General features: G+C 61.5%; 51 protein-coding genes (1 of these 51 running past the window's edge). 30 read left to right on the top strand and 21 right to left on the bottom strand.

The genetic code is table 11. From position 1 onward, the window contains the following. The 3 genes in view from WNY80_RS20835 to WNY80_RS20825 are tightly spaced (at most 22 nt apart) and all read right to left on the bottom strand, a layout consistent with a single transcriptional unit that may run on beyond the window. Window positions 1–288: the start of a DHA2 family efflux MFS transporter permease subunit gene (locus tag WNY80_RS20835; RefSeq protein ID WP_342889333.1), read on the bottom strand. Its footprint begins 1245 nt before the window's first position; only the first 288 of its 1533 coding nucleotides appear in the window; it begins with the start codon at window positions 286–288; its stop codon lies beyond the left edge, outside the window. Window positions 289–310: 22 nt separating this feature from the next. Beyond that, on the bottom strand, window positions 311–1408 hold the full coding sequence (locus WNY80_RS20830) for an HlyD family secretion protein (protein WP_342889332.1): 1098 nt from the start codon (window positions 1406–1408) through the stop codon (window positions 311–313). Then, window positions 1405–1881 (bottom strand): MarR family winged helix-turn-helix transcriptional regulator, encoded by a 477-nt coding sequence (locus WNY80_RS20825; protein WP_342889331.1) that lies wholly within the window; start codon window positions 1879–1881, stop codon window positions 1405–1407. The genes WNY80_RS20830 and WNY80_RS20825 overlap by 4 nt, the downstream gene beginning before the upstream one ends. A gap of 186 nt (window positions 1882–2067) precedes the next feature. Between WNY80_RS20825 and WNY80_RS20820 the strand changes: the two genes are divergently transcribed. Next, a complete protein-coding gene (locus tag WNY80_RS20820; RefSeq protein ID WP_342889330.1) occupies window positions 2068–3684 on the top strand; it encodes a GMC family oxidoreductase N-terminal domain-containing protein in 1617 nt (538 codons plus the stop codon). Here the strand turns inward: WNY80_RS20820 and xdhC are convergent. The 5 genes from xdhC to WNY80_RS20795 form a co-directional block, all read right to left on the bottom strand. Continuing rightward, window positions 3669–4499 (bottom strand): xanthine dehydrogenase accessory protein XdhC, encoded by an 831-nt coding sequence (gene xdhC / locus WNY80_RS20815; protein ID WP_342889329.1) that lies wholly within the window; start codon window positions 4497–4499, stop codon window positions 3669–3671. The genes WNY80_RS20820 and xdhC overlap by 16 nt on opposite strands. After that, window positions 4499–6883 carry a xanthine dehydrogenase molybdopterin binding subunit gene (xdhB, locus tag WNY80_RS20810; protein WP_342889328.1) on the bottom strand — a complete coding sequence of 795 codons (2385 nt, stop codon included), beginning with the start codon at window positions 6881–6883 and terminating at the stop codon, window positions 4499–4501. The genes xdhC and xdhB overlap by 1 nt, the downstream gene beginning before the upstream one ends. Before the next feature lie 2 nt (window positions 6884–6885). Then, the gene (gene xdhA / locus WNY80_RS20805; RefSeq protein ID WP_342889327.1) at window positions 6886–8370 is read right to left on the bottom strand and encodes a xanthine dehydrogenase small subunit; all 1485 of its coding nucleotides are present in this window, start codon (window positions 8368–8370) and stop codon (window positions 6886–6888) included. A 99-nt stretch (window positions 8371–8469) separates the two neighbouring features. Next, window positions 8470–9627, bottom strand: coding sequence for a patatin-like phospholipase family protein (locus WNY80_RS20800; protein ID WP_342889326.1), 1158 nt, complete (start codon window positions 9625–9627; stop codon window positions 8470–8472). Then, on the bottom strand, window positions 9624–10397 hold the full coding sequence (locus WNY80_RS20795) for a 3-hydroxybutyrate dehydrogenase (protein WP_342889325.1): 774 nt from the start codon (window positions 10395–10397) through the stop codon (window positions 9624–9626). Before WNY80_RS20795 ends, WNY80_RS20800 begins: the two co-directional genes overlap by 4 nt. A 232-nt stretch (window positions 10398–10629) precedes the next feature. Here WNY80_RS20795 and WNY80_RS20790 point away from each other — a divergent pair, with 232 nt between their 5' ends. Both WNY80_RS20790 and sbmA read left to right on the top strand, forming a co-directional pair. Continuing rightward, on the top strand, window positions 10630–11778 hold the full coding sequence (locus WNY80_RS20790; protein ID WP_342889324.1) for a YbfB/YjiJ family MFS transporter: 1149 nt from the start codon (window positions 10630–10632) through the stop codon (window positions 11776–11778). 192 nt (window positions 11779–11970) lie between these two features. After that, window positions 11971–13299, top strand: a complete 1329-nt coding sequence (gene sbmA / locus WNY80_RS20785) for a peptide antibiotic transporter SbmA (RefSeq protein ID WP_342889323.1) — start codon at window positions 11971–11973, stop codon at window positions 13297–13299. 25 nt (window positions 13300–13324) lie between these two features. Here sbmA and WNY80_RS20780 read toward each other — a convergent pair whose 3' ends face one another. Continuing rightward, window positions 13325–14341, bottom strand: coding sequence for a polysaccharide deacetylase (locus tag WNY80_RS20780; RefSeq protein WP_342889322.1), 1017 nt, complete (start codon window positions 14339–14341; stop codon window positions 13325–13327). An 80-nt stretch (window positions 14342–14421) separates the two neighbouring features. Beyond that, window positions 14422–14757 carry a TraR/DksA C4-type zinc finger protein gene (locus WNY80_RS20775; RefSeq protein WP_342889321.1) on the bottom strand — a complete coding sequence of 112 codons (336 nt, stop codon included), beginning with the start codon at window positions 14755–14757 and terminating at the stop codon, window positions 14422–14424. Window positions 14758–14889: 132 nt separating this feature from the next. On the opposite strand from WNY80_RS20775, the gene WNY80_RS20770 reads away from it, so the two are divergent. From WNY80_RS20770 to WNY80_RS20730, 9 genes are all read left to right on the top strand, one after another. Further along, entirely contained in the window at window positions 14890–15477 is a 588-nt protein-coding gene (locus tag WNY80_RS20770; RefSeq protein ID WP_342889320.1) for an NnrU family protein, read from the top strand. Between the two features lie 131 nt (window positions 15478–15608). After that, window positions 15609–16280 (top strand): tetratricopeptide repeat protein, encoded by a 672-nt coding sequence (locus tag WNY80_RS20765; RefSeq protein ID WP_342889319.1) that lies wholly within the window; start codon window positions 15609–15611, stop codon window positions 16278–16280. A 49-nt stretch (window positions 16281–16329) separates the two neighbouring features. Further along, entirely contained in the window at window positions 16330–17832 is a 1503-nt protein-coding gene (der, locus tag WNY80_RS20760) for a ribosome biogenesis GTPase Der (RefSeq protein WP_342889318.1), read from the top strand. 249 nt (window positions 17833–18081) lie between these two features. Beyond that, window positions 18082–19197, top strand: coding sequence for a cell wall hydrolase (locus WNY80_RS20755; RefSeq protein WP_342889317.1), 1116 nt, complete (start codon window positions 18082–18084; stop codon window positions 19195–19197). Between the two features lie 355 nt (window positions 19198–19552). After that, entirely contained in the window at window positions 19553–19960 is a 408-nt protein-coding gene (locus WNY80_RS20750) for an AtpZ/AtpI family protein (RefSeq protein ID WP_342889316.1), read from the top strand. Window positions 19961–19997: 37 nt separating this feature from the next. Next, on the top strand, window positions 19998–20747 hold the full coding sequence (locus WNY80_RS20745) for a F0F1 ATP synthase subunit A (RefSeq protein ID WP_342889315.1): 750 nt from the start codon (window positions 19998–20000) through the stop codon (window positions 20745–20747). 65 nt (window positions 20748–20812) lie between these two features. Next, window positions 20813–21040, top strand: coding sequence for a F0F1 ATP synthase subunit C (locus tag WNY80_RS20740; protein WP_045648097.1), 228 nt, complete (start codon window positions 20813–20815; stop codon window positions 21038–21040). A 66-nt stretch (window positions 21041–21106) separates the two neighbouring features. Continuing rightward, on the top strand, window positions 21107–21691 hold the full coding sequence (locus WNY80_RS20735; protein WP_342889314.1) for a F0F1 ATP synthase subunit B: 585 nt from the start codon (window positions 21107–21109) through the stop codon (window positions 21689–21691). 15 nt (window positions 21692–21706) lie between these two features. Beyond that, window positions 21707–22186 carry a F0F1 ATP synthase subunit B gene (locus tag WNY80_RS20730; protein WP_342889313.1) on the top strand — a complete coding sequence of 160 codons (480 nt, stop codon included), beginning with the start codon at window positions 21707–21709 and terminating at the stop codon, window positions 22184–22186. A gap of 100 nt (window positions 22187–22286) precedes the next feature. Here WNY80_RS20730 and WNY80_RS20725 read toward each other — a convergent pair whose 3' ends face one another. Further along, the gene (locus WNY80_RS20725; protein WP_342889312.1) at window positions 22287–22931 is read right to left on the bottom strand and encodes a ribonuclease HII; all 645 of its coding nucleotides are present in this window, start codon (window positions 22929–22931) and stop codon (window positions 22287–22289) included. 212 nt (window positions 22932–23143) lie between these two features. Continuing rightward, the gene (locus WNY80_RS20720) at window positions 23144–24301 is read right to left on the bottom strand and encodes a PA0069 family radical SAM protein (protein ID WP_342889311.1); all 1158 of its coding nucleotides are present in this window, start codon (window positions 24299–24301) and stop codon (window positions 23144–23146) included. 173 nt (window positions 24302–24474) lie between these two features. Between WNY80_RS20720 and WNY80_RS20715 the strand changes: the two genes are divergently transcribed. After that, entirely contained in the window at window positions 24475–24990 is a 516-nt protein-coding gene (locus WNY80_RS20715) for a glycosyl transferase (protein WP_342889310.1), read from the top strand. A 16-nt stretch (window positions 24991–25006) separates the two neighbouring features. On the opposite strand, the gene WNY80_RS20710 is transcribed toward WNY80_RS20715, so the two are convergent. From WNY80_RS20710 to WNY80_RS20700, 3 genes are all read right to left on the bottom strand, one after another. Beyond that, the gene (locus WNY80_RS20710) at window positions 25007–25882 is read right to left on the bottom strand and encodes a 4-(cytidine 5'-diphospho)-2-C-methyl-D-erythritol kinase (protein WP_342889309.1); all 876 of its coding nucleotides are present in this window, start codon (window positions 25880–25882) and stop codon (window positions 25007–25009) included. Continuing rightward, complete coding sequence (locus WNY80_RS20705; protein ID WP_342889308.1) at window positions 25869–27797, bottom strand: tetratricopeptide repeat protein; 1929 nt, start codon at window positions 27795–27797, stop codon at window positions 25869–25871. Before WNY80_RS20705 ends, WNY80_RS20710 begins: the two co-directional genes overlap by 14 nt. Before the next feature lie 147 nt (window positions 27798–27944). Next, the gene (locus WNY80_RS20700) at window positions 27945–28961 is read right to left on the bottom strand and encodes a polyprenyl synthetase family protein (RefSeq protein WP_342889307.1); all 1017 of its coding nucleotides are present in this window, start codon (window positions 28959–28961) and stop codon (window positions 27945–27947) included. A gap of 236 nt (window positions 28962–29197) precedes the next feature. Here WNY80_RS20700 and WNY80_RS20695 point away from each other — a divergent pair, with 236 nt between their 5' ends. From WNY80_RS20695 to WNY80_RS20675, 5 genes are all read left to right on the top strand, one after another. Beyond that, window positions 29198–29443 (top strand): DUF2007 domain-containing protein, encoded by a 246-nt coding sequence (locus WNY80_RS20695; protein ID WP_342889306.1) that lies wholly within the window; start codon window positions 29198–29200, stop codon window positions 29441–29443. Continuing rightward, window positions 29421–30317 carry a methyltransferase gene (locus WNY80_RS20690; protein WP_342889305.1) on the top strand — a complete coding sequence of 299 codons (897 nt, stop codon included), beginning with the start codon at window positions 29421–29423 and terminating at the stop codon, window positions 30315–30317. The genes WNY80_RS20695 and WNY80_RS20690 overlap by 23 nt, the downstream gene beginning before the upstream one ends. Window positions 30318–30416: 99 nt before the next feature. Beyond that, window positions 30417–31274: a S49 family peptidase gene (locus WNY80_RS20685; protein ID WP_342889304.1), complete on the top strand. Its 858-nt coding sequence runs from the start codon at window positions 30417–30419 to the stop codon at window positions 31272–31274. 134 nt (window positions 31275–31408) lie between these two features. Next, window positions 31409–31600, top strand: a complete 192-nt coding sequence (locus WNY80_RS20680) for a hypothetical protein (RefSeq protein ID WP_342889303.1) — start codon at window positions 31409–31411, stop codon at window positions 31598–31600. Window positions 31601–31741: 141 nt separating this feature from the next. After that, a complete protein-coding gene (locus WNY80_RS20675; RefSeq protein ID WP_342889302.1) occupies window positions 31742–32695 on the top strand; it encodes a glycine--tRNA ligase subunit alpha in 954 nt (317 codons plus the stop codon). Between the two features lie 166 nt (window positions 32696–32861). Here the strand turns inward: WNY80_RS20675 and WNY80_RS20670 are convergent, their stop codons facing one another. After that, entirely contained in the window at window positions 32862–34349 is a 1488-nt protein-coding gene (locus WNY80_RS20670; RefSeq protein ID WP_342889301.1) for a diguanylate cyclase, read from the bottom strand. Window positions 34350–34663: 314 nt separating this feature from the next. Between WNY80_RS20670 and WNY80_RS20665 the strand changes: the two genes are divergently transcribed. From WNY80_RS20665 to glyS, 5 genes are all read left to right on the top strand, one after another. Then, window positions 34664–35221 (top strand): LemA family protein, encoded by a 558-nt coding sequence (locus WNY80_RS20665; RefSeq protein WP_342889300.1) that lies wholly within the window; start codon window positions 34664–34666, stop codon window positions 35219–35221. Between the two features lie 36 nt (window positions 35222–35257). Continuing rightward, a complete protein-coding gene (locus tag WNY80_RS20660; RefSeq protein WP_342889299.1) occupies window positions 35258–36523 on the top strand; it encodes a 3-phosphoshikimate 1-carboxyvinyltransferase in 1266 nt (421 codons plus the stop codon). After that, entirely contained in the window at window positions 36520–38448 is a 1929-nt protein-coding gene (locus tag WNY80_RS20655) for a DUF2207 domain-containing protein (RefSeq protein WP_342889298.1), read from the top strand. The genes WNY80_RS20660 and WNY80_RS20655 overlap by 4 nt, the downstream gene beginning before the upstream one ends. A 122-nt stretch (window positions 38449–38570) precedes the next feature. Continuing rightward, window positions 38571–38822: a CDGSH iron-sulfur domain-containing protein gene (locus tag WNY80_RS20650; RefSeq protein ID WP_342889297.1), complete on the top strand. Its 252-nt coding sequence runs from the start codon at window positions 38571–38573 to the stop codon at window positions 38820–38822. Between the two features lie 124 nt (window positions 38823–38946). Next, window positions 38947–41283, top strand: a complete 2337-nt coding sequence (glyS, locus tag WNY80_RS20645) for a glycine--tRNA ligase subunit beta (protein ID WP_342889296.1) — start codon at window positions 38947–38949, stop codon at window positions 41281–41283. A 137-nt stretch (window positions 41284–41420) separates the two neighbouring features. Here the strand turns inward: glyS and WNY80_RS20640 are convergent, their stop codons facing one another. After that, window positions 41421–41948 (bottom strand): plant virulence effector HPE1-like domain-containing protein, encoded by a 528-nt coding sequence (locus tag WNY80_RS20640; RefSeq protein WP_342889295.1) that lies wholly within the window; start codon window positions 41946–41948, stop codon window positions 41421–41423. 98 nt (window positions 41949–42046) lie between these two features. After that, entirely contained in the window at window positions 42047–43324 is a 1278-nt protein-coding gene (gene purD / locus WNY80_RS20635; protein ID WP_342889384.1) for a phosphoribosylamine--glycine ligase, read from the bottom strand. A gap of 171 nt (window positions 43325–43495) precedes the next feature. On the opposite strand from purD, the gene ubiA reads away from it, so the two are divergent. Continuing rightward, entirely contained in the window at window positions 43496–44470 is a 975-nt protein-coding gene (gene ubiA / locus WNY80_RS20630) for a 4-hydroxybenzoate octaprenyltransferase (RefSeq protein ID WP_342889294.1), read from the top strand. A gap of 75 nt (window positions 44471–44545) precedes the next feature. On the opposite strand, the gene WNY80_RS20625 is transcribed toward ubiA, so the two are convergent. Next, window positions 44546–45112: a DUF6101 family protein gene (locus WNY80_RS20625; protein ID WP_342889293.1), complete on the bottom strand. Its 567-nt coding sequence runs from the start codon at window positions 45110–45112 to the stop codon at window positions 44546–44548. Window positions 45113–45296: 184 nt separating this feature from the next. Further along, the gene (locus tag WNY80_RS20620) at window positions 45297–46730 is read right to left on the bottom strand and encodes an FAD-binding oxidoreductase (RefSeq protein ID WP_342889292.1); all 1434 of its coding nucleotides are present in this window, start codon (window positions 46728–46730) and stop codon (window positions 45297–45299) included. Between the two features lie 242 nt (window positions 46731–46972). On the opposite strand from WNY80_RS20620, the gene WNY80_RS20615 reads away from it, so the two are divergent. Further along, entirely contained in the window at window positions 46973–48262 is a 1290-nt protein-coding gene (locus tag WNY80_RS20615) for a pilus assembly protein TadG-related protein (protein ID WP_342889291.1), read from the top strand. Between the two features lie 25 nt (window positions 48263–48287). On the opposite strand, the gene WNY80_RS20610 is transcribed toward WNY80_RS20615, so the two are convergent. Next, on the bottom strand, window positions 48288–49262 hold the full coding sequence (locus WNY80_RS20610) for an L-threonylcarbamoyladenylate synthase (RefSeq protein WP_342889290.1): 975 nt from the start codon (window positions 49260–49262) through the stop codon (window positions 48288–48290). A 179-nt stretch (window positions 49263–49441) separates the two neighbouring features. Between WNY80_RS20610 and WNY80_RS20605 the strand changes: the two genes are divergently transcribed. From WNY80_RS20605 to WNY80_RS20585, 5 genes are all read left to right on the top strand, one after another. Then, a complete protein-coding gene (locus WNY80_RS20605; protein WP_342889289.1) occupies window positions 49442–50503 on the top strand; it encodes a diguanylate cyclase in 1062 nt (353 codons plus the stop codon). Between the two features lie 223 nt (window positions 50504–50726). After that, window positions 50727–52508, top strand: coding sequence for an acyl-CoA dehydrogenase (locus WNY80_RS20600; protein ID WP_342889288.1), 1782 nt, complete (start codon window positions 50727–50729; stop codon window positions 52506–52508). Window positions 52509–52556: 48 nt separating this feature from the next. Continuing rightward, the gene (locus WNY80_RS20595; RefSeq protein ID WP_342889287.1) at window positions 52557–53315 is read left to right on the top strand and encodes a crotonase/enoyl-CoA hydratase family protein; all 759 of its coding nucleotides are present in this window, start codon (window positions 52557–52559) and stop codon (window positions 53313–53315) included. Between the two features lie 161 nt (window positions 53316–53476). Next, a complete protein-coding gene (locus tag WNY80_RS20590; RefSeq protein ID WP_342889286.1) occupies window positions 53477–54802 on the top strand; it encodes a dienelactone hydrolase in 1326 nt (441 codons plus the stop codon). A gap of 731 nt (window positions 54803–55533) precedes the next feature. Next, window positions 55534–56616 (top strand): SMEK domain-containing protein, encoded by a 1083-nt coding sequence (locus WNY80_RS20585; RefSeq protein ID WP_342889285.1) that lies wholly within the window; start codon window positions 55534–55536, stop codon window positions 56614–56616. Window positions 56617–56720 lie beyond the last annotated feature (104 nt).

Raw genomic sequence — 56720 nt, 5'->3', positions numbered from 1 at the left:
CATCGAGGTGGCGGTGAAACCGACAATGGTGGTCAGGAACAATTGCCGCCGGCCAAACCGGTCCGCCAGCCATCCGGTGACCGGCGTCATGATCGCCGCGGCCACGATATACGATGTCAGCACCCAGGTGATGGTGTCCTGCGAGGCCTCGAGGTCGCCGGTCATCGACGGCAACGCCACATTGGCAATCGTCGTGTCGAGCACCTGCATGATGGTCGCGAGCATGATCGAAATGGTGATCAGGCCCCGATGCGGCACATTGTGCCCGGGTTCGTCGGTGGTGCTCATTGTCCTGGTTCCCGGTGCCGGTTTACTCGGCAGCCTTGGCGCTGCTGAACAGGTCACCGAAGCTGCGGCTCGCGCCGGTGTCCACGGTCACGGTGGCGCTCAGCCCTGAACGCGCCAGGATCCTGGCCTCGGGATTGTCGAGCTTGATCCGGACCGGAATCCGTTGGGTGACCTTGACCCAGTTGCCGGTGGCGTTCTGTGCGGGAAGCAGGGAGAATTCCGCGCCGGTGCCTGCGCCGATCGAGTCCACCTTCGCCTTGAAGGTCCGGTCCGGGTAAAGATCGAAGACCACTTCCGCCGGCTGGTCGGGTTTCATGTGCGCAAGTTGCGGTTCCTTGAAATTGGCGTCGATCCACGGATCTGTGGTCTCGACAATGGTAAACAGCGCCGCGCCGGGCGTGACATACTCACCCGGACGGAAGGACGATGCCTGGTAGACCAGACCGTCCGCCGGTGCGCGCACAGTGGCGACGGAAAGATTGTAGGCGGCCTTGTCGCGTGCGGCTTTCGCCGCCACCACCATCGGGTGATCATCAATTTCGCCGTTGAGGCTGTCGGCAAGCGCTGCCTGCGCCGTTGCAACCGCCTGCTTGGCAGCGACAAGACCTTGTGCCGCCTTCTGCGCGGTGTGGCGGGCGTCGTCGAGTGAGGAGTTCGTCGCCACACCCTTGGCGGTCAGCGCCTTCTGCCGGTCGAACGTATCCTGGTAAAAAGCCGCGTCGTCCGCGGCAATCCGCTCCTGCGTCAAGGCCTGACTGTAGGCCGCCTTGAGCTCGATGACATTCAGTCGCGCGCTTTCCACCGCGGCATTGGCCTGGTTGAGAGCGATCTGAAGCGGTTCCGGGTCAACTTGGAACAGCACATCGCCTTTCTTCACCGCGACGTTTTCCGAGACGTTGACGCTGACAACGCGGCCGGCGATCTCGCTGGCGATGCTGATCCGCGCCAGCCGCATGTTGGCATTTTCGGTTTCCTCAAAGCGCCCGCCGGTGATCCAGACATAAAGGCCCCCACCAATAAGCAGGCAGGGCACCAGCAGCATCAGCACGTTGCGGCGAAATTTCGAAGGTGCGGGGGCTGCCTGAGCCGGTGCTTCGCTCGGGTTTGTCTGGGAACTCATGATGCCGCCTGTTTCTCAACGTTGGAATGCGTCGTTGTTGTCTCGTCTGACGAAAGGTTGTCGACCATGGTGACAAGTGCCGACATCAGCGCCTGACGCTGCTCTTCACCCACACCGGTCAAGGCTTCCTCGAAGACTTCACCCGCCACCGCCTTGATGGTGGAATAGGCGGCAAGGCTCTTGTCGGTGGGAACCACCCGGTTCACCCGGCGGTCGGTTTCATGCGCACAGCGCCTGACCCATCCGCCCTGTTCCATCCGGTCGATCAGGCGCGAGACGCTGATCGGTTCGATTTCCATCAGCTCCGCCAGCCGCGCCTGGGTGGGGTTTTGTTCGCGAACCACCCGGACCAGCAAACGCCACTGCGCAGAGGACAGGCCATGTTCATGGCCGCGCTTCTCGAAATTCTTGCGCAACAGCCGCCCCACGTCGTGGATCAGGAAGCCCAACTGGTCGATGCCTGTGTTTTTCATAAGCTACCCATATTATAAGCATGCTTATTAAACAAGCATGTCCCCGGGTCTCAAAGCGTGAACAGTGCGTTGATGATCCCGGCCGATGTCGCCCAATGGCCATCCGGTGGCGTTGCAAATCCGTTGATCGCATGCAGCAAATGTGACAACGCTTGGGCAACAACCGGTCGGCGCAAAGAGCAGTTTATGGACAATCCGGACTTCATCATCATCGGCGCCGGTTCGTCCGGTTGCGTCATGGCCGAACGCCTGTCGGCTTCCGGCCGTCACAAGGTTCTGGTGCTCGAGGCCGGCGGTGACGACCGGCGCTTTTTCGTTCAGATGCCGCTGGGCTACGGCAAGACCTTCTTTGATCCGAAGGTCAACTGGATGTACCGCGCGGAGCCCGATCCGGGACTGGCTGGAAATGTCGATCACTGGCCGCGGGGCCGGGTTCTCGGCGGCTCCTCCTCCATCAATGCCATGGTCTGGGTACGCGGACACCGCGCCGACTTTGACGACTGGCGCGATGCCGGAAATCCGGGTTGGGGTGCCGACGAGATGTTCGCCGCCTTCCGCGATGTCGAATGCGCCCTTGTCGGCGATGATGCCATTCGTGGTCGCAACGGGCGGCTCAAGCTCTTCGTGCCCGGCAAGACAACCCATCACCTGACCCGCAAGTGGTTCCAGTCCGCCCAGGCGGTAGGCCTGCCGCTCAATCCGGATTTCAACGGAGAAAGCCAGGATGGCGTCGGCCTGTTCGAGTTTACCATTCACGGAGGACGCCGCTTGTCTGCGGCGCGGGCATTTCTGCGCCCGGCGATGAAGCGGCCCAATCTCAGGGTGATTACCCATGCACAGGTCACCGGCCTGACCTTTGACGGCACACGCGTGACCGGCGTCACCTACAGCCGCAATGGCAAGAAGACGGAGGTCAATGCCGGGCGCGAAGTGATACTCAGTGGCGGTTCGGTCAACTCGCCCCAGCTTCTGCAGCTGGCAGGCATAGGTCCGGCCGATCACCTCAAGGGTCTCGGCATCGATGTTCGCATCGACAATCCCAATGTCGGGCGCAATCTCGAGGATCACATCGGCATCAATTACACCTATCGCGCCAATTGTCCGACCATCAATCAGCAGCTCGGGCCCTGGTGGGGCAAGCTTTCGGCGGGCTTGCGTTACCTGCTGTTCCGCGATGGGCCGTTGTCTGTCAGCCTCAACCAGGCCGGCGGCTTCATCCGCACTTCGCCGGATCGTGTGCGGCCCAACATGCAGCTCTATTTCCAGGCATTCTCGACCGTCATTCCACGGCCCGGCGAGCGCCCGATCCTCAGCCCCGATCCCTGGCCGGGATTTTCCATCGGCTGGTCAAATTGCCGTCCGAAGAGCCGGGGCGAGATCATGATCCGCTCCGCCGACCCGTCAGAGCCGCCGCGGATTACCCCCAACGCGCTCTCCCATGAAGACGACATCGCCGAAATGCTGGCGACCGGCAAGGCCGTGCGCGCGATGGCCGCCGCCAGGCCGCTGGCCGATTGCGTCGAGGCGGAATTGCTGCCGGGACCGGAGATCCTGAGCGACGAGGCGCTGATCGATGATTTCCGCCGCCGCTCCGGAACGGTCTATCACCCGGTCGCCACCTGCCGCATGGGCCCGGATCCGGCGACATCGGTTGTCGATGCGAGATTGCGCGTTCACGGGCTCGAGGGCTTGCGGGTCGTCGATTGCTCGATCTTCCCCAACATCGTCACCGGCAACACCAATGCCGCGGCCATCGCCACCGGCTGGCGGGCGTCTGAACTGGTGCTTCAGGACAACGCCTGAGGGCTGGCTGCCCGCCACTCTGCCAGCGCCGCGATGATATCGGCCGCGACCGTCGCGGCGATCACCTCGGGCCGCTTGTCGGCGATCTTGCGTCCGATCGGGCACACCAGTTTCGAAAGCCTCGCCTTGTCGCCGCCTTCGCGGATGAACTGATGCTCGAATGTGGCCCGCTTGGTGCCGGAACCGATCATGCCGATCTGGGCAAGGTCATCGCGCGCCAGCGCTGCCGAAACGATCAGGAAATCCAGCGCGTGATCGTGGGTCAGCACGATCACCGCACTTCCCGGCGCCATGTCTGTCACCAGGCTCTCCGGCAGGACAGTCAGATGCCGTTCGGCGCCGGCTGGCGTCAGATCGAGTTCTTCTTGCCGGGTTTCGGCCACATGCACCCTGACCGGCAACAGCAGCAGCGCATTTGCCAGCGCCCGGCCGACATGGCCGCCGCCGAACAGCCAGACTTCGGGATCGCTTGCGTCCTCCGTCTTGAGCATGGCCTCGATCTCGCCGAACCGGGCAGGGGGAATGATCTCGAAGGACAGCGTCACATGCCCGCCGCAGCATTGCCCGATCGCCGGCCCCAGCGGCAGCGCCATCTTGTCGGCGGTGGCGCCTGCCAGTACGTCGCGGGCGCGCTCGATGGCCTCGAGTTCCAGCCTGCCGCCGCCGATGGTGCCGAAGCTCCGGTCTGCGGATACCAGCATCCACGCATCGATGTTGCGCGGGGTGGATCCCTTGGCTTCAATCACCCTGACCAGCACGAAACCGCCCCCACGGGCGAGGGCGGCAAAGTCGCGAAAGCCGTCAAGCCGTGCCATCAGGCGTCCGCCCCATCCTCTCCGGACATCTCGGCATCAGCGACCATGGTCTTCAGCCGTTCCACCGCCATCAACACCCGCTCTGGCGTTGCCGGTGCGTCAAGCCGTGGCGAAACCTGGTAATCGGCAATCGAGGCAACGGCCATGCCGAGCGCCTCGAGCACCGAGATCGGCAGCATGAAGGGCGGTTCGCCCACGGCCTTCGAGCGCCTGATTGTCGGTTCGCGGTTTTCAGCCCAGTCGGCCAGCCTGACGTTGAAGATCTTCGGCCGGTCGGATGCCAGCGGGATCTTGTAGGTCGACGGCGCATGGGTCCTGAGCCGGCCCTTGTCGTCCCACCACAATTCTTCCGTGGTCAGCCAGCCCATGCCCTGCACGAAGGCGCCTTCGATCTGGCCGATATCCAGCGCCGGGTTGAGCGAGCGGCCGGTGTCGTGCAGCACGTCGACCCGGTCGACCTGGTATTCGCCGGTCAGCGTGTCGACCGAGACTTCCGAGATGGCCGCGCCGTAGGCGAAATAGTAGAATGGCCGGCCCTTGCCGCTGGCACGGTCCCAGTGAATGTCAGGCGTCTTGTAGAAGCCCGCCGCCGAAAGCTGAACCCGCTCCTGATAGGCAAGCTTGATGAAGTCCCCGAACGGCAGCAATTCGTTGCCCACCCGGACATGGTTGGGCTCGAACGCCACCTGGTCTTCGGGAATGTTGAACTTTTCAGCGGCAAACGACACCAGCCGTGTCTTGATCTGCTGTGCCGCATTGGCGGCCGCCATGCCGTTGAGGTCGGTGCCCGAGGAGGCCGCGGTGGCCGAGGTGTTGGGAACCTTGCCGGTGGTTGTGGCCGTGATCCGGATGGTGTCGAGATCAACCTGGAATTCTTCCGCCAGAACCTGCGCCACCTTGGTGTTGAGCCCCTGGCCCATTTCGGTGCCGCCATGGTTGAGATGGATCGACCCGTCCTGGTAGATGTGCACCAGTGCTCCGGCCTGATTGTACCAGGTCGCGGTAAACGAGATGCCGAACTTCACCGGCGTCAGCGCGATGCCGCGGCGCACCACCGGGCTGTTTTCGTTGAAATCGATGATTTCCGCACGGCGGGCCTGGTAATCGGACGAGGTTTCGAGATCCTCGACGATCCTGGCGATGATATTGTCTTCCACCTTCTGGTGGTAAGGCGTCACATTGCGGCCCTCGGGATCATCGGATCCGCCGTAGAAATTGGCCTTGCGGATTTCCAGCGGATCACGCCCCAGCGCATAGGCGATTTCCTCGATCATCCGTTCGCCGCCGAGCATGCCCTGGGGGCCGCCAAAACCACGGAAGGCGGTGTTGGAGACTGTGTTGGTCATCATCGGTTTCGAGATCAGCCGCACATCCTTGTAGTAGTAGCAGTTGTCGGCATGAAACAGCGCCCGGTCGGTCACCGGACCCGACAGGTCGGACGAAAAACCGCAACGTGCCGCAAAACTCGCATCGACGGCATGAATGATGCCGTTCTTGTCGTAGCCTACATCGTAGTCGACGACGAAATCGTGCCGTTTGCCGGTGATCACCATGTCATCGTCCCGGTCCGGCCTGATCTTGACCGGCCGGTTCAGCTTCTTCGCCGCAATTGCGGCAATGGCCGCAAACTGGTTCGACTGGGTCTCCTTGCCGCCAAAGCCGCCGCCCATGCGCCGCACCTGCACCGTGACTGCGTTCGACACCGTGCCGAGCGCATGCGCCACCATGTGTTGCACCTCGCTCGGGTGCTGCGTCGATGACCAGACGGTGACCTCGTCATCCTCGCCGGGAATGGCGAAGGCAATATGGCCTTCAAGATAGAAATGGTCCTGACCGCCAATCCGCATCTCGCCCTTGAGCCGGAGCGGAGCGGCGGCAAGACCGGCATCAATGTCGCCGCGTTCGAGCTTCAGGGGCTCGGTCACCAGCGGATAACCGGCGTCCATCGCCGCGCGCACGTCGGTGACATGCGGCAGGTCCTCGTAACCGATCACTGCCCGCTTGGCGGCGCGGCGCGCCAGGTCGCGGGTTTCGGCGATGACGGCGAATACCGGCTGGCCGTGAAACAGCACCTTGCCGGTTGCCAGCACCGGCTCGTCGTCAAGCCCGCTGGGTGAAATGTCGTTGCTGCCGGGCACATCGGCGCCGGTCAGCACCGCCACCACACCTTCGGATGAGCGCACCGCATCGAGATCGAGCGAGGTGATCTTCGCGTGCGCCCGGTCGGTGAGGCCGAGATAGCAGTGCAGGGTGCCTGCGGGTTCCGGCATGTCGTCGATATAGTCGGCGCTGCCGGTGACATGCTTGTGGGCGGAATCGTGTTTGCGCGGCGAATGGGCTCCGCCTGAAATCTCGGTCCGGCTGCGTGGAGTTGATGTGTCCATTTTCATGCCTCCGCCATTGCCGGATGCCGTTCGATGCGCGCCGGCGCTCCGCAGGTTTCCAGGAAGAACCGGATCATCAGGTTCTGCGCGGTCAGCATCCTGTACTGGGCACTTGCCCGCCAGTCGGACAGCGGCTGATAGTCCTCGGCCAGCGCAATCCGCGCCGCCTGGACCGTATCCCAGGCCCAGGGCTGGCCGGTCAGAGCCGCTTCTGCAGCGGATGCCCGCTTGGGCGTGCCCGCCATGCCGCCAAAGGCAATCCGCGCCGAGGTGACAATGCCATCGGCATCCGTGATCACATGGAAGGCGCCGCACAGCGCCGAGATGTCCTCGTCGCGGCGCTTGGAGATCTTGTAGACCGCGAAGAATGCATCTTCTTTCAGCGCCGGCACGAAGATGCTCTCGACAAACTCGCCCGGATGACGGTCCTGCTTGCCATATTCGATGAAGTAATCCGCGAGTGGAACCGTGCGGCTGTTGGCTCCCTTGCGCAGGGTCACCGAGGCGCCCAGCGCGATCAACGGGGGAGGGGTGTCGCCGATCGGCGAGCCGTTGGCGATGTTGCCGCCGACCGTGCCCATGTTGCGCACCTGCTCGCCGCCGATCCTGTCCCACAGTTCCGCCATTTGCGGGAACATCGACACCATCGCGCCGCGCGCCGAGGTGTAGGAGACGCCTGCACCCAGCGTGATGCCGGCGTCATCGATAGTGATCTGCTTCAGTTCCTCCAGATGACCGATATGGATCACCGGGGAGATGTCGCGCATGTGTTTGGTCACCCACAGCCCGACATCGGTCGACCCGGCCACGATCGTTGCTTTTGGATGTGCCTCGTAGAGCGCTGCGAGATCATCAAGATCGGCAGGCACGAAAGTTGTTCCGCGATCATGCTCGATCGTCACCCGCGCACCGTCGGCAAACCCGGTCAGCGCCTCGGTGGTGGCGTCATAGGCCGCCACCAGCCGGTCGTTATCGGCCTCGGGGATCGTCTTGGCCGCGGCGATCGCCGCCTTGACGATCGGCTCATAGCCGGTGCAGCGGCACAGGTTGCCCTGCAATTGCCGCTCGATATCGGCTTCGGTCGGGTTGGGTTCGGCAAGCCACAGGGCATGCAGCGAGGCAACGATGCCCGGCGTGCAGAAACCGCATTGCGATCCGTGATTGTCCACCATCGCCTGCTGCACGGCGCTCAACTCGCCATCGGGGCGGTTGAGATATTCGACCGTGACCACGTGCGTGGCGTCGAGCGAGCCCATCAGCCGGATGCAGGCGTTGACCGTCTCGTAGCTCAGCAATCCGCTGTCGATGCGGCCGACAAGCACCGTGCAGGCACCGCAATCGCCTTCGGCGCAGCCCTCTTTGGTGGCGGTCAGCCGCCGGTCTAGCCGGAGCCAGTCGAGCAGCGTCAGGTCGGGTGCAAATCCCGACAGGTCAATGGTTTGATCATTGAGCCGGAAGCGGATCGATGTGCGTGGGGAGTGAGCCATGTCACCTCTGCAATTTTGAACCAATTGGACAAAAGCTAACTCACTATGCTGCCGGGCGAAAGAGCGATATGCGCGAGCAACAGTTTCAGGCAAAGCCGGTCAATCGCTTCCGCTTTCAGCCAATGCCGATGCATCCCTTGTCTGGCTGCCATCTTTTTGGCGTGGTCCGGGCAATCCGAGATACTGGCTTTCCAGATCGACCGTCGATCGTTCGCCAAGAGCGTCGCGGTTGGCTTCCAGCCAACGATCCGCTTCGAGCCGGCCACGGTCGCGCAATTCCGTCAGGAATGACCAGCGCACGTCGTATTTCGAGGAGACCGGAAGGTCGAGCAAAGCCTCGTCGGCGCGCACGGAATGCACCAGGATATGGCGCAGCCGGTTCTTGTACTCGTCCTTGAGCCAATCCTGTTCGATCAGCCGGGTGACGAAATTGATGGCCCGCATCTCGTCGATCAGCGACGAATTGAACGAGATCTCGTTGATCCTGTTGAGGATGTCGGGGGCTGTCTTCGGCACGTCGTTCCGCTCCATCGGATTGATGTGCACGATCATCACGTCGCGGCTTTCGCAATTGTAGAAGAACGGAAACAGCGACGGATTGCCGACATAGCCGCCATCCCAGTAAAATTCGCCGTCGATCTCGACCGCCTTGAACAGGAACGGCAGGCAGGCCGAGGCCATCACCACGTCGGCGCTGACTTCGCGGGTTTCGAACACGCGAACCCGCCCGCTGCGCACATTGGTGGCGCTGAGGAACAGTTTGGTGTGGCAATGCTCCCTCAGCGCATCGAAATCGACACTTTCCGTCAGAAGGTCGTGCAGCGGATTGATGTCGAACGGGTTGAACTCGTAGGGCGAGAAGGTGCGCGTCATCGTGTCGAGTGCTGCGAAGGTGGCGGCCGACAGGAACTCCATGCCCGGAATTACCCCGTGCGGCAGGGGCCTGACCGGCGACCAGACCGACCCGCCGCGGCTGGACCGGCGCCAGAAATCCTCCAGCGCCGCCTGTCCGCCAATGCGTCCGGCCTCCATCAGCCCGTTCGCCAGAACAACCGCGTTGACGGCGCCGGCGCTGGTGCCTGAAATTCCCTCAAGCTCGATGTCGGGTTCATCCAGCAACCGGTCGATGACGCCCCAGGTAAAGGCGCCATGCGCGCCTCCACCCTGCAGCGCCAGGTTTATCTTGCGGATGCCCGCTTTGCCGGCCCTGGCGGTGCGCCGGGGTTTCGCCCGGGGTGCTGGCTTTGTCTTGCTCATTGCGCTGTCCAGCCACCATCCATCGGCAAGGCGGCGCCGGTGATCTGTGCTGCCTGGTCGGAAGCCAGGTAATTGGCCAGCGCCGCAATCTGGCTGACCTGCACGAATTTCTTCGTCGGCTGCGCCTTGAGGATAACCTCGTTGATGACCTCGTCTTCGGTCATGTTCCGCGCCTTGGCGGTATCGGCGATCTGGCCTGTGACAAGCGGCGTTTCGACATATCCGGGGCAGATGGCGTTGGCGGTGATGCCGAATTCCGCGCCTTCGAGCGCAACGGTCTTGATCAGCCCGAGAATGCCGTGTTTGGCGGCCACATAGGCGCTCTTAAAGGGGGAGGCGACCAGCCCGTGTGCCGACGCGATGGCAATGATCCGGCCGGACCCGTTTTTCTTCATGATCGGCATGGTGGCGCGGATCAGGTGGAAAGCCGAACTCAGGTTGATGCCAATGATCGCGTCCCATTTTTCCGGCGGGAAATCCTCGATCTTCTCGACATGCTGGATCCCGGCATTGGCGACGATGACATCAACGCTGCCGAATTTCGTTTCGGTGGTCTTCACCAGGTCGGTAATCTCGTCGGGCTTGAGCATGTTTGCGCCGTGAAAGATCACCTCGCCGGTGCCAAGTGCGGCCAGACGCGCCCGCGTCGCCTCGATTTCGTCCTGCTTGCCCAGCCCGTTGAGAACGACGTTGTATCCGGAGGCCGCGAAACTCTCGGCAATTCCGAGGCCAATTCCGCTGGTCGATCCGGTGATGATGACGGTTTTCATGGCAATACCCTTTCTTGAATGCTGCATTGCACAAATAAGTATCGATAACGAAAGTTCCAATCAACTCTTGGCGAGCAGCGAACAAATCGGCAGGTTGTGAACCGGTCGTGCTTGCCTCTCCGCGGTTTCGGGTTCATTGAGGGTTTTTCGAACTCCGCCCAATTCCCCATCCTCACCCTCACGTGACATGACCAGTTCTCCCAGGCCCGTTTCCTTTGTCCCCCCGGCAGGCATGCCCGTGCTTCGCACAGCCCTTGCCGGCGCTGTGGCAATGGCCGTGGCGATGGGCCTGGGGCGGTTTTTCTACACGCCGGTGCTTCCGGCGATGATGGCGGGGCTCGGGCTTGGCCCGGCCGAAGCCGGATGGATCGCATCGGCCAATTATGCGGGCTATCTGCTCGGGGCCATTCTGGCAGCCTATGGTTGGGCCGAAGGCATCGAACGCAAGGTGGCCCTGACGGGGCTGGTTGCCACCGCGGTACTTCTCCTTGCCATGGGCGTGTCGAGCAATTTTGTCGTTCTCTCCGGCATCCGTTTTCTTGCCGGAATTGCCAGTGCCTTCGTGATGATCTTCACCTCGGCAATCGTGTTGTCCCATGGTCTTGCCGCGGGCAAGCCCTGGGTTCAGTCATCGCATTTCGGTGGTGTCGGTCTCGGCATTGCCGTCTCCGCCATCATGTTCGGCCTTATCATAATTGCCGACAGCGGCTGGCGCATGGCCTGGATCATGGCTGCACTCCTGGCCTTTATCGGCATCGTGGTTGTGATCCGTTACCTGCCGCAGGATGTCGTGCGGCCAGGCCCTGCGAAAAAGGAACCGCCGCTGGTCTGGACACCGGCGCTGCTGGCCTTGACCGTCGCATACGGAATTTTCGGCTTTGGCTACATCGTCACCGCGACCTTCCTGGTTGCCATCGTCCGTGACGGGGGCGGCTCGTCGATGTTTGAGGCGGGTGTCTGGCTCGCCACCGGCATCGCCGCGGCTCCTTCGGTCGCCTACTGGCTTCCCGTTGTCAGGCGCTTAGGGCTGGTCAATATCTTTGCTCTGGGCTGTGTTGTCGAAGCGCTCGGGGTGGCGGCAAGCGTTCTGGTTCCGCTCCCCGCCGGTCCGATTGTCGGCGGCGTGCTGCTGGGCGGCACATTCGTCATGGTCACGGCCTTTGGCCTGCAGGTCGGCCGTCAGCTGGCCACCGAAAGTCCGCGGCGGGCGCTCGCGCTGATGACCGCAGCCTTCGGAACCGGCCAGATTTTGGGCCCCGTGGTTGCCGGATACCTCGCCGACTGGTCCGGCACCTACACCTGGGCCAGCCTTGCCGCAGCGGCTGGATTGCTCGCTGCCGGTGCGATCGTGCTGGTGTTCTGCAAGCCGCGTGCCGCCTGAACCCGCGCTGTCATCAAGACATTTGCCACACGTCACATTGATGTGATCCGCAAGGATGTGCCGGGCCATCGTTTCAGCACAATGGGGTGATGGGTGGCGTGGATTGCCGTATTTGCCCTCGTGTCATAGGTATCTGACCAAGTCACGACGAATCACGTTCTGCCACGCAGGACAAAGTCCAGGATCCCGCCCGTGTTTGAATCTTTTTTCCCGAAACCGAAACTCTTTTTTTCGTCAGTCCTGCTCTGGGCAGGGCTGGGGATCATCACCTGGTACGCAGCCGGTGATACAATCGGTGCGGCACTGGGCTTCGCGCTGCCAGAGGCTGAAGGCGAACCGATTGTCGGACTGCGGTATTTCTACACCTCGTCCTTCCTTTGGTTTTACGTCTACTACACAACCTGGTCGCTGGCATTCGCTGCCTTCTGGTTCATCTACTCCCCGCACAAGTGGCAGATGTGGTCGATCCTCGGGTCGGTCTTCATCCTGTTCACCACCTATTTCGGCGTGCAGGTCTCGGTAGCGCTCAACAACTGGCGCCGGCCGTTCTTTGATCAGTTCCAGCAGGCGTTGACCGGCGACGGATCGGTCTCCCAGGCAGACCTTTATGGCCTCATCCTGATCTTCGTCCAGATCGCTTTCGTTTCGACCGCGGTTTATGTCGTCACCCGCTTTTTCGTCAGTCACTACGTGTTTCGCTGGCGCACGGCGATGAACAATTTCTACATGGAGCGCTGGCCCCGCGTGCGCAGCATTGAAGGCGCCTCGCAGCGTGTGCAGGAAGACACCATGCGCTTCGCCTCGATCATGGAAGGGCTGGGCGTGGCCTTTGTCGATGCGGTCATGACGCTGGTGGCGTTCTTGCCGATCCTCTGGTCGCTGTCTCAATATGTGACCGAACTGCCGGTTGTCGGCGCCATACCGCACGCGCTGTTTATCGCGCTTTTGTTCTGGGCTGCCTTCGGTACCGGCCTTCTGGCCCTGGTCGGGATCAAGCTGCCGGGACTGGAATTCCGCAATCAGCGCGTTGAGGCCGCCTACCGCAAGGAACTGGTCTATGGCGAGGATGATGCGAGCCGTGCCCAGCCGCCAACCGCGCGCCAGCTTTTCGATGATGTCCGGCAGAACTATTTCCGGCTCTATTTCCACTACATGTACTTCAACATCGCCCGTGGCTTTTATCTCCAGGCCGACAACATCTATGTGCATATTCTGCTCGTGCCGACCATTGTCGCAGGCAAGATCACGCTTGGCATCTGGCAGCAGATCCTGACGGCCTTCGGCCAGGTCTCGAACTCGTTCCAGTTCCTGATCAACTCGTGGACGACGATCGTCGAGCTGATTTCCATTTACAAACGTCTGCACGCTTTCGAGGCTGTATTCCGCGGGCAGGAGCTGGCCGATATCGAGCGCGATTATCTTGCCAAACAGGGCGGCGGCTTCGTTCAGCCGATCCCGGACCCGGCTCCCGGCAAAGGCGGTCCCGATCCCGTGCAGACGGTAGAAGATCCAAACAAGTGATGATTTGGGCGGGCTGGCCTGAAGGTCAGCTCGCCGAACCGTCCACCGGCCTGAGCCTGCGCACCGCCTCCTGGTAGGTCACGCAGGCGACCCCGGGCTGTCCGCAGGTTTCGTCGACAAAGCGCTCAAGCGCATTCCAGTAAGCGCCGCCGTTCATTTCAACGAAATGAAAGCCCAACTGCAGCGGCCGCCGCGCACCGGAATACTCGGCCTGGAAGGCCGCACGGAATGCCTCAAGCGCCCGCTCTTCGAATTCCTTCGATTTCGACGGGGTTTCAAGCCCGGCGGAATGCCGGACGAACAGGTTGTAGTCCATTGCGATGATCGGCCGCTGTCGCGGCCCTTCCGAAATCAGCGGCAGTGAGAAACGCGCCGTTGCCTTGTTGAAATCGGGCGATACGGGTCCCTTCGATACGGTGCTGGCGTCATACTCGAAACCCCGCGTCTTGAGTGCCGCATAGAGCCCGTCATTGGTGGAGAGATATGGCGCGCGAAATCCCCTGACGCCGGATTTGGCAAAACGGGCCCAGCCGGAGGGCTCTTCAGCACCGTTGACTTTCCACGCATTCGCCAGCGCCGCGTCGAACTGGGTGAATTCGCTGAGCCAATCGGAATTGCTCCAGTTCTTTCCATCGAAATGCCCGCAGCCGTGGCTGCCGATTTCATTGCCGGCCTGAAAGGCCGACCAGATGTGGCCAAGCCGGGTCAGGGCCTCTTCCCGGTTCTGGGCGAAGCCGACATTTGAGCGTCCGGAGGAGTGGCCCGGCGCCGCGTAGGAGGCACGGTCTGCCTTGCTCATCAGGAATGTGCAGGACAGGAAATAGGTAAAACGCGCGCCGCTGCGGTTCGCCAGCTCCAGGCTGCGGTCCCACAATCGGTTGTCATGCGCGCCGTCAAAGGAAATCAGCACCAGCTGATCCGGGCGCTCGCCTGCCAACGAAGCGGTACTTGCCAGCAGGCCGGAACCGGCTGCCAAAGCGGCGGTCAGTGCAGCGAGCCTTGCGGTTTTTGACAAGGCAGGGAGAGAGACGGCTGAAATCATGGTGCTTGCGGCCCGGGTGTTACGCTTGACTGAAAACTTCGTGGCCTAGTGCCGCCAAAATATGGCGTTGGTGTGAAAGCCTATGCGGAAGCGCAGCGGACGCACTTTTCGGCCATCGGGTCAATTTCCAGCCGTTTGTCCGGAATCGCTTCGCCGCAATCGATGCACCAGCCGTATTCGCCTTCAGCCAGCCGCCGTTCCGCCATCTCGATGCGGACCAGATCACGCTTGCGGGTCCGTTCCTGGGCCGCGGCCATGGCCTGCTGCTGCATCGCGTCCATCCGCGACAGCCGGCCGACCGACTGCTGGTCGAGCATCACCGGAGCGCGGGCCTCCTCGCTCAGTGCCGACATGCGCTCGAGATCGAGCTTCTTTTCATCAAGCCGCCTGCGAGCGGCAACAAGATCGGGTTCCATCCCTCCATATTGAACGAGTCCCTGCCGCGACACAAATACCATTGTGGGCCGCTTCTAATGCAACCGCGTCCGGTCTATGGTCGGGGCGAAAGCGGCTGACACGCGACCGCGAGACGAATTTGGAGAACAAGAATGATCTGGCTCATTGTCGGACTGGTGCTGTTTCTGGGAATGCATTCTGTCCGCATCGTCGCGCCCGCGTGGCGCCAGGCGCAAATCGACAAGCGCGGCCTGAACGCCTGGAAGGGCATCTACTCGCTTGTCTCGATCGTGGGCTTTGTCATCCTGGTCTGGGGCTATGGCATCGCCCGGCAGGATCCGGTTGTGTTCTGGGTGGCGCCGGGCTGGATGAGCCATCTCGTCGCCCTGCTGATGCTGCCGGCCATGATCCTTCTGATCGCCTCGCAAGTGCCTGCGGGGCGCATCAAGGCTGCCGTCAAGCACCCGATGCTGCTCGCCGTCAAGATTTGGGCTGTTGCCCATCTCCTGGTCAATGGCGACCTGGCCTCGGTGCTGCTGTTTGGCGGGTTTCTCGCCTGGGCTGTCGTCGACAGGATTTCGGAAAAGAAGCGTCTGCAGGCAGGTCTCACCAGCAATCCCGTGGCCGGACCGGTGAAATGGGACATCATTGCCGTTGTCGGCGGTCTTGTCCTGTATGTGGTTTTCGTCATGGGGCTGCATGAAATGCTGATTGGCGTGCCGCCGATCATCGGAATGTGACCGGTTTGCACGGGCGTTCGGGTGCTTTCGATGCCATACCCCCTTACAGAAGCCATAAAATCGGCTAGAAGGCCCCACACAACGCCGCTTGCGGCACGAATTTGAGAGGGCCGGCTCCGGCCGGTGACGCGATGACCGACGACAATTCAACATTCATCCGCGAGGTCAATGAAGATCTCCGTTCGGATTACATGAAGGCGCTATGGAAGCGGTTCCGCTTTGTCATACTTGCCGTGGCAATCGGTATCGTGGCGATCACAGCCGGTCTGCGTGGCTGGCAGTACTGGAAGGAAACCACCGCGGCCAGGTCCGGCGATGTCTTCCTTGCGGCTCTGGAAAAGGCACGCAGCGGCAATACCGATGCGGCGCTGGCTGAATTCCAGGAGCTCGAGAAGACCGGCTACGGGTCTTACCCGGTGTTGGCGAAAATGCGTGCTGCCACGGTTCTCGCCGACAAGGGCGATACTGCCGCCGCCATTGCCGCGTTCTCGGAGATCGGCAAGGATGTGTCGCAGCCTGTGGCCATCCGCGATGCAGCGCGCCTTCGTGCTGCCTATCTTCTGGTTGACAATGGCAGCTATTCGGATGTTTCCGCCGAGGTTGAAGTGCTGGCGGTTCCGGGAAATCCGGCCCGCCATTCGGCCCGCGAAGCGCTCGGAATTTCAGCCTACAAGGCTGGAGATCTCAAACAGGCCGCTCAGTGGTTTGGGGATATCGCCGCCGACAGTGAATCGCCAAACGGCATCAAATCCCGTGCGGCCCTCATGCTGGACCTGATTGCCGCCAAGGGCGGCGTATCCTGACCGCGCGGGCAACCCGAACAATGACGACGCCTTCGGGCAAGGACAGATCATGACCATTACCCTTGCCATTGTCGGACGCCCCAATGTCGGCAAGTCCACCCTGTTCAACCGGCTTGCCGGCCGCAAGCTGGCGCTTGTTGACGACACGCCGGGCGTGACCCGCGACCGCCGGCCCGGTGACGCGCGGCTGGTCGACTTGCGCTTCCGCATGATCGACACCGCCGGCCTCGAAGTTGCCGGACCCGACACGCTTGAAGGCCGCATGCGGGCGCAGAGCGAGGCGGCAATGGACGAAGCCGATGGCGCGCTGTTCCTGATCGACGCCAAGGGCGGGCTGACCCCGGCTGACGAATTACTGGCCGGCATCCTGCGCAAACGCGGCAAACCGGTGGTGCTGGTTGCCAACAAGGCCGAATCCAAGGGCTCGGAATCGGGCATGTATGATGCCTTCCGGCTTGGTCTCGGCGAGCCTTGCCCGATTTCGGCCGAACATGGCGGCGGCATGCTCGACCTGCGCGATGCCATCGTCGAGGCTTTCGGCGAGGAACGCTGCTTTCCGCCCAAGAATGATCCGCTGGCCGAGGCCGTCACCGACGTCGTCATACCGCACACCGCCGATGATGAAGACGAAGGTCCCGAATATGACGAGACCAAGCCGTTGCGCGTGGCCATCGTCGGACGCCCCAATGCTGGCAAGTCGACCCTGATCAACCGGTTCCTGGGCGAGGAGCGGTTGCTGACGGGGCCCGAAGCAGGCATCACCCGGGATTCCATCGCGGTTGATTTCGAATGGCAGGACCGCAAGATCAAGCTGTTCGATACAGCCGGTTTGCGTCGCAAGGCGCGTGTCCAGGAAAAGCTGGAGAAACTCTCGGTCGCCGACGCCTTGCGCGCCATCCGCTTTGCCGAAGTGGTGGTGATCGTGTTCGATTCCACCATTCCGTTCGAGAAGCAGGATCTGCAGATTGCCGATCTGGTTGTCCGCGAGGGCAGGGCGCCGGTGATTGCCTTCAACAAGTGGGACCTGATCGAAAACCGCCAGGAAAAGCTTGCCGAACTGCGCGAGATGACGGACCGCCTGCTGCCGCAGATCCGCGGCATCCGTGCGGTCACCGTGGCCGGACAGACCGGTGACGGTCTTGACCGGCTGATGGAAAACATCGCCAAGGTCCACAAGACCTGGAACAAGCGGATCTCGACCGCCAAGCTCAACCGCTGGCTTGACCACACGCAGGGTCACCATCCGCCACCGGCCGTGTCGGGGCGTCGCCTCAAGCTCAAATACATGACCCAGATAAAGTCACGCCCGCCGGGCTTCATGATTTCGTGCACACGGCCCGAAGCCGTGCCGGAATCCTACACCCGCTATCTGGTCAATTCGCTCCGCACCGATTTCGACATGCCCGGAATACCGTTGCGGGTGGTCTATCGCAGTGGCGACAACCCTTATGCGCCCAAGGACGGCAAGACCAAGCGGGCGTCTGTGATGCCGAAGAAATCTGCCAGGCGCACGGTATCGGGCAAGCTGGCCCCCAAGAAGCGCAGCGGATAGCAGTTTGGTTCGGGCGTCGGTCTGGCGCTTGGACAAACCGGTTATCGGCCCGCTGACGGCCGGTTCAAGGCCGGGGCTGAGCAGGGTTGTTTTTCAGGGCGTGCTTATTAACGCTCCATCAAGGTTAATGCTCCATTCTCAGGCACAGTATCGTGTATGTGTGTCTTGAGTACCGGAGTTCTTGTTTTGCGTCACAAGCGTCGTTCGTCCGGCAGCGGCCATTCCTGGTTTGCGCGCCTGTCTGCGCCCATGGTTTTTGGCCTTGCGGCATTCCTGTCCTCACCAACCGTCACCTCGCATGCCGATATGGCCACCATGCTGGCCGGCAGCGACAATGCGGATGCCCGCTGGAAAACCTTCCTTACAGCGTCGCCTGCGGGATCGATCCAGGCGGCGGAACTGGAATTCGCCGATCCCATCCTGACATCGTCAATTGCTTCGGGGGCAGGGGTAACCCTTCCCAATGGGGACAAGATCGCCTTTCAGGGCAAGATCGGTGTCGCCGATCCGCGTCCCGATGCCGACCGCGTCACCCGCCATCTCAAGAAGGGCCGCGTCATTGCCGTAGCTCCGGTTCAGCCGCCCAAGGATTTCTCCGCCGGGTCGGTGCTGGAACGGCACTCAAGCCTGTTGCGGCCCGCGCTTGAGCTGAAGAACAGCATGACATTCCTCAAGCCGGACATCCGCGGCAAGGAAATCGAGATTGCCAAGGCGTTCTACACCACCGGCAAGCGCCGGAGCGAACCCCAGGTTCCGGCAGTTCTGGCCAGCCTGGTGACCAACGACAATCCGGACATCCTCGCCACCGCCTATGCACCGCCTGCGCCTGACTATGCAAAGCAGTCGCCGTTCAGTTCGGTCCTGCGCGAGGAAACCCAGCGCGGCCGCTTCATCCCGCCGGTTGGCAAGTACGATCATGACTGGGCAGGCACCGCCCTGCCTGCAAAGACATTCTCGGAAACCGAGCAGCGCTGCCTCGCCGCCGGCATCTATTTCGAGGCCCGTGGCGAAAGCGTCAAAGGCCAGGCCGCGGTTGCCCAGGTGATTCTCAACCGGGTGCGAAATCCGACCTATCCGAATACGGTCTGCGGCGTGGTGTACCAGAATGACAACTGGCGCAACCGGTGCCAGTTTTCATTCGCGTGCGACGGCATCAAGGACAGGATCCGCTCGCCCAAGCACTGGGACATGGCTGAAGAAATCGCGCTGGCGACCACCGCCGGGAAGATCTGGCTGAAGGAAGTCGGATCCTCGACCCATTACCACGCGACCTATGTGCGCCCGCCTTGGGCCAAGAGAATGCGCAAGGTCGGCCAGATCGGGCTGCACATCTTCTATGTCACCTATGGTGGTGGCTGGTCCTGATCCTTTCGGCCGTCCGGCCGGTGGGCAATACCGCCTGAATTCGCCTCCGGTCTGGACGGTTCAAGGCCTTCGACCGCGCCATCAGGCGTCCGGATTGGGCGCCGGGCAGGGAGCGCGAACGAAGCAGCCTGATGCGCCGCTGTCTGCGTGAGTCTGACGCAGCCGGCCAAGTTTTTCTGATACTTCTGTAGCGGGTGCCGGGAGCGTCTGGGCAAGGCATTGAAATATATGCAAAAATGCGTCTCCCACTATGGCCTTTCCGCGCCTTGACTATGATCAGCCCTAAAACTATGTTGCGCCCGACTTCGATACGGACTTTTTCCGGTCGTCGCTGGCGAGTCAGGGGAGCGCATCCATGGATGAAAAGCGCGGTTCTGGCGGCCCGGATAGCCCGGGCAACGGCGATGCAACGGACAGGGACCTGTCGGAAAGCCTGGACGCCCGTCGCAAGCGCCTGGATGCCGAACTTCTCGCCCGCCGCAAGGTGGAGCAGGAAGCGGGCTCCAACAGGGAAGCTTCGAAGGGCTATGCGCTTGCGGTCAAGCTGTCGAGCGAGTTCATCGCCGGCGTGGTCGTTGGTGTGATACTGGGGTATCTGTTCGACCGATTCTTGGGCACATCGCCCTGGGGATTGATCGTGTTTCTGCTGCTCGGGTTCTGTGCCGGGGTACTGAATGTTTTGCGCTCGACCGGCGCGGTCGCCCAGCCGGGTTCGGGCGGGGCTGGCAAAACCGGCACGGGCGGCGAAGACGACGGGAATTAATATCCGGTTCGACCGGATGGCGAGAAAGAGGTTTTAGGTGTCAAACGATCCGATTCACCAGTTCCAGATCAGCAAGCTCGTCCCCATTGAGATCGGCGGGCTTGACCTGTCGTTCACCAACTCGTCCCTGTTCATGGTCGGCACTGTTGCCGTTGCCGCCGGGTTCCTGTTTCTGACCACCGCAAACCGCGGATTGGTTCCCTCGCGCCTGCAGTCGATCTCGGAAATGTCGTATGAGTTCGTGGCTTCCATGCTGCGCGATGGCGCCGGATCACAGGGCATGCGGTTCTTCCCGATGGTGTTCTCGCTGTTCATGTTTGTCCTGGTGGCAAACCTGATCGGCATGTTCCCCTACTTCTTTACCATCACCTCTCATCTCATCATCACCTTCGCGCTTGCCATGCTCGTCATCGGCACCGTGGTGATTTACGGTTTCTGGAAGCATGGATTGCATTTCCTCAACCTGTTCGTGCCGTCAGGCGTGCCAGGTATCCTGATGCCGCTGGTGGTAATGATCGAGGTGATCTCGTTCCTGTCGCGTCCGATCAGCCTGTCCGTGCGTCTTTTTGCCAACATGCTGGCCGGCCACATCACGCTGAAAGTGTTCGCGGGCTTTGTCGCTTCGCTTGGCAGCCTCGGCGCACTCGGCATCGGTACGGCAATCCTGCCGCTGCTCATGACTGTGGCGCTCACCGGTCTCGAATTCCTTGTTGCCTTCCTTCAGGCCTACGTCTTTGCGGTGCTGACTTGCATGTACCTCAACGACGCCCTGCATCCGGGTCACTAGGTTCCACTCACCGGCGGTCCGCCGCCATCAAAATCGCATCCATCCCATTCCAAAGGAGTTTTATCATGGAAGCAGAAGCAGCAAAGTACATCGGCGCCGGCATCGCTTGCCTCGGCATGGGCGGCGCGGGCATTGGCCTGGGCAACATCTTCGGCAGCTACCTGGCAGGCGCTCTGCGCAATCCGTCGGCAGCTGACGGCCAGTTCGGCCGTTTGATCTTCGGCTTTGCCGTGACCGAAGCTCTGGGCATCTTCTCGCTGCTCGTCGCTCTCCTTCTCCTCTTCGCTGTCTAGTCGAAGAACGAGAGTTAGGCTTGCCACGCCGGATACCCCGGCGTGGCATTTCATCTGGAGGTGACCATGTTTGTTGTGACCCCGGCTTATGCCGAGTCCAACCCCACCGAAGGGACCCATTCGGAAACCGGCGCAAACGGTGGCGAAGCCCACGGTAGCGGCGTCTTTCCGCCCTTCGATTCATCGACCTTCGCATCGCAGCTGTTGTGGCTGGCGATCACCTTCGGCTTGTTCTATCTGCTCATGTCAAAGGTCATTGTGCCCCGCATCGGCGGCATTCTGGAGCACCGGCGTGACCGGATCGCCCAGGATCTCGATGAGGCCAATCGCCTGAAGGAAGAGGCTGACAACGCCATTGCTGCCTACGAGCAGGAACTGGCGGACGCACGCAAGAAAGCGTCAGTCATTGCCGAAACCGCGCGTGAAAAGGCCAAGGCTGCGGCGGAAGCAGAACGGGTTTCGACCGAGACCGAGCTGAGTGCCAGGATGGCGGAGGCTGAAAAAAGCATTGCCGCAATCAAGACCAAGGCTCTGGCCGACGTTGATACCGTCGCCGAAGATGCCGCAACCGATGTGGTCAAGCATCTTCTTGGCGGCTCCGTGACCAAGGCCGAAGTCGCTGCGGCGATCCGGTCGGCGTCGGGCAAGTAAGCAGGGAAGACGATCATGGACGCTACATTCTGGGCATTAGTCGGTCTCATCATTTTTCTCGGTATCGTTGTGTATGCAAAGGTGCCGGGGATGATTGCCGGTGCGCTCGACAAGCGCGCCGACCAGATCCGCAATGAACTCGAGGAAGCCAAGCGGCTGCGCGAAGAAGCACAGCAACTGCTCGCCGAGTATCAGCGCAAGCGCAAGGAAGCCGAATCCGAGGCCGAGAGCATTCTCAGCGCCGCGGAAAGGGAAGCCGCCGTGTTGCGTGAGGACGCCAAGGCCAAGACCGAGGACTATGTCAGCCGCCGCACCGCGATGGCCGAACAGAAGATCCGGCAGGCCGAATCCGATGCGATCAACGAGGTTCGCGCCTCGGCAGTCGATCTGGCGATCGCCGCAGCTGAAAAGCTGATCGGTTCGAAGGTGGACAGCAAGGCTTCGGGCGAACTGTTCAAGGCTTCGCTTGGCGAGCTGAAGACACGCCTCAACTGAGCATCGCCTATCGAGATTGAAATCAAGGCCGGGATCGCATCCCGGCCTTTTTTGTCGGGATCCTGCTTGCAAGGCCTGCTTGCAAGGATTGTGCCGGGCATCAGTCCTTGCGCATCGGCCGGAATGTCATCCTGTGCAAGGGGCAGGGGCCGTGCTCGGCAATCGCCTTGAGATGCCGTTGCGCCCCGTAGCCCATGTGGCTCTCGAATCCGTACTCGGGATATATGGCCGCGGCCCGCTTCATCATCCGGTCGCGTGTGACCTTGGCAATGATCGAGGCGGCTGCGATCGAGAGCGAGCGCGCGTCGCCCTTGACCAGCGCCCGCGCCATGCAATCGAGCCCCTCGGGCACATCACGTCCGTCAACCAGCGCATAATCTGCTTTCACCGGCAGCGCACTCAGCGCCCGCCGCATCGCCGCAAGGCTGGCGGCGCGGATATCCGTTGCCTCGATTTCACGCGCCGATGCGCTGGCGACGGCCACCGTCGAGGACGTCAGGATCGCTTCATACAGCAATTCCCGCCTGGCCGGTTTCAAGGCTTTGGAATCATCAAGTCCGTCGGGTATGCAGCCTGGATCGAGGATCACCGCAGCCGCCACGACGGGACCCGCCAGCGGTCCGCGCCCGGCCTCGTCAAGGCCGGCAACAAGAGGAAAACCATTTTGAACGGCATGCTGCTCGAAGCGATAGTCCGGCGTTGCGGGATAATCGGGGAACAGCGAATCGGGCGGGGTACGAGCCATATTGCGGCGAAACTCGCACACCCGCCCGATCCTCTGCAAGTCCCGGCGGCTGGGGACGGAATGCCGCTCGGGCGCCGGACCGCTTTATGGGGCGGGGGCGGTCCGGATTTATCGCCGCGCAACGAGCCAGGCGAGGCCTGTGGCGCAGCGAAACCTGCAAGAAACGCAAACCGCGGCAATGTCCGAACATCGACGGCGTTGCGTTAAATGCGCTAGAGCAGGCTCAGCTGAACCCCCTCGCCACGCGGCGGCACGAAGTGGTCGGTCCGCAACGGCGTCTTCCGCAAGTTCAGCCCAAGCCGTTTGGCCGTCAGATCGAAGCGCCGGGCGATCTGCCAGGCGTAGGGCCCGGTGCCGCGCATCCGCTTGCCGAATTCGGCATCATAATCCTTGCCGCCGCGCATCGAACGGACCAGCGACATCACATGCCGGTAGCGGTCCGGGTAATGCCGGAGCAGCCAGTCCCGAAACAGCGGGCTGACCTCTATCGGCAGACGCAGCATGACGTAGCCCGCCGCATCCGCACCCGCAGCCTTGACCGAATCGAGAATGCGTTCGATCTCGTGGTCGTTGAGACCGGGAATGACCGGTGCCACCATCACCGAAACCGGAATGCCTGCATCCGAAAGCGCCCTGATCGCTTCAAGCCGCCGTTCAGGCGTTGCCGCGCGCGGCTCCATGGTCCGCGCCAGCTTGCGGTCGAGCGTGGTCACCGACAGGGCCACCCGCGCAAGCCCCCTGGACGCCATGCGCGACAGGATATCGATGTCACGCATCACCATCGCCGATTTGGTGACGATGCCGACCGGATGGCCGGCCGCTTCCAGAACTTCGAGCAATTGCCGCATGATGCGCCATTGTTTCTCGACCGGTTGATAGGGATCGGTATTGGTGCCGATGGCGATCGGCTGCACCTTGTAGCCGGGCTTCGACAGTTCGCGCTCCAGCAGTCGCGGCGCATCGGGCTTGGCAAACAGCCGCGCTTCGAAATCCACACCCGCCGACAGCCCCATATAGGCATGTGTCGGCCGGGCGAAACAGTAGACACAGCCATGCTCGCAGCCGCGATAGGGGTTGATCGAGCGGTCAAACGACAGGTCGGGAGACTGGTTGCGGGTAATGATCGTGCGCGGCTTTTCGATCTGCACCTCGGTCTTGAACGGCGCCAGGTCATCGAGGCTGCTCCAGCCGTCGTCGAAGATTTCACGGGTGTTGACTTCGAAACGGCCCGACATGTTCAGCCCGGCGCCGCGGCCACGCACACGATCGTGAGCAACCCGAATGCCACTCGCATTCATCAACGCATCGGCTTCGGCGGGGTTCAGGCCGGGCGCCAGCGCGGTTTGTTTCAATGTAGCAAGGCTTGGCATGAAACCTCCATCAGCACCGGGAGAGAATAGGTATCGGTCGCTGTTCATGATTATATTCCTATCTCGACAATGGAAACAAAGCAAGAACAAAATTGACGGCTACCTGTGTTCACTCCCGCAAACCGGTGTCGGCTCTGGCTGGCAAACGGGCTGCGTTTGCACTAAGAAGAGCCATGATCAGTGTGTTGATTGAATGCAAAGACCAGGAAAATGCCCTCGCGGTCACATTGGCTGCGCTTGTGCAGGGCGCCGTCGAGGGCCTCGTCGCGGAAGTCGTCATCCTTGACCGAGGATCGCGCGATGGCACCGCCTTGTTGGCGGATGCAGCAGGGTGCCGGTTTCTGGAAGATCCGGATCTGCGCGAGGTCGTCCGCTCGGCGCGTGGCGACTGGCTGCTGCTGATAGAGCCGGGTGCAAGGCCGTTGCTGGGCTGGATCGATCATATCGGTCAGCACATGGTTTCCGGCCGCATGTCGGCCCGGATGCGGCCGTCGAGGGAATATCGGTTGCCGTTTCTGCAACGGTTCCGCCGCCGCCTGTCGGCGCTGGAGCATGGAGTGCTGATCCCCAAGCGCCAGGCGGTTGCCAATGCCAAATCCGGTCAGTCGCTTGAAAGCCTCGGCCGTGGACTGGCGATGACCCGGCTGAAATGCGAGATCGTCCCGGCCGCCGTGCTGGCGCTGCAGTAGTCCCGGCTTTGCCTGATCAGCTGGTTGCAACCGTTCGCGTGGCGGCGACGAACCAGCCCGGCTTGTCTCGCTGCAAACCTTCCGCTGCAATTCGCGCAGCTTCAGCGCTTTCAAACACCCCAAAGCAGCTTGCCCCGGATCCTGACATGCGGGCAAATTGCGCACCTGCCAGATCCAGCGCCGAAAGACACTGGGCTATTTCGGCAACCATGCTTTGCGCCGGCGGTTGCAGGTCGTTTCGTGTTGCCGCGAGCCACTGCAGGAAACGGTCTTTGTCGCCAACACCTTCCGGGTCGGGCAAGGGCGGGTTGTCGCGGCTCTCGAGCGCTGAAAACACCTTGGGCGTCGAGACGCCGATGCGCGGATTGACGATAACCAGGTCAAGTCCGAAGCCGAGTTCGACAGCGGTCAGTGCTTCGCCGATGCCGCGGGCAATCAGCGGCCGTCCATCCAGGCACATCGGCACATCCGCACCGAGATCAAGTGCAATCCTCGACAGGGTTTCCGCACCGGGATCGTAGCCCCAAACCGCGCACAGGGCCTTCAGCGTAGCCGCCGCATCGGCAGAGCCGCCACCGATGCCGGAGGCGACGGGAAGCTGCTTGTCGAGCCGTATGGCGACGGGGGGCAGCTTGGTGCCGGCTTGCATGGCGGCATCACGCAAGGCATCCCGCGCCCGGACAACCAGGTTGCTGCTTGCAGCTTCGGTCGACAGCACCGCAGCCTCCGGGCCTTCCAGTGAAAACATATCCCTGTCCGCCAGCTCAACGCTCACATGATCACCCAGTTCGGCAAAGACGACGAAGCTTTCGATCAGGTGATAGCCGTCGGCCCGCCGTCCGGTGACATGAAGCGCCAGGTTGATCTTGGCCGGCGCATCAGTTCTGAGCATTGAATCCCGGAGAGGAGTAACCCGCATTGCCTGGCTCATCTGCCCGCGTGTCCAGCCAGGCCTGCCGTGTCAGGCTGCCGGGGTGGTCGAGGTCACTCTTCTTGTCTTCTCCGGCGCCATCCTGGGGAGCTGCCGGTTTGTTGCTCTTGTTTGCGCCATTGGCGGTTGCCGGAACGGTCTTTCCCGCATCGGTCAGGCCGTTGGCCAACTTGGCTTCGATTTCCGGCTTGAGATCCTCCGGCGGATCATTGCTCAGCGCCCGCTTCCACTGGAACGTCGCTTCAAGTTCACGGCCAACACGCCAGTAGGCATCCCCGAGGTGATCATTGATCGTCGGGTCGGCGGGCTTGAGCTCAACGGCGCGCTCAAGTTCGCGAACCGCATCATCATACTCGCCCAGCCGGTAATGCGCCCATCCCAGTGAATCGACGATGTAGCCGTCATTGGGGCGCAGATCGACCGCCGCCCGGATCAGGTCCATGCCTTCTTCGAGATTGATGTTCATGTCGATCCAGGAATATCCCAGATAGTTCATCACCTGCGGCTGGTCAGGGAACAGCTCAAGCGCCCGCTTGAAATGCGCTTCCGCCTTCGGCCACTGCTTCAGTCGTTCATTGGCAATGCCGGCCTGGAAAAACAGGTTCCAGTCATTGCGCGTCGGTGCCGGCCCGATCATCGAAATCGCGGTCTCGTAGGTGCGCGCCATTTCGGCATAGTCCTTGTCCTGCGACAGCACGCTGCCATAGGCCAGATAACTGCGGATATCCTTCGGGTCGGAGTCAATCAGCGCCCTGAGATGATCCTTGGCTTCATCCGCGCGGCCCAGATCCGCCAGCGCCAGCCCCAGCTGCAGTTCCGAAACCCGGCGCATCGGTGAGGTCTTCGGCACGGACTGGTAGATCTTGATGGCCTCTTCCGGCTTGCCGAGCCGCTCGGTCAGCCCGCCCAGGATCACCAGCGTCGCGGCATTGTCGGGATCGAGCGTGCGGGCAAACTGAAGATAGACCACCACGGTTTCTTCCGCTCCCTCGCGATTGAGTGCGCTGCCCAGCGTGAACAGCACCGCGGCCGCTCCCTGTTGCGCCGTCATCACGCCCGGTTCGGGCTTGCCATCCCCTTCGATGGTCTGCCTGAGAGCGGCGAGGGGGGCGTAGCCGGGAGAGAAATCCTCGCCCGCTGCCAGCGCGTCGAGCGCCGCGCGCTTGTTGCCGTCGCGCGCTTCAAGCCCGGCCAATGCCATCACTGCCCGGATATAGGTGTCCGGTGCGGCTGCACCCGACTGGGGGTCGGCGATCAGGTCGGTGAAGTGTTTGCGGGCCTCTGCCTTGTTGCCCATTGCCTGTGCCATGGCACCGGCATGGTAACGGGTAAAGACCGGATACCAGGGAGGTCCCTCGAGCGCCACGATGGTCTTGAGCGCCGCTTCGCCCTTGCCGTCGCCGAATTCCGCCCAGGCGTTCATCAAGGTGTTGAGCAGCCGGTCGATCGGGTTGCTGTCTTCCGGATTGAGCAGCTTGGCGGCCTTGCGGTATTCGCGCTTGCTGGTGGCTTCCACCATCAATGCCAGCCGTGAAATCTGCGCAACCGCGGGGTCTTCCTTCAATTCGCGCGCCAGCACGACGCCTTCGGAAAACCGACCGCCGCTAAACAGCGCCACCATCAGCCGTTGCTTGACTTCGGTGTTGTCGGGGTCGAACTCCAGCGCCTTGCTGTAGAACTCGATTGCGCGGCTTGTGTCGTTGTCGACATCGGCGGTGCGTCCGGCGAGATAGGCCCCGGCGAAGCCGAGAAAATTGGGTTGCTGATCCTGTTCCTGGGCTGTTGCAGCAACGGCCTGGCCTGTTACCGGGGCAATGGCGCCGCCTATGGAAAGAATCGCGCTCAGCGCAAGGCTGGCCGCAAACCGGGCTGTCATGTTTCGCCGCATCAAGTCCTGCCTCATGTTCGTTCTGGCCATGCGCCGGCCACGCGCCGAAGCATATTTAACCAACACAATGGCTTTTTTGGCGCAGGGCGGCAAGGCTCAAGCCTGCCGCAGATGAAGGGTAATCCGGTCTGGATTCTAACTGGCCCGGTTCACGCAAAACGCGATGACTTCCAGAAGCGCCGATTTCTCTGCTGAATCGGGCAATGGCGCCAGTGCGTCGCGTGCGATCGAGGCATAATGCTCGGCCCGGGCGGTGGTGTCTTTCAGGCTGCCATACTTGGTGATTAGCCCCATCGCCTTCTCCAGCGCCTGGTCGTCGCTCTTGCCGCCTTCGATAGCTTCCCGCCAGAACGCCCGCTCCGATTCGGATCCGCGGCGGTAGGCCAGCACCACCGGCAGGGTGATCTTGCCTTCGCGGAAATCGTCTCCGACGTTCTTGCCCAGATCACGCGCCGATCCACCATAGTCGAGCACATCGTCGATCAGCTGGAACGCCAGTCCGAGATTCATGCCGTAGGATCTCAACGCATTGCGTTCGGCCTTGCTGACGCCCGCCACGATCGGCCCGACTTCGCAGGCGGCAGAAAACAGCGCCGCCGTCTTGGACCGGATCACTGCGAGGTAGTCATCTTCCGTCGTTTCCATGTTCTTGGCGACGGACAATTGCAGCACTTCCCCCTCGGCGATCACCGATGCGGCGGTGGAAAGCACGTCCAGCGCCTCCAGCGAACCGACTTCGACCATCATCTTGAAGGCCTGTCCGAGCAGAAAATCGCCAACCAGAACGCTGGCCTGGTTTCCCCAGATCATGCGGGCGGTCGAGCGGCCGCGTCTCAGATCGCTTTCATCGACGACATCATCGTGCAGCAGCGTCGCGGTGTGCATGAATTCCACGGCCGTTGCGAGCTTGATGTGAAACTCGCCGCTGTAGCCAAACATCGTCGCCGATGCCAGCGTCAGCATCGGCCTCAGCCGCTTGCCGCCGGAGGAAATGAGATGGTTCGCCACCTCCGGAATCATCGCCACATCCGAGCCCGCCTTGGACAGGATCAGCTGATTGACGCGATCCATGTCTGCCCTGGTGTTCTCAACCAGCGGCTTGACCGAGGCGTCTCTGTGTTTTCCATCGTCCAGTGATATGACTACGCCCAAGGGTACGGACTCCTGATTCATCTTTGGAAACACAATATTCAGCCCACTTCACCACGGCAAGCTGCGATTTGCCGCGGATGGGGCTTGATAACTGATACATTCGAATGAAACAAAGGGATCCTGATGCATGTCGCGCTCGATTGAATTCATGTGAGCGAAAAGCCACATGCGTTCATTCAAGGCGGTACAGCGTCTTTTGCCCATTCACATGAATGCGCCCGCTGTAAGGAGAACACATGCACGATCTCATCCGCACCAATGACCCGGTGCTCATTTCATTCGTGGAAAGCCTGATGCGCGATGCCGGGATTGGCTGCATGGTGGCTGACAGCGGCATGAGCATCCTCGAGGGCTCGGTGGGTGTCATCCCCCGGCGCATCCTTGTTGATCCTGCCATGGCGGCCCAGGCCCGCCGCATCGTCATCGATGCCGGGCTGGAAGAGGAACTCAGGCCCTGGAATGACCGTGACGCAGGCGCCTGACGAAAAGCCGCCGGTGCCCGTATCAGGGCAACCGGCCAACGGCCATCCGGCAGAGCCCGATGCCAAGAGCCACGCGGTATCCGGTCACACCATAGATGCCTTTCACAATGGCGGGTTCTTTCTGGTCCAGCCCTCCGATGCCGGTCACCGGGCCGGTATGGATGCCATGCTGCTTGCGGCGACCGTTCCCGATGGCGCCAGGGGATTGCTGGCCGATCTCGGCGCGGGGGCCGGGGCGGCAGGGCTGGCAGCGATCAACCGGTTGCCGGACCTCAGCGCGGACCTGATCGAACGGGCACCTGTAATGGCTGATTGCGCCCGGCGCTCGCTGGCGTTGAAGGAGAATGCGCATCTGGCGGCGCGCGCGCGCGTCATCGAGGCCGATGTATCGCTTCAAGGCAAATTGCGCCGCGACGCCGGGCTTGCCGACTATGCCTATGACTATGTCATTCTCAATCCGCCGTTCAATTCCGCAGCAGACCGGAAAACGCCCGATCCGCTCAAGGCTGAAGCCCATGCCATGGAGACCGGCGATCTGTTCGAACGCTGGCTTCGCACTGCCGCCGCGATCCTCAAGCCGGGTGGTCAGGTGTCGGTCATCGCGCGCCCGGAATCGATGGCGGAAATTCTTGTGGCGCTTGGCAATCGTTTTGGCGGTGTTGAAGTTACCCCGCTCGTCCCGCGCCAGGCAGACGATGCAATCCGCATCCTGGTCACCGCGATCAAGGGAAGCCGTGCCCGCATGAGCCTGCGCGACCGGCTTCTCGTTCATGAGGGGGCGGGACATGGCTTTTCCGCCCGGATGAATGATCTTGCCAATGGACGCGCGGCCTTCCCCCGGCGGATGAAAAACCGGCCGCCAAAACAACGCTGACGCCTGTCGCACCATTGCACTGGGACAGAAAAGACATACATGGCTTGGTGCATGTAGATGCCGGCTTTGTCATGCTGCCGACAACAGGAATGGTCCACCATGGTTTCTTTGAGTTCTTTCTACCCCGCCCGGTTCCGCAAGGATCTGACTGTCATTCCGGTTGTCAGGCTGCATGGCCAGATCATGGCCGGTGGCAACCAGTTTCGCCAGAACCTCAATATCGCGACGGTGGCTCCTTTGCTCGCCAGGGCCTTTGCCGACAAGAAGGCGCCGGCGGTGGCGATCGTGATCAATTCACCCGGCGGATCGCCGGTTCAGTCGCGCCTGATCTACAAGCGGATCCGCGATCTGGCCGCCGAGAAGAACAAGAAGGTCCTGATATTCGTCGAGGACGTGGCGGCGTCCGGCGGCTACATGATCGCCTGTGCCGGCGACGAGATCATTGCTGACCCGTCTTCCGTGGTCGGATCCATCGGCGTGATTTCCGCGGGCTTCGGGTTCACCGGGCTGATCGACAAGATCGGTGTTGAACGCCGGGTTTATACCGCTGGCGAAAACAAGTCGGTGCTTGATCCGTTCCAGCCGGAAAATCCCGAGGATATTACCCGCTTGAAGGATCTGCAGCTCGATATTCACAAGGTCTTCATCGATCTCGTCAAGGACAGCCGCGGCGCGCGTCTCAAGGACGATCCGGACCTGTTCACCGGACGCTTCTGGACCGGCATTCGCGGCAAGGAGCTTGGGCTGGTCGATGAGCTGGGAGATCTCCGTTCGGCGCTGCGTGCCCGCTTCGGCGACAAGGTGAAAATGCGCCTGATCACCGCGCAGCGCGGCTTGTTCGGCCGCCGCGTTCCGGGCGTGAGCGCATCGCTCGCCGTGGATGCGCTTGCCGGAGTTGGGGAAGCAGGTTTGAATGCACTCGATGAACGCGCACTTTGGGCACGCTACGGCCTCTGATACCAAACGCGCAGGTCTGGCGGTTCATGGGGTTGCCCTGACTGCCGCCAGCCAAAACAAGGCAGGTGAGGGGAGGGAATGCTCCGGTCTGCAAAAGGGACGCCCGGTTCCAGGGTGAGGAAAGGACCGCTACAATGCCGCAACTTCTTCTGCTCGCCGCCGTCGGTGCGGTTGCCTGGCTGGGCTACAAGCGTTTTGTCGCCGAGGCCGAACGCGTCAGCGCCAAGGTCAGGGACGCGGAAAAGGAAACCCGTACAGGTGCGCAGGGAACCCTGATCGAGGATCCCGAAACCGGCGAATACCGGCTCAGGAAACCCGACGAATAGATCTTTCCTGCCTGCCTGATCCCGCACTTGGCGCAGTCGCGCACTTGACCGTAAAGATGAGCCGTGGCACCTGTCGCGCACATTCAGGGCCGCTCTCGGAGCAGCCCGCGAACCAATGATGCGCCATCCGGATCCCAAGCCATGACCGAAGCCCTTCCAGATCACATGAAGCCCACCCGCTCGTTTCAGGGCCTCATTCTTGCCCTGCATCGTTATTGGGCCGATTACGGCTGCGTCGTGCTGCAGCCCTATGACATGGAAGTCGGCGCCGGCACGTTCCATCCGGCCACGACATTGCGTGCGCTTGGCCCCAGGCCTTGGAATGCAGCCTATGTGCAGCCCTCGCGCCGCCCCAAGGATGGCCGCTATGGTGAAAACCCCAACCGGTTGCAGCACTACTACCAGTATCAGGTGATCCTGAAGCCCAATCCGTCGAACTTGCAGGAGCTCTATCTGGGCTCACTCGCCGCCATCGGCGTTGATCCGTTGCTGCATGATATCCGCTTTGTCGAGGATGACTGGGAAAGCCCGACGCTCGGCGCCTGGGGTCTCGGCTGGGAATGCTGGTGCGACGGCATGGAAGTCAGCCAGTTTACCTACTTCCAGCAGGTCTGCGGCATCGAATGTGCCCCCGTGGCCGGCGAACTGACCTATGGTCTTGAGCGTCTGGCGATGTATGTGCAGGGCGTCGATAACGTTTACGATCTCAATTTCAACGGCCGCGAAGGCGCTGAAAAAGTCACCTATGGCGACGTCTTCCTGCAGGCCGAGCAGGAATATTCACGCTACAATTTCGAGATGGCCGACACCGCGATCCTGCTCAAGCATTTCGAGGATGCGGAAAAGGAATGCGAAGCCATTCTGAAATCCGGTGCGCCGACCGAACCCGGTGCCCTGCACAAATGCGTGCTCCCGGCCTACGACCAGTGCATCAAGGCAAGCCATGTCTTCAACCTGCTGGATGCCCGCGGCGTGATTTCGGTAACCGAGCGCCAGGGCTATATCCTGCGCGTGCGCAATCTGTCGCGTCAGTGCGGCGAGGCCTTCCTGCTGACCGATGCCGGCGGCGCGAATTTCCTTCAGGCAGCGGAATAGGACTGCTTGCCGCGTCCGGGCAGGTTGCTGCCCGGCAAGCCGTATCGCGCACCTGCGGCGCGCGCATGTTTTCTGGATCAAAGACCGCTCGGGCGTTAGCGGCAGGAGACAGCGTCTGTCACCCGTCGTTGCCTCGCCCGGCGCCGGACCTGCGGCTCGTGGTGCCTCAGGTGACAGAAACGGACGTGTGGCCGGGACCAGCTGATTTTCCGTCCTGAACCTGATTGGACCCGCGGCTCTTGTGGTAGGCGCGCTTGTCTTCATACATCAGCCGGTCAGCCCGCTTGACCAGTTCTTCCATCGACTCGCCGACCTCGCTGGTGGCGGTGCCGATCGATACGCTGATCGGCGCGTTGGAATAGAACTGGTTGTTGATGTGCAGCAATTCGTGAATGGTATCGACCATCGCAGCCGCGGCTTTCTTGTCGGATCCGGGCATCAGCACGATGAATTCGTCGCCACCGATGCGGGCAGCGTGGTTGGGACGCGAAATCACGCTGTTGAGCACTTCGCCGAACCGGCGCAGCAGCGCGTCACCGGCATCGTGGCCAAGCTGGTCGTTGGCGTCCTTCAGGCCGTTGAGATCCATCACGATGGCCGAGACCGGGCGCAGCGGCTTGCGCTCGAGCCGGTTCATCTCGTCCATGTAAAAGGCGCGATTGTGCAGCTTTGTCAGCACATCATGCTTGCCGAGATATTCGAGATAGGTTTCGGCCTTCTTGCGGGCGGTGATGTCGGTGAGTGCCACCTGAACCCGTGACCAGTCCTCTTCATGTCCCGGCAGCACTGCGAAATGCAGAAGGATATGCCGTATCGAGCCGTCGAGCGCATAATTGATCACTTCGCGCTGATGGAAAAGCTTGCCGTCCCAGAGATCCATCAGCTGTTCGCGAAACGGCTTTTCCATTTCGTCGCGGAATATCTCGGGCTGGCGGTGCAGCAATGTTTGAACATCGGGGGCGCAGAACAGGTCAAGCGTTGCCTGGTTGACATCAATCACCCGGATTTCGCTCATGCACTGGTGCACGAATTCCGGATGCACGTCCATGAAAACACGGAAATCGACAATGCCGCGCTCACGCACGGTTTCGATCAGGTTTCTGATTTCGCTGAAATCCTCGACCCAGAGCGACACCGGCGAGTACTCGAACAGGCCTTCGGCGTGCTGGCGGCTTTGAACTTCATTGCGCCGCGCGTCTTCCCGGTCTGTCACGTCTTCCGTCGTCAGCAGGATCTGGCCGAGCGTCTCCTCGTGGCCAGGCAGGATCGATCCCTTCAGCTGGATGTCCATCCGCCGTCCGGATAGTGAGTAGTTGACCGCGTTGCTTGAGAATTCCGTCTTGCCGTCCCACAGCGCCGCCAGTTCGTTGACATGGCTTTCGAGCATGTCGTCGCGAAACACCACGGAAAGGTTGTCCACCAGATGCTCTAGATCCCTGGCTTCGAACAGCTCGAGTGTCTTGCTGTTGACGTCCAGCACCCTGATCTTCCGCGAGCAGCTGACGACGCGCGACATGTCTTCCTTCAGGAAGGCGCGGATATCCTCCACTCCCTCGCTGCGCCACTGGTCAAACTGACGCTTGACCCCGGAAAAATCTTCGATCCACATGGCGACGGGCGCGAGGTCGAAAATAGCGGCGTTAAAGGTCTTCATGTCGCAAAAATCCTGTATCGGCGAAGCTCGCCGGCATGCAAAAGCCCGGCATCATGCACGGGCTGAAGTGCGGAGTATGGGCTTGGAATGGTAAACCATTGCTTGACAGCGCCGGTATGAATTCCGATTCCGGGACATCTCTTGCGCCGGAGTGCGGGCCGCCGAAACGTCTTCCTCTGAAGGTGCAATCCTCCGCGTTGCGCGGACGTGGCCTATCCCGTGGATTTTTGCGATGAGTGTGCGTAAGGTCGTTTCGCTGTCAGGCTGGGCCTGCGCAAAGATTCTGGGAATGGTATAAAGCCGGGAGTGGACGGATGGGGACTTGGATTTTCTTGGCGGTGCTGGTCGGCATCGTGCTTTACGCGATTTCGCTTTACAACACGCTGGTCAAGAACCGCCAGATGGCGGGCGAGGGCTGGAGCGGCATCGACGTGCAGCTCAAGCGCCGCGCCGACCTGATCCCCAACCTGCTCGAAGCCGTCAAGGGCTACATGACGCACGAGAAGGAGCTTCTTGAGGAAGTCACCCGCCTGCGCAGCCAGGCTGTGGCCGGCAGCTCCGGTTCGCCCGAACAGCGGGCCTCCATCGAAGGCGCGCTCAGCGGCGCTCTCGGACGGCTGATGGCCGTGGCCGAGAACTATCCCGACCTCAAGGCCAACGAGAATTTCAAGGAATTCCAACAGGCGCTGGAAGAAACCGAAAACGAGATCTCGATGTCGCGCCGCTATTACAACGGCGCCGTGCGCAATCTCAATGTGTCGGTGGAAACCTTCCCGTCGATGCTGATCGCCAGGCAGTTCGGTTTCGTCAAGGCGGAATACTTCGAGATCGAGGATGAGGCCGACCGTGCCGTCCCGAAGGTCAAGTTCTGACCGCGCCGTGAAGGCCGGATTGTTCGAGAATGAAAAATGACATCTGAAAAACTGACGATCCTGCCGCCGCGACATGCTCTCTCGGGCGCGGTCGCGCCTCCGGGATCGAAGTCGATCACCAACCGCGCGCTTCTGCTGGCAGGTCTCGCCAGGGGCACGAGCCGGCTGACCGGTGCGCTCAAGAGCGATGACACGCGCTACATGGCCGATGCGCTGCGTGCCATGGGCGTGGGCATCGAGGAACCCGATACGACCACCTTCGTGGTCAGCGGAACCGGGTATCTCGAGCCGTCCGCCGGGCCGCTGTTCCTGGGCAATGCCGGCACCGCGACGCGGTTCCTGACCGCGGCGGTCGCCCTCGGCAATGGCCGCTTCGTCGTTGATGGCGATGAGCACATGCGCAAGCGGCCGATCACGCCGCTGGTCGATGCGCTCCACTCCCTGGGCGTCGATGTCTCCGCACCCACCGGATGCCCCCCGGTTACCATCCACGGCACCGGCGGCTTCAAGTCACATCACGTTGTCATCGATGCCGGCTTGTCGAGCCAGTATGTCTCTGCATTGTTGATGGCCGCGCCTTGCGCCGGCAAGCCTTTCACCATCGAACTCGCCGGCGATGACATCGGCGCGCGTGGTTATATCGACCTGACGCTGGCCGCGATGCGGGCTTTCGGAGCCGAGGTCGAGCAAGTCACGCCATCGAACTGGCGGATCGAACCCACCGGTTATCGCGCTGCCGATTTCCACATCGAGCCCGATGCCTCGGCCGCCACCTATCTCTGGGGCGCGGAAGCGCTGACCGGTGGTCACATCGACATCGGCACGGCCGCATCGGATTTCACCCAGCCCGACGCCAGGGCCTTCGAGGTGATCTCGGCTTTTCCGAACATGCCCGCCATCATTGACGGCTCGCAGATGCAGGACGCCATTCCCACCATCGCCGTGCTGGCTGCCTACAACATCACACCGGTCCGCTTCACCGGCATCGCCAACCTGCGCGTCAAGGAATGCGACCGGGTGCGCGCGCTCTCGCTCGGCCTCAATGCCATCCGCGATGGCCTGGCCCGCGAAGAGGGCGATGATCTCATCGTCAACTCCGATCCAGCGCTTGCCGGCCAGACCTCGCCCGCCGAGATTGACACTTTCGCCGATCACCGCATCGCCATGAGCTTCGCCCTTGCCGGCCTCAAGACTGCTGGCATCACCATTCTAGATCCAAAATGCGTCGGCAAGACCTATCCCGGCTATTGGGATGCGCTGGCCTCACTCGGCGTCACCTACCTGCAGGAGATCCCGCGATGAAATGGCTCCTTTCCCTCGTCACCGCAATGCTGCTTTCGCTGATGCTGACCGGCGGTTCCCTGGCGCGGGAAGAGATTCGCAATTTCCGCGCCGACATCGATGTGCGCTCTGACGCCTCGCTGGAGGTCACCGAAACCATCACCGTCAATGCCGAAGGCCGTGATATCCGCCGCGGCATCTACCGCGATATCCCGTTGCGTGCGCTTGATGAGTGGGGGCTGTGGTCGAGCAATGGCTTCGAGCTCGTCGAGGTGCTCCACAACGGTCAGCCTGCCCCCCATAACACCGAATGGCAGGGACGCTTCTTCCGCATCTATATCGGCGATGCCAATGCCTACATTCCGCACGGCGAACACACCTACACGATCCGCTATGTGACCACCCGGCAGTTGCGGTTCTTTGACGGCTTTGACGAACTCTACTGGAACGTTACCGGCAATTTCTGGAGCTTCCCGATTCTTTCGGCGGAAGCCCGTGTGAAGCTGCCCGATGGTGCCCGGGTGATCAGGGATCAGGTGAAGGCCTATACCGGCGCGTTTGGCGCCACCGGCGGCAATTACACCGGCTCCATCATCGGTAACTCCGACATCCGCTTTGCCCTGACCCGGCCACTCGGTCCCGAGGAAGGCATGACCATCGCGGTCGGCTTCGACAAGGGCGCTGTCACGCCGGACGCGAGCGGCATAGTCCCGGCGTTCAGCGACAATGCCGGCATTTTTCTGCTCATTCTCGGCTGGCTCGGCGTTCCCGCCTATTATCTCTATGCCTGGAACAAGGTTGGTCGCGACCCGCCATCGCCGCCGGTCATTCCGCTGTTCCATCCGCCCGAGAACCTGTCGCCGGCGGCCCTGTCCTATGCGCATTTCAACGGCTTCAGGTCAGGAAAAAGGGGCATCAGCCTTCCCTTCATCGCCGCATTGTTGTCGCTCGGCGTCAAACGTTTCCTGCGCATTGAAGAGAGCGACCATGGGGGCGTGACATTGCTGCGCGGCCCTGCGACGGACGAGCCGGAACCGGCCGTTTTGCCTGCGGGTGAGGAAGTGTTGTTTTCCGGTCTCCTGGGTCATCGCGAGGAAATGACCCTCAACAAGAAAAACGGGTCCACCCTGCAAAGCGCCTTGGCCAGCTTCCAGTCGGCAATCTCGTCGGAATATTCCGGAAAATATTACAAGTCCAACATCGGTCGTTTCATCCTTGGCGCTCTCCTTGCCGTCGCCACTTTTGTCATCGGCCTGGTGCTTCAGGATCCGCCGGATGACGGCTTGTTCTATATAATCTGTGTGCTGATCACTTCGGTGGCCGGTGGCGGCGTTTGGCTTGCCGGACGCAGCGCGCTTCACGGCGGGGATTTCGCATTTGGCGGCAGGATCCTGATGCTGGCCGGCGCTTTCGTTTTCCTGCTCGGCGTCGTCCTCGTTGCGATACCCGGTGATTTGATAATCTACCGGTTTGCCGCCGCGCTGGTGATCTTCGGCATTGGCCTCATGATCATGATGACCTGGCTTCTTGGCGCGCCAACGCCGGAAGGCGCCAAGGTGCTGGCCGATATCAAGGGCTTCAAGCTCTATCTCGAAACCGCTGAAACCAACCGCCTCAACATGCGTGATGCGCCTAAAATGTCCGAAGAGCTGTTCGAGCGCTTCCTGCCCTATGCCGCTGGCCTTGGTGTCGAAAAACCCTGGTCCGAAGCCTGGGCCGCGCATCTGGCACGGGTGGCGCCAGCCCGCAAGGACAGCTATCGGCCGCAATGGTACCGTGGCAACTCCTGGTCGCCGGGCAATATCGGCGCTGCGGCGGCGTCCTCGGTGGCGGCTGTTTCTGCGGCGATGGCCGCCTCGATGCCGCAACCCAAGAGTTCGTCCGGGTCGTCCGGCGGAGGCTCCTCCGGCGGCGGCGGCGGCGGTGGCGGCGGTGGCGGCTGGTAGACCCGGCCCGGAACACGTGAGCCCCAGCCCGATGTTCACGCGCTGTTGATGCCTGCGCGCTTGCACTCGCCTGCCGGCAGGATATCGTGGCTGGGTGTTATTCAAGCCATCAAGGAGTTGTCATGACCAAGGGTCACGTCGCCGGAACCGCGCCTATCCGTATCGAGGTCGAAGCCGGCAAAAGCTATTTCTGGTGTGCCTGCGGGCTTTCCAGCAAGCAGCCGTTTTGTGATGGCAGCCACAAGGGCTCGGAGTTCTCCCCGGTCAAGTGGACCGCCGAGGAAAGCGCTGCCAAGTTCTTCTGTGCCTGCAAACAGACCGATGGCCAGCCCTTCTGCGACGGTTCGCACAAAACCCTTTCGACCGACGCTTGATTTTCAGCGTGACACTGGGCTTTGCGATCAAGTCACATGCTCGGTTTTTGCGGTAAGGGAAGGTGACTTTTGGCGCAGCCCTTGCTAAGCCGCGCTCAGCAAACCATTGATCGCGTGAGACCTGATGCCCGACCTTCTGATTGAACTTCGCTCCGAAGAGATTCCCGCACGCATGCAGCGCAAGGCTGCCGGCGATCTGCGCAAGTATGTCACCGATGCGCTGGTCGATGCGGGGCTGACCTACGAGGCCGCGCGCGAATACTGGACGCCGCGCCGTCTGACGCTCGATGTCCGTGGCCTGACAGCGCGGTCGAAGGATGTGAACGAAGAGATCAAGGGCCCGTCGACCAAGGCGCCGGAGCAGGCGCTGGCAGGCTTCATGCGCAAGGCCGGACTGTCTGACATTTCCGAAGCCCATATTCACACTGACCCGAAGAAGGGCGATTTCTACGTCGCCCATATCTCCAGGCCCGGTCGTGATGCCGAGGAAATCATCGCCGACGTGATGCCCGGCATCATCCGCGGCTTCTCCTGGCCCAAGTCTATGCGCTGGGGGGCTGCCTCGATGCCCAAGGGCATGAGCTATCACGGCATTGAGGGCAAGGGCCCGGAAGCGCTCAAATGGGTGCGTCCGCTGCAGTCGATCATCTGCACTTTCGGGCCGGAAACCGAAGACCCGACCGTCATCGGCTTCAAGATCGATGGTCTGGTTGCCGGCAACACCACGTCGGGCCACAGGTTCCATGCGCCCGAACCGTTCACCGTGCGCCGCTTCGATGATTACGCCGAAAAGCTCGAGCGCGCCCGCGTTGTGCTTGATGCCGAGCGGCGCAAGGAGATCATCCTGTCGGACGCCCGCAACCTGGCTTTCGCCTCCGGCCTGGAACTGGTCGAAGACGAGGGCCTGCTCGACGAGGTCTCCGGCCTGGTCGAATGGCCGGTGGTGCTGATGGGCGAGTTCGAGGAGGATTTCCTGCAGATCCCCGACGACATCATCCGCCTGACCATCAAGACCAACCAGAAGTGCTTTGTGCTGAGAAAACCCGGCAACGGGCTGTCCAACAAGTTCATCCTGGTCTCCAACATCGAGGCCAGCGACGGCGGCAAGGAAATCGCCCACGGCAACGCCAAGGTGGTGCGCGCGCGTCTCTCCGATGCGCTCTATTTCTGGAACACCGACCAGGCCGATCTGCCCGACCGCGACAAGCTGATGGCCTCGGCCGAAAAGCTCGGGCTCGACATGAGCAAGCCGCTCGACCAGCGCATGGCGCGGCTGGACCAGCTCGACGTCACCTTCCATGCCAAGCTCGGCACACAAGGCGAGCGTGTCCAGCGGATTGTCAAACTGGCCACCGAACTTGCGCCCGCTGTTGGCGCCGACCCGAAACTGGCCGCCCGCGCGGCGCTGCTCGCCAAGGCCGATCTGACCACCGAAGTGGTCGGCGAGTTCCCCGAACTGCAAGGCGTCATGGGCCGCATCTATGCCGGTCTTCAGGACGAGGATGCGAGCGTCGCAGCCGCTCTCGAGGACCACTACAAGCCGCAAGGCCCGTCAGACGAAGTGTCGACCGACCCGGTGTCGATTGCAGTTGCTTTGGCCGACAAGCTCGACACGCTGGTCGGCTTCTGGGCCATCGACGAAAAGCCCACAGGCTCAAAGGATCCCTACGCACTGCGTCGGGCTGCTCTTGGCGTGATCCGGCTTCTGGTGGAGAACAAAATTGAGCTTGAGCTTCAAACAGGATGGCACGCAGCTTGGCTTTCTGCATTCGACAAATCCTATGGAGACGCAATAAAGCCGTTGATCTCCGCCGCCGTACTCCTGGGCAAGCAATTGCGGGCTGATGAGCTCAATTCCATCTTGGCGACGGTTGAGGAAACTGAACGGAGTAAGATCTCGGAATCGGCTCAACGCTGGGCAGACGAGTTGAACGAGAAAGAAGCTGATCTCTTCTCCTTCTTCCACGATCGCCTCAAGGTCTACCTCCGCGACCAAGGCGCCCGCCACGATCTGATCGATGCCGTCATCACGCCTGAGTCTGACGACCTCTTTGACATCACCCGCCGCGTCGAGGCTCTCGGTGCCTTCCTCGACACAGAGGACGGCAAGAACCTGCTGGCAGGCGCCAAGCGTGCCGCCAACATTCTGGCTGCCGAGGAGAAGAAGGGGACAGCGGTTGCCGCAGCGGTTGACCCGGCCCTGTTCGAACTGGATGAAGAGAAAAACCTCTACTCGGCGGTGAATCAATCTGTCAGCGCGGCGACTCAAGCCATTGAGAAGGAAGATTATTCCGCCGCAATGAGCGCACTTGCCACTCTACGTGAGCCCGTTGATTCATTTTTTGAAGCGGTGCTGGTAAATGCCGAGAATGACTCGGTCCGCGCAAATCGGCTGGCATTGCTGGCCATGATCCGTCAGGCCACCGGCGCTGTCGCCGATTTCTCCCGCATCGCGGGCTGAGGTGTTTTAGAAGTACCTTAAATACCCGAAGCCGGCAACCCCTGGAGGCGGGTGCCGGCTGGGTGCCCGTCGCGAGGGCCTGATCCAGGCTTGCGGGGCAGGGACGGGCGGTAAGGCCTCGTCCGGTCGGATAGGGTTCAGTTGAGCCGGAGCTCGTATTTCGACGGATCGAAAGCCACTTCAGGCGCTTCGCCCACGGCCGATGTCATGGTTTCTTCGTCAATGCCCGGAGCGCTGTTGGCAATGACCGGCTCGAACAATTCCGGCTCGCCCGCGGCATCCGCGGTCAGCGGCTGTTCACTGCCGGCCGGCGCGTCCGTTTCAGCGATCTGCTTGTCCTTGGGATCTGCCACGCCAAGCGCGATTAGGTCGGCTTCGCTGGCCTTGCGCACCATCGTCACCGGCGACCCGCCAAGCAGGTTCTCGGTCCGGTAGATCATCATCTCGCCGCCGATTTCGTGCACTTCGACAATCTGTTCGCCGGGCGCCAGTTTGATCTCGGCCTCCTCGGCGGCTTTTTCCGCGGCCTCGCGGGCGCAGGAAGGGCAGCCGATCTCGACGATGCTGGTGCGGGTATTCATGCTCGGGCTGTAGGGCTCGATCGAGGATGCGCCGGCCGTGCCCGCGCCCATGCACACAGCTGCGGCAATGATCAATCTCTGCATCGTGACTACTCCCCTTACATCCGGTTTTTCCGGTTCTGGTGAGTGCACTCTAGCAAGGGGCCGTTACGATCCGGTTTTTGGAAGCGGTTAACGTGACGTTAAATTTTCGTCTCGCGCTCGACCGCCCGCCAGCCGATATCGCGGCGGCAAAATCCGCCTGGCCAGTCAATCGTGTCGACCGCTTCATAGGCCTTCGCCTGTGCGCTGCTCACGTCAGGGCCATGCGCGGTGACATTGAGGACCCGCCCGCCATTGGCCACCAGCTGATCGCCATCGAGCGCCGTACCGGCATGAAACACTTTCGCGCCGCTGGCCTCTGCTGCCGCCAGGCCGGAGATCGGCGTCCCTTTCCTCGGCGTGCCGGGATAGCCTTCCGCCGCCATCACCACGGTCAGTGCCGCATCGTCCTTCCAGCGCGCCGAGACATGCGCCAGTTCGCCTTCCGCCGCCGCTTTCAGCAGCACCAGGATATCGTCCTTCAGCCGCATCATCAGCACCTGGCATTCCGGATCGCCGAAGCGCACATTGTATTCAATCAGCTTCGGGCCGCTCTCGTCGATCATCAGCCCGGCGTAAAGCACGCCGGTAAACGGCGCGCCGATGGCTGCCATGCCGCGCATGGTCGGCTCGATGATCTCGCGCATGGTCTGCTCGATCAGCTCCGGCGTCATCACCGGTGCGGGCGAATAGGCGCCCATGCCGCCGGTATTGGGTCCGGTGTCACCGTCGCCAACCCGCTTGTGATCCTGTGCCGTGCCGAAGGGCAGCGCGGTCTTGCCGTCGCACAGGCAAAAGAAGCTGGCCTCTTCGCCGTGCAGGAATTCCTCGACCACCACTTCCGCGCCAGCCTCGCCAAAGGCGCCCTCGAAGCAATCCTCGATGGCGGCCAGCGCCTCGTCCAGCGTCATTGCCACGGTTACGCCCTTGCCCGCGGCCAGGCCATCGGCCTTGATGACGATCGGCGCACCCTGCGCCCGCGCATAGGCCTTGGCCTTGGGAGCATTGTTGAATCGCTGGTAAGCGCCGGTCGGAATGCTCTCGCGGGCGCAAAGATCCTTGGTAAAGCCTTTCGAGCCTTCCAGCTGCGCGGCGTCTGCCGAGGGGCCGAACACGGCAATCCCGGCTTGCTTCAGCGCATCTGCCAGCCCCGCCACCAGCGGCGCTTCAGGGCCGACCACGACCAGGTCGATCTTGTTGTCGGCGCAGAAGGTGACGACAGCGTCGTGATCGGTCACATCCAGCTCGCTCAGTGTCGCATGCTCGGCGATGCCCGGATTGCCCGGCGCGGCATAGAGCGTCGAGAGCATCGGAGACTGGGCGATCTTCCAGGCCAGCGCATGTTCGCGTCCGCCCGCACCGATCAACAGCACATTCATCATCGATAGACTCCATCTTCCGTCGCGCGAGACGTGCGGCCATGCGCACGAGGGAGGGGGTAGGCAATAGCGCGCGCAGCGTCAAGGCAGCACGTGCGAACCGTGTCCAGCCGTGCTGCAAAGCTGTTGTTTGACTTGACCGTTCAACCATCGGGTGGCAACACTCCAAACATGTCCAACAGACCACACGCGACAGCTGAAAAGAACGCCCGCGTTGCCGATGCTCCGTCGGGCAACTGGGTCTACCGCGTGTTGCCGCGCGCACTCTGGCCGCATGCCCAGCTGGCCCGCTGGGACAGGCCGATCGGCTGGCAATTGTTGATGTGGCCGTGTTTCTGGTCCGCAGCACTCGCGGCCAATGTCGCAAGCTCTCCGGCCAACATCGACACTGTCTGGTCGCCGGCGATGTTGGTCTGGCACCTGTTCCTGTTCATGGCCGGCGCCATCGCCATGCGCGGTGCCGGTTGCACCTGGAATGATCTCGTCGACCACAAGATCGACGCCAAGGTCGCCCGCACCCGCTCCCGCCCGCTGCCCTCGGGCCGGATCTCGCGCGGGGCTGCCACCGCCTTCCTCGTGGCTCAGGCTTTGACCGGCCTCCTGGTGCTTGTCCAGTTCAACACGTTTTCGATCCTGCTCGGCATTGCATCGCTGGGTGTGGTGGCGATTTATCCCTTCGCCAAGCGCTTCACCGACTGGCCGCAATTCTTTCTCGGGCTGGCCTTCTCGTGGGGCGCGCTGATGGGTTGGGCAGCGGTGTTTGGCGAATTGGCGCTGCCGCCGCTGCTGCTCTATGCTGGCGCGATTGCCTGGACCATCGGCTACGACACCATTTACGCACACCAGGACAAGGAGGACGACGCCCTCGTCGGCGTGCGCTCCACCGCGCGGTTGTTCGCGGAAAACACCAAGATCTGGCTCGTGCTTTTCTATGGTCTGTTTGCCGCCATGGCGCTTGCAGCATTCTGGCTCGGCGCCGTCACCTGGCCCGCCTATGCCGGGCTCGCGGTTGCCGTCATCATGCTCGGCTGGCAAATCCGGGTGATCAATATCGACGATGCCGATCAGTGCCTGGCGCTGTTCAAGGCCAACAGCCGCGTCGGCCTGATCGTCTTTCTCGGCCTGGCCGCAGCCCTGCTCGCATGAAAAAGGCCCGGCCGCCTGTGTGGGGCAGGCAACCGGGCCGGTATCAGCCAGTGGACAGCGCTGATTAAGGAAAGTCTAGCGGCGGGCGATGATCTCGCGGCCCTCGATCTTCATGCGAACGCCCAGCTTGCCGGTTGAACGGCGCACGAGGAAGCGCGGCCTGCGGTCGGCAATCTGGCTGTGCCTGCGGCGGCGTGTCGGTGTGGCTGCGGATTGCTGATCGGAGCCATCGTCGAGCGGCCGGGCAACGCCATCGGCTTCCACCATCAGCATCGGCAGGCCGTAGAGTTCGGACCAGGCACGCCAGTCGGCTGCAATGTCATCGAGATTGTGGGCAACCAGCAGCGGGACAGACAACGCGGTGTCTGTGTGGTGCAATTCCAGTGTTACCGTGACAGTGCCGTCACCGTGGTCGATGGCACGCGCCGCAACGCCCTTGAAGGCCCGTGCCGGCAGCGCGATGGACAATGGCAAACCGGATTTCGTCAGACGTTTCTTCAGGACAGCGCCGCGGTTGTCGAGCGTCACCGAGACTTCTTCCCGTTCGTCACGTGCCGCATAAGACACGCGCTGTGGGAAATCGCCTGGGTTGAGCCGCAATTCGAACCCGGCCCATACGGGCTTCAAAACGGTATTGGTCATGTCAGTCGCCTCTGTAACTCTTGAGAGCCGGTTATCCGGTCTTCTCATCCGGGGCTTTTCGCCCTCTCACACGAAGCAAAATGACCTACAGCCGTTCCAGTCGGCTTAAAGTTTTGGGTTAAGAAAACCTATGTTTTGGAAATGGTTAGCGAAAGACCACCGTCCCATTTGCATTTTGGAAAGGTTACCGGGGCGCAATCACCTTGCCCGGATTCATGATGCCCTTGGGATCAAAAACGTCCTTGATCCGGTGCATCATCGCCATTTCCACGGGGGAGCGGACGGCCGCCAGTTCATCCCTCTTGAGTTGTCCGATGCCATGCTCGGCTGAAATCGACCCGTTCAATTTCAGAACAATCGCATGAACGATCTCGTTCATTTCTTTCCAGCGGGCCAGAAAGGTTTTCGTGTCCGCGCCCGGCGGCTGCGATATGTTGTAGTGAATATTGCCGTCGCCCATGTGCCCGAAAGCCACGATCCGCGCACCGGGCATGGCTTTCATCACCGCCGCGTTCGCCGAGGCGAGAAACTCCGGCACCTGCGCCACCGGCACCGAGACGTCGTGTTTGATCGATCCGCCTTCCGGTTTTTGCGCCCAGGACATCGATTCTCTGAGTTTCCAGAAATCCTGACGCTGGCCTCGGGTCTCGGCTGCAGCCGCGTCCCGGATCAGGCCCTGTTCATCAGCGGCCATGAACAACCCCTCGAGCATGGTGCGCGCAGCCTCCTGCGACTGGCCCGAGGAAATGTCGATCAGCACATACCACGGATGCGGCTCTGAAAGCGGATCGCGCACACCTTCTATATGGCGCGTGGTGAATTCAATGCCGATGCGCGGCATCAACTCGAAGCCTGTCAGTGACGGACCGCAATAATCCTGCGCCAGCCGGAACAGCTTCAAGGCCGTTTCCGGATCGTCCACACCGGCATATATGGTTTCGTGTCCGAGCGGCGCCGGAAACAGCTTCAGCACGGCGGCTGTGATCACCCCGAGCGTGCCTTCAGCGCCGATGAAAAGGTCGCGCAGGTCATAGCCGGTATTGTCTTTCTTCAGCGCCCGCAGGCCATGCCAGATCTCGCCGTCCGGCAGCACGGCTTCGATGCCGAGGCAGAGCTGTCGCATGTTGCCATAGGCAAGGACGCCCGTGCCGCCGGCATTTGACGACAGGTTGCCGCCGATCTGGCAGGACCCCTGCGAACCCAGCGACAGCGGAAACAGCAGCCCCGCCTCGCTGGCCGCCTGCTGCGCGCGCTCGAGCACCACGCCGGCTTCGGCGATCATGGTCTGGCCAACGGTGTCCAGCGACCGGATCTTGTTGAGGCGTGAAAGCGACAGCACGACCTCGCCCTTGCCGGGCCGCGGCGTTTGCCCGCCGACCAGCCCGGTGTTGCCGCCCTGGGGCACAATCGCCGTGCCGGTCTCGTGCGCAAGCCTGAGGATGGCCGCGACTTGCTCCGTGTTCGCCGGGCGCAGCACCAGCGGGCTTTCACCCTGGTACAGGCCGCGCAGCTCGACCAGGTAGGGAGCGATGTCGGAGGGGGCGACCAGGGCATTCTGTCCGCCGGTAATGGCGGCAAAGCGGTTGATCAGCGAGGGGTCTGTCAGAGCGTTGGGCATGCTCGAACATGTATCTTTGCGCTGCCGCCAAGTCGAGAGGCAGGGCGCTGTTTTGCCTTGCTCCGTTCCTCAGCTTCAAGCTTTTTCAGCCCGCTTGCGGTCAGCCCCGGGGCGCCGCTATCCCGCCGGAACATGCGCGCCCCGGCGGGTCGGCAACTCGAGGTGGGTCAAAGGCAAGCAACACAATTTAACGTTCCTTAGGGTATTTGCATCATAGTCGGACGAAACGATGGATTTTCACTATGCGCGATTTTTCCAGAAACAGATCCGGCAATTTTGGTATTCTTGCTGCCCTGATGCTTGTGCCGGTTATCGGCGCGGCGGGACTGGCTCTCGATTACACCAACGCGCTCTCGGTCAAAGCCAGGATCCAGGGCGCCGCGGATGCGGCTGCATTGGCGGCGGTCTCCGAAAGCTCCGCAGGTGTCAAGCAGGCCATGGCAATGTCGGGTGACGGAGAAGTTCCCCTGGGCGTTGCCGAGGCGGTAAAATTCTTCAAGGCCCAGCACGAGAACGACAGCGATTTCAGGCTTGATGAGCTCTCCGCGAAGGTCGTCAAGAAGAACGGCCTTCTGTATTCGATCGTCAGCTACAAGGTTACCGTGCCGACCACTTTGTCGAAGGTTCTCGGGCAGGAGCTTATCCAGGTCGCGGGCGAGGCCATCGTTGAATACCAGACCGAGATCTATCGCGATTTCTATCTGCTGCTCGACAACACACCGTCGATGGGCGTCGGGGCTACACCGGCCGACGTGGCGAGAATGGTTGCCAACACGTCCGACAATTGCGCCTTTGCCTGCCATATTGTCAAAAACGGGGTGGAAGACGGCAACAGCTACTACAACCTCGCCAAAAGGCTCGGTGTAACAACCCGCATCAATGTGGTGGCCCAGGCCGCTGCAGCGCTGATGGACACCGCCAAGGATTCTCGCAAGAGCTCCAATCAGTACCGCATGGGCGTATATACGTTCGGGGAAAGAGCCGAGGACACCAAGTTGCTGGAGGTTGTCGCGCCGACGACAGACCTTGCCAAAGCCAAGGCCAAGGCTGCCGAAGTTGAGCTGATGTCGATCCCCAAACAGGGATATGACAACGACCAGCAAACGGATTTCGACCGCGCGTTTAGCCAGATCGGCGCCAAGATGGGCGTCCCCGGATCGGGGCTCACCGCGTCTTCACCGGAGAAGATCCTGTTCTTTGTCTCTGATGGTGTTGGCGACAGCTACAAGCCCACCGGCTGTACCAAGAAGCTCACCGGTGGCCGTTGCCAGGAGCCGATCGACGTCAAGTCCTGCACGGCGCTGAAGAAAAAGGGCTACCGGATCGCGGTGCTCTACACGACCTATCTGCCGCTTCCGACCAACAATTGGTACAACAACTGGATCAGGCCGTTTCAGAACGAAATTCCCGAAAAGATGAAAGCCTGCGCATCGCCGGACCTGTTCTTCGAGGTCAGCCCTTCGGAAGGCATCAGCGACGCGATGACGACCCTGTTCAAGAAAATCGTCAACACGCCGTTGCTCACCGGCTGATCCGGGCCGTAACCGGACGACCGGTTTAGTTCCTGGGGGCCGCGGCCCGGTTCAGGCGGTCGTTGATTGCTTCGCCAAGCCCGTGCCCGGGAACCGGGGCAACAGCAATCCCGGTCGCACCCGTCGCATCCGCGCGCTTGAGCAGGTCAAACAGGTTCGCTGCGGCCTCACGCAAATCACAGGATGGCGAAAGGTCCATGACGGACTTTGCCTGGTCTTCGCCCGCAAGCGGGGTTCCTCCAAACCGGATGATGGCCTCCCCAGGCCTGGCTTCCGTCGCATTCAGCCTCAGCTGCGCATCCGGCGCATAATGCGAGGCCAGCATGCCCGGCGCGATGACCGGGCCGCCTCCGGATTGTTTGCCTGGCCGTTCGATCGCCATGCCTACGGCTTCCTCGATGGCTTCCACGGGAACGCCGCCCGGCCTGAGAAGGCGCAAACGCCCGTCGTTGAGCGCCAGGATCGTGGATTCCACCCCGATCCGGCAGTTGCCGCCATCGAGGACCAGGCTGATCCGGTCGCCAAGATCGTCAGCCACGTGTTGCGCGGTGGTTGGACTGATCCGGCCCGAACGGTTGGCGCTGGGGGCCGCCAGCGGGCGTCCGAACTCGGCAATCAGCTCGCGGGCAAACCCCTCGGGCATGCGCACCGCTGCGGTGCCAAGCCCGGCGGTGGCGAGCGGATGGATTTTCCCGGTCTCCTTGAGCGGAAGAACAAGGGTCAGCGGCCCCGGCCAGAATGCCTCGGCAAGCCGCTCGGCCAGTGGTGAGAACGTCACATGCGCCCTTGCCATTTCAATGTTGGCCACATGCGCAATCAGCGGGTTGAAGCGCGGCCGCCCCTTGGCCTCGTAGATCGAGGTGATCGCAGCCGGATCGGTGGCATCGGCGGCCAGTCCGTAGACGGTTTCGGTCGGGATTGCGACGGGTTCACCGCGCCGCAAGACTTCAATTGCAGCATCAAGCGTGCCGGGATCGGAAATCGGGAGAATGCGCACCATGACCTGTCCATTTTTCAGCGCATGCTCTATCAGCCGCCCCGCGCTCGCGCAATCGACCATGTTGCCGCCAGTACTTTCCTGTGGCGCGCGAAAGTTCAAATTGAAGCGATCTACTTAGCAAGCCCATAAGCTTTCCTCGCTACAACTGTTCATATGCATTTTTTCAATGAGTGACCTTTATGAACACGCAAACCTCAGCTGCATCTTCTATCGCACTTCGCGTGGCCACTGCGATGTACCAGATGGGAATCGAGGGATTGCCGCGCAATTATGAGCTTGTTTATGAAGCCTATTCCGGCACGAACCCGGAATTGACCAAGGAATTTGTCGCCCTTGGCAAAAACAAGACCCAGCGCGCGCTCGATGAACTGGGCAGGAAATATGTTCCGCATCAGCATGAAGAGACGCATCTGGCCAAGACAAATGACCGCATGCGCACGCAGATGACCACCTTCATGTCGCTTGTCGAGGAGGAGAAATCCTCTCTCACCGATTACAGCAAGATCATCAGTGAAGCCTCGCGCACATTCGCGTCCGACGGAGAGGTGGATCAGGAGGCGCTCAACCGCTCGATCCAGCAGCTCAGCGAGGCCACGGAAAAGCAGGCATCCAAGAGCGAAGCCATGATTGCCGAGGCATCCGAACAGGCGGCCCAGCTCGACGGGGTCAAGGCCGACATCGAGAAATTCGAGCGGATGAAGTTCGTCGACCCGTTGACCGGTCTCGCCAATCGCAGGTCCTTCAACAAAGCCGCCGCCCGCATCTACGCCAATCCCGAACTGCCGATGATGTGCGGCCTGGCCTATGCCGAGATTGACGATTTCAAGCGCATCTGTGAAGCCGATGACAAGGGCACCGGGGATTTCGCCGTGCGCCATGTCGGCCATCTTTTCAAGACGGCAACCCAGGCCGGCGATCTCGTTGCCCATCTCGACGGCAATTGTTTCGCCTTCCTGATCAACACCTCCGATGAGGCCGAGATCATGCGGGTGGTGGACCGTCTGCGCATTGCCGCCGGGGCCAAGCCTCTCATTCATCCCAAGACCGGCCGCAGCATCGGACATGCCACCTTGTCGATAGGCATCGTCATGTCGCCGGTTGCCGAAGGGGCAGGGCAGCTGATGAGCCATGCCGAAAAGGCAATGGGCACATCCTCCAGGGACGGCGGTGACCGGGTCACGTTCTATTCCAACACCGAGCACGCCGGAACCACAACCGGCTGGATGATCTACAAGCCCTGACCGGCAAGCCCCAGGCTGCTGCCTGCTTGTTGACGGCTATGCTCGCTGATTCCGGGTGCCTTGCGCCCCGTCAATCGCCCGGGCCGCATTTCACATGTTTGAATCTCCTCGAATGCGCGCTAAGTTCTACCTCTCAAATTGACGTTTACGTAAAAACAACTTAGCCATGAAAGCGGGCAAGATCCCGCCGCGATGCTCTGGCGGGCAGCAATGAGGAGATAACATGTATCGTGCGCCGGTAGACGAAATTGCTCACACCCTCAAATCTGTCGCGGGTCTGCGCAAGGCACTGGAAACAGGGCGTTTCGGGGATCTGGGGGAGGACCTCGTGGATGCAATCCTGGCCGAAGCCGGACGCTTTGCCTCCGACGAGATCGCGCCTCTGAGCGAGATTGGCGACACGCACGGCGCAGTGCTCAAGGACGGGGCGGTCACAACACCGCCGGGTTGGAAAGAGCTTTACCAGAACTGGATTGCAGGCGGCTGGAACGGCCTGACCGGGCCCGAGGAATTTGGCGGCCAGGACCTGCCGATGCTGCTCTCCGTGGCAGCCCTTGAAATGTGGAATTCCGGATCCCTGGCCTTTGCCATCGGCCCGACGCTGACCATGGGCGCGGTCGAGGCGATCGACAAGCATGCCTCCGACGACCTCAAGGCCAAGTATCTCGAAAAACTCGTCACCGGCGAGTGGATGGGGACGATGAACCTGACCGAACCGCAGGCGGGATCTGACCTCAATGCGCTCAAGGCGCGCGCCGAGCCGGTTGGCGACGGCACTTACCGGATTTTCGGCCAGAAGATCTTCATCACCTATGGCGAGCACGATTTCACCGACAACATCGTCCACCTGGTTCTGGCGCGTCTGCCCGATGCTCCCGCCGGCACCCGCGGCATCTCGTTGTTCCTGGTGCCCAAGTTCTTTGTCGGCGATGACGGCAAGCTCGGTGAGCGCAATGATGCTTTCTGCTCAGGCCTCGAGCACAAGCTTGGCATTCATGCCTCGCCAACCTGCACAATGATCTACGGCGACGGCAAGTTTGGCGACACGCCCGGCGCCATCGGCTGGCTGGTCGGCGAGGAAAACCGCGGTCTCGCCTGCATGTTCACGATGATGAACAACGCCCGTCTTGCCGTCGGCATGCAGGGCGTTGCGGTGGCGGAAACCGCCTACCAGAAGGCGCTGGCCTACGCGAAGGAACGCACCCAGGGCCGTGCGCCCGGCCACAAGGGCGAGGGCATGAGCCCGATCATCGAACACCCTGATGTCGCCCGCATGCTGATGACCATGAAGGCATTGACGCAGGGCGCGCGCGCCATCACCTATTCCTGCGCCGAGGCGCTCGACATGGCCCGCGTCAGCGAAGGCGAGGAGGCCAGGGCATGGTCCGAGCGCGCCAGCCTGATCACCCCGATTGCCAAGGCCTTTGCCACCGATATCGGCCTCGAGGTCGCTTCCCTCGGCGTTCAGGTGCATGGCGGCATGGGCTTCATCGAGGAAACCGGCGCCGCACGGCTGCTGCGCGACGCACGGATTGCGCCGATCTACGAGGGCACCAACGGCATCCAGGCAATTGACCTTGTGATGCGCAAGCTGCCGCTCTCCGGCGGCGCCACCGTGGCTGCGTTCATCGCCGACTTCAAGGCCGACGCGGAAGCCGCGCGTGCCTCCAATGCACCCGCACTCGAAGGTGTGGCCGAACAGCTCGACCGGGCCATCGCCGATCTTGAATCTGTCACCGCCTACATGCAGTCAGCACTCGCGGAAGCCCGCCAGACCGACGCACTCGCCGGCGCGACACCCTATCTCAGGCTCTTCGGCCTGACCGCAACAACGGCCATGCTGGTGCGCGGTGCGCTTGCCGACACGGATGCGCCGGAAGCTGCGGGCCGGGCCGCTCTTGCCCGGTTTGCCGCCGCCAATCTGGCGCCGGAAACCGGCGGGCTTGCGGCAAGTGCCACCGCCGGGGCTGCGAGCCTTTCGGGCGCCAGCGCCGCGCTGGCCTGAATTGCAAATTCCGGCCCTCGGGCCGGCGCCATACCCAGAGGGACTTTCATGACTGACCATATCCTGAACGAGCGCGCCGGCGAGACCGGGGCCATCAATGTCATCCGCTTCAACCGGCCTGAGAAGAAGAACGCCATCACCCGCGCCATGTATTCGGCCATGGCCAGGGCGCTGATCGAGGGCGAGCGGGATGACAGCGTGCGGGTGCACGTGATGCTCGGCACCCCCGGCGTCTTCACCTCGGGCAATGACATGCAGGACTTCATGGCCGTTGCCATGGGCGGCGCCGGCGGCACCGAGGTGTTCGATTTTCTTGGCACCCTGGCCAACATTGCCAAGCCGGTTGTCTCCGGCGTCGATGGCCTTGCCATCGGCATCGGCACCACCATCCACATGCATTGCGACCTGACTTTCGCCACGCCGGATTCGCGCTTCCACACCCCGTTTACCGATCTCGCGCTGGTGCCGGAGGCGGCCTCGAGCCTGCTCGCGCCCCAGGCGATGGGGCACCAGAAGGCCTTTGCACTGCTTGCTGCGGGAATCCCGTTTTCCGGCGAGGACGCCGAGCGTGCCGGCCTGATCTACAAGACCGTCAGCACCGAAGAGCTGGAACCGGCGGTGTTCGCCGCGGCCGAACACCTGGCCCGGAAGCCGCCTCAGGCGCTCGCCATTTCGCGCCGCCTGGTCAAGCAGGATCCGGCCCCGGTGGTTGCCCGGATGCGCGAGGAAGCCGAGCACTTTTCCAGTCAGCTCAAGAGCGCCGAGGCGCTTGCCGCGTTCCAGGCCTTCATGGCGCGAAAGAAGTAGCCGGTCTTTGCCGCTTCATGATCTGGCATCGTGCGACGCTCTGCGTTAGCGTCGCATTGTCGTTAAGGGGGGGCTGCCAGTCGACATATCGGGCAGGTCCTCTACACAAACGCGAAAGGTATACCATGCTCAGATTTTCTCCACTTATTGCAGCCTCAGCCATGACCATTGCATCTCTTGCCGGCAACGCTCTCGCAGCAAGCCACGAAGGCGCAGCCGCACCTGCCGTAAACCGCATCGATACCCAGCGCCATGATGCGCCGGAACTCTCCGCCTATGGCGATTACAAGATCGGCGTGCGCACGCTGGAAATGGTCAATCCCGGCCAGATCGACATCCTGGCCATCGACCCGGCTGCCGAAAAACCGGCCGAATGGCCGCGCTACGACCGCCCGCTGACCGTCGAGGTCTGGTATCCGGCGGATAGCGCGGCAGAGGGTTCGCACGAGCTCAAGGCCTATCTGCGCGACGGCAAGACCGAGGTCACGCTGACAGGCCAGGCCATGCGCGATGCCGCTCCCGCAGCGGCTGAACAGGCCTTCCCGCTGGTGATCATTTCGCACGGCTATCCGGGCAACCGGTTCCTGCTCTCGCACCTGGCCGAGAACCTGGCCTCCAAGGGCTATGTCGTCGCCTCCATCGACCACACCGATTCCACCTACCGCACCAAGGCAGCCTTCGGCTCGACCCTGGTCAACCGCTCGATCGACCAGAAATTCGTGCTCGGTGAAATCGCCCGCCTGGCTGGCGAGGATGGCAATTTCCTCAACGGTCTCGCCAATGCCGACAACGCCGCCATCGTCGGCTATTCGATGGGCGGCTACGGCGCGGTCATCTCCGCCGGCGGCGGCGTCACCCAAACAGCGGTCGATTACGCCTGGGGCGGCCCGCACGGCACGCTCGGCGTTCACCTGAGCGGCAGTGACACCCACAACGCCCTGCCTGATCCGCGCGTCAAGACCATCGTCGCCTTCGGCCCCTGGGGCAAGGAGCTGAACTTCTGGGACGAGGAAACGCTGAAGGGCATAGAAAAACCCGCGCTGTTCATCGCCGGCTCCGTCGATGATGTCTCCGGCTACGAGAAGGGCACCCGCGCCATCTGGAAGGGCGCCACCAGCGTCGACCGCGCGCTGTTGACCTTCGACAACGCCAACCACAATGCTGGCGCACCGATGCCCGCACCTGCCGAGGCCGACAAGGTCGACGAGGAGCTCGGCTTCAATCTGGCCGAGCACTACAACGACGCGGTCTGGGACTCGGTGCGGATGAACAACATCTCGCAGCATTTCGTCACCGCCTGGCTCGACCTTCACCTCAAGGGCGACGCGGAAAAGGCCGCCTATCTCGACCTGGTCCCCAATTCCAACGACGGCATCTGGGCCAAGCAAGACGACGGCACCGACAAGCCAGAGCACACCCACTGGCACGGCTTCCCCAACCGCACCGCCAAGGGCCTGCACTACGAAGTGCTCAAGGCCGGCGAATAGGGTTTGGGCCTCCGCTGGCCTGACGACGGCTAGGGTCATACAGAGGCGGCGCACCGGATGCGCCGCCTTTTTCGTTTGGGGAAAAATGTTCGTGTCACCCAGACACCCCAGCACGTTGACAATCTCGAACCGGCAACGTGGCTGCCGCGACCTCTAATCTCCCCCCTTGCGGCGGGGTCCGAAGGACGGGCGAGACCCGTGGCTCGCCCTCGGTCACGAAGTGACAGAGGGGGGTAAAGCCCCGCGTTCCGAAATTGCCGTCTCCACCGTCATGCCGGACCCCGATCCAGACAAGCGAAGCGACGTCGTAGCCTCCGGCATCCAGCAGACGAGCGTCCACGAGCCGGGAAATCAAAGGCGGCAGCTTCAAGAGTCCCACACCGCGCCGACGCGCGGTGGCTGGACCCCGGATCAAGCCCGGGGCGGACGGTGGCGGTCTGCTTCCGGCCCATTGCGGACCTTGATGCTATCTCCAGCCAATGGCAGGTCTGAGCCCGTTCGTTATCTACGGATCGGGGTTTTGCATCGACACATACGGCCCAATACCGATAAAAAGACTGGTTTGCTAAATGGCTGCGTCGTGCCCCGTATCGATCATAGAGATGGCCCTGCTATTGCCGAAGTGCGGATATCGGGGCCGATGGTGCGGGGTGTGTTAATTACGCTAACGGCAAGCGGCATTGGTATGTAACAATTGCACCACTAATTTTGCAGCTTGATGGAGTTTGTGCATGTCATCTAGAGGTTTCTTTGTCGGACAAGTCGTAGACGACTTGGATGCCATTGCCAGTCAAGTTCACCAGCGGTGCGCGCTAGGCCAATTCGACCTCAACCGAGTACTTGAAGACTTCTTCAAGGAGGTGCTGAATCTGACCTATGGATGGAACCTAAGCAACCTAAACAGCAAAAGAAGCAATGAGCCCAGCATTGATCTTGGTGACAAAGCCGCAAAAATAGCAGTACAGGTTACCTCAAGGACTGATGCAAAAAAAATAAATACTACTGTAGATAAACTAATTTCCAATTTCCCAGGTGAATATCAATGCGTATACATCCTGATGATCGGAGAGCGTAAAAAAAAATATAAATTAAACGCTCAGACACTGAAATTCGGATTCAATGTCGATGAGCATATCATCGACATGACAGCTTTGTGCCGCCAGATTATCTCACTCGAATTGCCCAAGCTTCAGTCCGTCCAACGCAAGATAGCCGACGAGCAGGCGCGAGTCAGGATTGAACTTGAGCCAAGGCTACCTTCTGGCGGCTATTCAACAAGCGTCACCGATTTCATCGAACCGAGGCCGGACGTGATGCGATCAGACGCGAGCATTTTTGCGACACATGCCGAAGTTGAGGGGCTATTCGAGGTTGATGTGGCTGAGGTTATGCTCAATGAGTTCATAGATGAACTCGCTCTACTACCTCGCTTAACCCGCGAATTCTACGGCTGGATGATCGACAATTCTGACCATCATCTTCGACCGAAAAGTGATAAACATCATATCAACGTCGATATAGTGAAAAACAGAGCCGCATCAGTCCCGTCCGTGGAGGCGGAGCTCCGAGTCCTTAATACCTACAATTTCATCGACTATGACGAACCAGATGACAACAACCGCTCTGGCCACTGGCGCTTACTATTCCCTGGCCCGAAGCATGGGAGTTGTTTCGGCGAAGGATTCATGAACTTCACCTGCGCTGAGAGGCTGAGTTGCAGTACCATGTTTCAAAATATGGATTTCCGCGTGTTCGGGCCGCCGCCAACCACGACCGGCAAGGTAGCCACCAAGAAAAAGAGAAGAGCCACATAGTTACCGTTGGTGCCATTTGCAACGAACGACAGAGGTGGCTCGGGAAAACTGCACAGCAGGGATAAGTGGAATTTCTGCCTGAGTTTGGCTTAGATGCCGGAAAC

Source organism: Hoeflea sp. AS16 (assembly GCF_038900095.1).
In the GTDB taxonomy this organism is placed as follows: Bacteria; Pseudomonadota; Alphaproteobacteria; order Rhizobiales; family Rhizobiaceae; genus Hoeflea.
This window is presented reverse-complemented; position numbering and strand designations above follow the sequence as displayed.

Coding starts and splice junctions, on each gene's coding strand:
- WNY80_RS20830 (WP_342889332.1), bottom strand. CDS start 1,408: ATGAGTTCCCAGACAAACCCGAGCGAAGCACCGGCTCAGGCAGCCCCC.
- WNY80_RS20825 (WP_342889331.1), bottom strand. CDS start 1,881: ATGAAAAACACAGGCATCGACCAGTTGGGCTTCCTGATCCACGACGTG.
- WNY80_RS20820 (WP_342889330.1), top strand. CDS start 2,068: ATGGACAATCCGGACTTCATCATCATCGGCGCCGGTTCGTCCGGTTGC.
- xdhC (WP_342889329.1), bottom strand. CDS start 4,499: ATGGCACGGCTTGACGGCTTTCGCGACTTTGCCGCCCTCGCCCGTGGG.
- xdhB (WP_342889328.1), bottom strand. CDS start 6,883: ATGGACACATCAACTCCACGCAGCCGGACCGAGATTTCAGGCGGAGCC.
- xdhA (WP_342889327.1), bottom strand. CDS start 8,370: ATGGCTCACTCCCCACGCACATCGATCCGCTTCCGGCTCAATGATCAA.
- WNY80_RS20800 (WP_342889326.1), bottom strand. CDS start 9,627: ATGAGCAAGACAAAGCCAGCACCCCGGGCGAAACCCCGGCGCACCGCC.
- WNY80_RS20795 (WP_342889325.1), bottom strand. CDS start 10,397: ATGAAAACCGTCATCATCACCGGATCGACCAGCGGAATTGGCCTCGGA.
- WNY80_RS20790 (WP_342889324.1), top strand. CDS start 10,630: ATGCCCGTGCTTCGCACAGCCCTTGCCGGCGCTGTGGCAATGGCCGTG.
- WNY80_RS20780 (WP_342889322.1), bottom strand. CDS start 14,341: ATGATTTCAGCCGTCTCTCTCCCTGCCTTGTCAAAAACCGCAAGGCTC.
- WNY80_RS20775 (WP_342889321.1), bottom strand. CDS start 14,757: ATGGAACCCGATCTTGTTGCCGCTCGCAGGCGGCTTGATGAAAAGAAG.
- WNY80_RS20770 (WP_342889320.1), top strand. CDS start 14,890: ATGATCTGGCTCATTGTCGGACTGGTGCTGTTTCTGGGAATGCATTCT.
- WNY80_RS20765 (WP_342889319.1), top strand. CDS start 15,609: ATGACCGACGACAATTCAACATTCATCCGCGAGGTCAATGAAGATCTC.
- der (WP_342889318.1), top strand. CDS start 16,330: ATGACCATTACCCTTGCCATTGTCGGACGCCCCAATGTCGGCAAGTCC.
- WNY80_RS20755 (WP_342889317.1), top strand. CDS start 18,082: ATGGTTTTTGGCCTTGCGGCATTCCTGTCCTCACCAACCGTCACCTCG.
- WNY80_RS20750 (WP_342889316.1), top strand. CDS start 19,553: ATGGATGAAAAGCGCGGTTCTGGCGGCCCGGATAGCCCGGGCAACGGC.
- WNY80_RS20740 (WP_045648097.1), top strand. CDS start 20,813: ATGGAAGCAGAAGCAGCAAAGTACATCGGCGCCGGCATCGCTTGCCTC.
- WNY80_RS20735 (WP_342889314.1), top strand. CDS start 21,107: ATGTTTGTTGTGACCCCGGCTTATGCCGAGTCCAACCCCACCGAAGGG.
- WNY80_RS20730 (WP_342889313.1), top strand. CDS start 21,707: ATGGACGCTACATTCTGGGCATTAGTCGGTCTCATCATTTTTCTCGGT.
- WNY80_RS20725 (WP_342889312.1), bottom strand. CDS start 22,931: ATGGCTCGTACCCCGCCCGATTCGCTGTTCCCCGATTATCCCGCAACG.
- WNY80_RS20720 (WP_342889311.1), bottom strand. CDS start 24,301: ATGCCAAGCCTTGCTACATTGAAACAAACCGCGCTGGCGCCCGGCCTG.
- WNY80_RS20715 (WP_342889310.1), top strand. CDS start 24,475: ATGATCAGTGTGTTGATTGAATGCAAAGACCAGGAAAATGCCCTCGCG.
- WNY80_RS20710 (WP_342889309.1), bottom strand. CDS start 25,882: ATGCTCAGAACTGATGCGCCGGCCAAGATCAACCTGGCGCTTCATGTC.
- WNY80_RS20705 (WP_342889308.1), bottom strand. CDS start 27,797: ATGACAGCCCGGTTTGCGGCCAGCCTTGCGCTGAGCGCGATTCTTTCC.
- WNY80_RS20695 (WP_342889306.1), top strand. CDS start 29,198: ATGCACGATCTCATCCGCACCAATGACCCGGTGCTCATTTCATTCGTG.
- WNY80_RS20690 (WP_342889305.1), top strand. CDS start 29,421: ATGACCGTGACGCAGGCGCCTGACGAAAAGCCGCCGGTGCCCGTATCA.
- WNY80_RS20685 (WP_342889304.1), top strand. CDS start 30,417: ATGGTTTCTTTGAGTTCTTTCTACCCCGCCCGGTTCCGCAAGGATCTG.
- WNY80_RS20680 (WP_342889303.1), top strand. CDS start 31,409: ATGCCGCAACTTCTTCTGCTCGCCGCCGTCGGTGCGGTTGCCTGGCTG.
- WNY80_RS20675 (WP_342889302.1), top strand. CDS start 31,742: ATGACCGAAGCCCTTCCAGATCACATGAAGCCCACCCGCTCGTTTCAG.
- WNY80_RS20670 (WP_342889301.1), bottom strand. CDS start 34,349: ATGAAGACCTTTAACGCCGCTATTTTCGACCTCGCGCCCGTCGCCATG.
- WNY80_RS20665 (WP_342889300.1), top strand. CDS start 34,664: ATGGGGACTTGGATTTTCTTGGCGGTGCTGGTCGGCATCGTGCTTTAC.
- WNY80_RS20660 (WP_342889299.1), top strand. CDS start 35,258: ATGACATCTGAAAAACTGACGATCCTGCCGCCGCGACATGCTCTCTCG.
- WNY80_RS20655 (WP_342889298.1), top strand. CDS start 36,520: ATGAAATGGCTCCTTTCCCTCGTCACCGCAATGCTGCTTTCGCTGATG.
- WNY80_RS20650 (WP_342889297.1), top strand. CDS start 38,571: ATGACCAAGGGTCACGTCGCCGGAACCGCGCCTATCCGTATCGAGGTC.
- glyS (WP_342889296.1), top strand. CDS start 38,947: ATGCCCGACCTTCTGATTGAACTTCGCTCCGAAGAGATTCCCGCACGC.
- WNY80_RS20640 (WP_342889295.1), bottom strand. CDS start 41,948: ATGCAGAGATTGATCATTGCCGCAGCTGTGTGCATGGGCGCGGGCACG.
- purD (WP_342889384.1), bottom strand. CDS start 43,324: ATGAATGTGCTGTTGATCGGTGCGGGCGGACGCGAACATGCGCTGGCC.
- ubiA (WP_342889294.1), top strand. CDS start 43,496: ATGTCCAACAGACCACACGCGACAGCTGAAAAGAACGCCCGCGTTGCC.
- WNY80_RS20625 (WP_342889293.1), bottom strand. CDS start 45,112: ATGACCAATACCGTTTTGAAGCCCGTATGGGCCGGGTTCGAATTGCGG.
- WNY80_RS20620 (WP_342889292.1), bottom strand. CDS start 46,730: ATGCCCAACGCTCTGACAGACCCCTCGCTGATCAACCGCTTTGCCGCC.
- WNY80_RS20615 (WP_342889291.1), top strand. CDS start 46,973: ATGCGCGATTTTTCCAGAAACAGATCCGGCAATTTTGGTATTCTTGCT.
- WNY80_RS20610 (WP_342889290.1), bottom strand. CDS start 49,262: ATGGTGCGCATTCTCCCGATTTCCGATCCCGGCACGCTTGATGCTGCA.
- WNY80_RS20605 (WP_342889289.1), top strand. CDS start 49,442: ATGAACACGCAAACCTCAGCTGCATCTTCTATCGCACTTCGCGTGGCC.
- WNY80_RS20600 (WP_342889288.1), top strand. CDS start 50,727: ATGTATCGTGCGCCGGTAGACGAAATTGCTCACACCCTCAAATCTGTC.
- WNY80_RS20595 (WP_342889287.1), top strand. CDS start 52,557: ATGACTGACCATATCCTGAACGAGCGCGCCGGCGAGACCGGGGCCATC.
- WNY80_RS20590 (WP_342889286.1), top strand. CDS start 53,477: ATGACCATTGCATCTCTTGCCGGCAACGCTCTCGCAGCAAGCCACGAA.
- WNY80_RS20585 (WP_342889285.1), top strand. CDS start 55,534: ATGTCATCTAGAGGTTTCTTTGTCGGACAAGTCGTAGACGACTTGGAT.